The sequence below is a fragment of the Microbacterium immunditiarum genome (assembly GCF_013409785.1).
GTDB classification, from domain to species: Bacteria; Actinomycetota; Actinomycetes; order Actinomycetales; family Microbacteriaceae; genus Microbacterium; species Microbacterium immunditiarum.
The window spans coordinates 3,358,793-3,416,152 of the sequence record NZ_JACCBV010000001.1 but is presented as its reverse complement, the minus strand read 5'-3'; the positions used below and the strand labels follow the sequence as shown (position 1 = coordinate 3,416,152).

The following is a 57,360-nucleotide window of genomic DNA, read 5'->3' as shown; positions in this document are numbered from 1 at the left end:
GATCGATGCGTACTGCGAGTACGTCCGCGAGAACGACCTGCTCGCGACCCACACGCTCATCCCGCCCCAGGTCAACCGTGCCCTGCCGAGCGCCCGGCAGGGCGACGGCGAGGTCGCCGCGCGAATCGTGGACGAGCGCGACGACGGCATCGTGGTCCGCGGCGCGCGGATGCTCGCCACGATCGCGCCGATCGCCGACGAGCTGCTCGTCTTCCCGTCGACGGTCCTGCGAGGGACTCCCGAGGATGCGCCGTACTCGTACGCGTTCGCGATCCCCAACGACACGCCCGGGCTCACGTACTTCTGCCGCGCGCCGCTGTACCACGGCGGCTCGCACTTCGACGAGCCGCTGGCGTCGCGCTTCGAGGAGATGGACGCCGTCGTCGTCTTCGACGATGTCTTCGTGCCGAACGAGCGCATCTTCCTCCTCGGTCACCCCGAGCTGTGCAACGGCTTCTACGCGGAGACGGGCGCGGCCGCACTCATGACCCACCAGGTGGTCACGCGCACACTCGCGAAGACGGAGTTCTATCTCGGCCTGGCCTCCGAGATCTCCGATGCGATCGGCATCAGCGGCTTCCCCCACGTGCAGCAGGACATCGCCGAGCTCATCTCCTATGTCGAGATTGAGAAGGCGCTCCTGCGCGCTGCGGAGTCCGACGGAGAGCTCAACGACGAAGGCGTCTTCCTTCCCCGGTGGGAGGTGCTCAACGCAGCGCGAAACTGGTACCCCACGATGGTGGCCCCCCGGTTGGGCGAGATCATCCGCAAGCTCTCGGCCTCAGGGCTCATGGCGCTTCCCTCCGAGCGCGACTTCGACGGAAGCGGAGGTGCGGCGCTCAATCAGTACCTGCAGTCCGCGACGCTGCCCGCGAAGGAGCGCGCACGACTGTTCAAGCTCGCCCTCGATGCGTCCGCGTCCGGCTTCGCGGGGCGCCAAGCGCAGTACGAGCACTACTTCTTCGGCGATCCGGTCCGCATGGCCAGCGCTCTCGTCGCCGGCTACGACCGCGCACCGCTGCGGGATCGAGTAAGGGCCCTGCTGGGGCGCGAGACGCACTGATCGAGAGAGGCTGTTTGCGTCGTATTCGAAATCGTATATTATCGCCGCGTCGGGCAGGGCGCATTCCATGCTCCCCCCGAGCGAGACAGCGACGTCGAATCCGACACAGGAGTCACAGGCACCATGAGCACAGAACAGACCTCCCCCCGGGACGCGGGGTTCACCCCGACGGGAACGATCGCGAGCGCCACCGACCGGCGTCGCGTCGTGTTCGCGACCGTCGTCGGCACCACCGTCGAGTGGTACGACTTCTTCATCTACGCGTCGGCGGCCGGGCTCGTGTTCGGTCAGCTCTTCTTCGCCCCGGCGGGCGAGGGCTTCGCGCAGATCCTCTCGTTCATCACGGTGGGCATCAGCTTCCTCTTCCGCCCGCTCGGCGCGTTCCTGGCCGGCCACCTCGGTGACAAGTACGGCCGACGTCTCGTGCTGATGCTGACGCTCATCCTCATGGGCGTCGCGACGACCCTCGTGGGTCTGCTGCCGACCTACGCCGCGATCGGCGTCGCGGCGCCGATCCTGCTGATCTTCCTGCGCATCCTGCAGGGCATCTCGGCCGGAGGCGAGTGGGGCGGCGCGGTGCTCATGGCCGTCGAGCACGCACCCAAGAAGCGCCGCGGCATCTTCGGCGCGTCCCCGCAGATCGGCGTTCCGCTGGGCCTGCTGCTCGCATCGGGCATCATGGCGCTCATGGCGGTCATCGCCCCCGGCGATGCGTTCCTCGAGTGGGGCTGGCGCGTGCCGTTCCTGTTCAGCGTCGTGCTCATCCTCATCGGGTACTACGTGCGTCGCCGCGTCGAGGAGAGCCCCGTGTTCCTCGAGATCGCGGAGCGCAAGGAGAAGACGCGGATGCCCATCGTCCAGCTCTTCCGCAAGCACACGCTCCTCGTGATCATCGCCGCGCTCGTGTTCGCCGGCAACAACGCCATCGGCTACATGACCACGGGCGGCTTCGTGCAGCGTTACGCGACCGACCCCGGCGGGTCCCTCCAGATGGACCCCGCTCCCGTGCTGTGGGCGGTGACCGGCTCGGCCGTCACGTGGCTCATCTCGACCGCGGTCGCCGGCTGGCTCTCCGACAAGATCGGCCGCCGCACGACCTACATCATCGGGTGGATCCTGCAGCTCGTCGGCGTCATCACGCTCTTCCCGCTCGTCAACACGGGCAACGTGTGGCTGCTGTTCACGGGCCTCGCGATCCTCACGATCGGCCTCGGCTTCACGTACGGACCGCAGGCGGCCCTCTACGCGGAGCTGTTCCCCGCCTCGATCCGCTTCTCGGGCGTCTCGATCTCGTACGCGATCGGCGCGATCCTCGGCGGCGCGTTCGCTCCGACCATCGCGCAGGCGCTCGTCCAGGCCACCGGCTCGACGGAGTCCGTCACGTGGTACCTCGCGGGCATGACGGTGATCGGACTCATCGCGACGCTGCTGCTGCGCGACCGCAGCGGCATCCCCCTTGGGCCCGAGCACGAGGCGGAGCAGGCGGCCAGCCCCATCTACGGACTGTCCAGGGCCTGACCCGAACCCGGATGCCCCGACCCGTCTCCGACGCGGGTCGGGGCATCCGTCTTGTCGTCTTGCGGATGCCGCGGCCCCACGGCTCCGGGGCGTCAGGAGTTCACGCGCACGATCTCCTGCTGGTACGGCGCGATGACCTGTGTCGAGATGCGGCAGTCCAGCACGAGGAAGCGACGCTCGTCGGCCGGCTCCGCCGTCCACGACGCGAGCCGGTCGAGGTCGTCGATCGAGGTCACGGCCACGCCCTCGGCTCCCACAGCCGTCGCGAGGGCGGCGAAGTCCACCTGGGGGATGAGCATGGGCTCGCGCGCGAGTCCCTTGAGGCCGTAGAGGTTCACCTCGGCGCCGTAGGCGGCGTCGTTCCACACGACCGCCATGCCGCGGCCGCGAGCGACGCGCACGGCCGTCTCGAGGTCGGCGAGGGCCATCAGCCCGCCGCCGTCGCCCGTCGTGAGCACGACGGTCGACTCGGGCTTGGCCAGCACGGCGCCGGGGACCGACGGCCAGCCCAGCCCGATCGACTGGTACGCCGTGCCGATCATCATCATGCGGTCGGGCGAGGCCACGGGCCAGTACATGTTCGCCCAGCCGATGAAGTGCCCGCCGTCCGAGACGACGACGCGGTCCTCCGGCAGCAGCTCGCCGATGCGGGCGGCCACCGTGCGGGGGTCGAGCCGTCCGTCGGGCGCGATGCCGTCTCCGCGCTCGTACGTGCGCAGCGAGGGAACGACGACCGACTCGCGCCAGCCCGACGGCGTCGCGCCGAGGCGCGCCAGCTCGTCCACGAGGGCGCGGGCGACGGCGTCCGCATCGCCCCGGATGAACCGGCCGATGTGCGGGTGCGTCGCCGTCGGCGACGTGTCGACCTGCACGACGCGCGTGCCGGGGGCGAAGAGCTCGCCGAAGCGCATCGTGAACTGGTTGAGCGACGCGCCGAAGACGACCGCGACATCGGCGTCGCGCACGAGCTGCATCGCGTGGTCGGCGCCGAAGCCGCCGGTCACGCCGAGGTCGAACTCGCCGCGGGGGAAGATCCCGCGGCCGAGGGCCGTCGACGCCGTGATCGCGCCGGTCGCGTCGGCGAGCGCACCGAGGGCGTCCCCGCCGCCCGAGATCCACGCGCCGCGCCCGGCCAGCAGGAAGGGCCGCTCGGCGGCCGCGAGCTCGCGGGCGAGCGCGGTGATCGTCGCGTGAGCGAACGGGCCGGCCGGCTGCAGCGGCTGAGGCAGTCGCGGCTCGGGCGCCTCGGGCACGGGCCCCGCATCGAGTGTCGCGACGTCGTAGGGGATCGCGAGCACGGTGGGAACACGGTACGTGAGAGCGTGCTCGACGGCGATCGCGGTGGTGGCCGCGGCATCCGTCCGTCCGACCGTGTAGGTGCGCGCGCCGACGCCCGACGCGAGTGCGATCTGGTCGACGTCCCACGGGCGGGGCCCCGACGTCGGCTCGTCACCGACAACGAGCACGAGCGGCACGTGGGCCTGCACCGCCTCGGCGAGCGCGGTGAGCGTGTTCGTGAAGCCGGCGCCGTAGGTCGCGGTGGCGGCGGCGAGGCGCCCGGATGCGCGGTGGAACGCGTCGGCCGCGACGACGCCGCCCGCCTCGTGGCGAACAGCCGTGAAGGACACGTCGGTCGAGCGCTCGAGCGCGTCGAGGAAGTACGCGTTGCCGTTGCCCATGACCCCGAAGACCTCGGAGACGTGGCGGGCGAGCGTGTGAGCGACGTGGGCGGAGACAGTGGGCATGCGGAGACTCCTCGAGACAAGGACGGATGTGAGGCCGTATGTGTCTCGCGCACCCCGCAGGGCGGCTGCGTGCCCATTTTTCGAGCACCGGCGGGCGGCTGCGCCTCGCCGGACGGGTACGAGTATAGGACGGCGCCGGAGCGCGGTTCGCGCGTGCAGAACTCCACAGAAATCGAGGGTCCCCGGTGAGGGCGCCGCGCGAATCCGCGGGCGTGCGCGGGCGGGGCGCCCAGATGTCCGGAGTTCTGCACGCCGGGCATCCGCCGCCCCGCGCCCGGATCGGGCGCCCGCCGCCCGGATCGGGCGCCCGCCGCCCGGATCAGCCGCCCAGCGCCTCCCGGATCGCGGCGGCCGACCGCGACAGGCGCTGGGCGATCGACGCGGGGTCTGTGGGTCCCGCCACATGCACGACGGCGATCGCCGCAGGGCGGTGCGAGCGCAGCCGCAGCGGCACCGACACCGCCTGCACGGTCGGGATGACCTCGTCGTGGCTCGTCGCGTAGCCGCGTTCGGCCGCCTGCGCGATCTCGGCCCGCAGGCCGGGCGGCACCTCGACGGGCCACTCCGACTCGGGCAGCGTCGACAGGATCGCCTTGCTCGGCGCACCCACGAGGATCGAATGTCGCGCGCCGGGACGCTGCGCGACCGACGCGACCGCGTGCCGCGGCTCGACGCTCGCGAGCGTGATGCACTCGTCGCGGTCGAGCACCGCGAGGAAGCACGTCATGCCGAGCTCGTTCGCCACGGCCGTGAGCTCGGGGAGAGCCTCGGCCTGCAGATCGTGGGCCACGCCCGCCGCGAGCGCCGCCATGCGTGCGCCGAGCTGCACCCGCCCGGACGCGTCGCGCGCGACGACGCCGTGGTCCTCGAGCGTGCGCACGAGCCGATAGGCGATCGAGCGGTGCACGCCGAGCCGCGCGGCGAGGTCGTCGATCGAGAGCGGGCCGCGGGCGTCGGCGAGGATCTCGAGGATCCGGATGCCGCGGCTCAGCGTCTGCGACGCCGACACCTGTCCGTTCGATCCGCCCATGTGCCGCTCCCCGTTCGCGCCGGACCCGTCGAGATCGCCCGAATCACGACCGCCCCGCCAGCCAGCCCGTCGTTCGAGCGATCCCGACGGGGTGTGCCCGGCGCGCGTGCGCGCCGAGGGCGTTGCGCGGGGGCATCCGCTTCGTATACGATCTGTTCAATAGTAGAACTTCGCGTTCGAATATAGAACACGTTGCCGCCGTTCACAAGACCTCGACGCTGAGGAGAATCCGATGCAGTTCCACCACCACGGATACGTCTCGGGAGAGCCGCGCGTGCAGCCCGCAACCGGGACGGGCATCGACCGTCCGGCAGAGCTGCCCGATGAGACGGATGTGCTGATCGTCGGATCCGGCCCCGCCGGCATGCTGCTGGCGGCGCAGATGTCGCAGTTCCCGCAGATCACCACACGCGTCATCGAGCGGCGCGACGGGCGGCTCGTGCTGGGGCAGGCCGACGGCATCCAGCCGCGCAGCGTCGAGACGTTCCAGGCGTTCGGCTTCGCCGAGCGGATCATCGCCGAGGCGTACAACATCGCCTTCATGAACTTCTGGGGGCCCGACCCCGAGAATCCGCGTGACATCATCCGCACGACGCGCACCGAGGACTACGGGCTCAAGATCAGCGAGTTCCCCCACCTCATCGTGAACCAGGCGCGCGTGCTCGACTACTTCGCCGAGGCCGCCGCGTTCGGTCCCGGCCGGATCACCCCCGACTACGGCGTCGAGTTCGTCGGACTCACGGTGCACGGCGAGGGCGAGTACCCCGTCGAGGTGCGCGTGCGCCACGTCGCCGGCGCACGCGAGGGCGAGGAGCGCACGATCCGTGCGAAGTACGTCGTCGGATGTGACGGCGCCCGAAGCCGCGTCCGCGACGCGATCGGCCGCAAGCACGTCGGCCGCGTCTCGGCGCACGCGTGGGGCGTCATGGACGTCCTGGTCAACACCGACTTCCCCGACTGGCGCACCAAGTGCGCGATCAACTCGGCGGCGGGCAACATCCTCCTCATCCCGCGCGAGGGCGGATACCTCTGCCGTGTGTACGTCGACCTCGGCGAGGTTCCCGAAGACGACAACCACCGCGTGCGGCAGACCCCGATCGAAGAGATCATCCGCCGCGCGAACGAGATCCTGCACCCGTACACGATCGATGTGCGAAGCATCGCGTGGCACAGCGTGTACGAGGTCGGTCACCGCGTCACCGACCGCTTCGACGACGGCGACGACGGCCGCTCGCCGCGCGTGTTCCTCACCGGAGACGCGTGCCACACGCACTCCGCCAAGGCGGGGCAGGGCATGAACGTGTCGATGCAGGACGGCTTCAACATCGGCTGGAAGCTCGGGTACGTGCTCACCGGGCTCAGCCCCGAGTCGCTCCTCGAGACGTACTCAGCCGAGCGCCAGCCCGTCGCGCAGCAGCTCATCGACTTCGACCGCGAGTGGTCGTCGCTCATGGCCCGCAAGCCCGAGGAGATCACCGACCCCCAGGACCTCGCGAACTACTACCTCGGCACGGCAGAGTTCCCGTCCGGCTTCATGACGCAGTACGGCGCGTCCCAGATCGTGACGGATGCGGCGCATCAGGCGCTCGCCGAGGGCTTCCCGCTCGGCAAGCGCTTCAAGTCCGCCGAGGTCGTGCGCGTGTGCGACGGCAACGCCATCCACCTCGGGCACCACGCGAAGGCGGACGGACGCTGGCGCGTGTACGCGTTCGCCGACGCGGCGGCGCCGGGTGAGGCATCCGCCCTCGCCGACTGGGCCGAGTGGATCGCCTCGCCGGAGTCGCCCGTGCGCAAGCACACGCCGGCCGGCGCCGACGTCGACGCCGTGTTCGACGTGAAGGTCGTCTACCAGCAGAAGTTCGAGGATGTGGACCTCGGCCGCGTGCCGGAGGTGTTCCTGCCCAAGACCGGCCCGTTCGGGTTGACCGACTGGGAGAAGGTGTACGCCTCGGGTCCGAGCGCCTGGACCGACGTCGACATCTTCGCCGAGCGCGGCATCTCGCGCGACGGCGCCGTGGTCGTCGTGCGTCCCGATCAGTACGTGGCCGCTGTGCTGCCGCTGACCGCGACGTCGGAGCTCGCGGAGTTCTTCGCGGGCGTGTTCGTCCCGGCAGCCGCGTCGCGGGCGTCGACCGACGAGACGCGCTCCGAAGCGGTCCGCGCGTGAGCGCGGCGCTTGACTTGTACACGTCGGCGATGGACCCCCGCGAGGAGTACGCGACGTACAAGGCTTCGGCCGTGCGACCGCGGGCAGAATGGCCGAAGAGCATGCGACGAACGAGGGAGCCCCTGTGACCGACGAGCGCGAAACCGAGCTGCTGGCATCCGTCCCCGACGGACTGCTCATCGGAGGGGAGTGGCGACCCGCCGAGGACGGCAAGACACTTGCGGTGTCGGACCCGTCTACCGGTGAGGTCGTCAAGACGATCGCTTCGGCATCCGTCGCCGACGGCAAGGCCGCACTCGACGCAGCAGTCGAGGCGTTCCCCTCGTGGGCGGCGACCCCGGCGCGCGAGCGCGCCGAGCTGCTGCGCCGCGCGTACGACCTTCTGCAGGAGCGCAAGGAGGAGTTCGCCCTGCTCATGACGATCGAGATGGGCAAGCCTCTCGCCGAGGCGCGTGGCGAGGTCGTGTACGGCGGCGAGTTCGTGCGCTGGTTCAGCGAGGAGGCCGCGCGCATCCAGGGCCGCTACGGCGCGAACCCCGAGGGCACCGGGCGCATGATCGTGTCGCAGCACCCCGTGGGGCCGTGCTACCTCATCACGCCGTGGAACTTCCCCCTCGCGATGGCGACGCGCAAGATCGCGCCTGCGCTCGCGGCGGGGTGCACGGTGGTCATCAAGCCGGCCGCCCTCACGCCGCTCACGACGCTGTACTTCGCGAAGCTCCTCGAAGACGCAGGCCTCCCGGCGGGCGTGGTCAACGTGGTCACGACAAAGGCGTCCGGCCCGGTGTCGGAGGAGATCATCCGCGACCCGCGCCTGCGCAAGCTCTCGTTCACGGGCTCGACTCCCGTCGGCCAGCAGCTGCTCGAGCAGGCCGCCGGCGGCGTGCTGCGCACGTCGATGGAGCTCGGCGGCAACGCGCCGTTCGTCGTCTTCGACGACGCCGACCTCGACAAGGCCGTCGACGGCGCGCTGCTGGCGAAGTTCCGCAACATCGGCCAGGCGTGCACAGCCGCGAACCGCTTCATCGTGCACCGCTCGGTCGCCGACGAGTTCGCCCGCCGCGTCACCGAGCGCGTCAAGGCGATGAAGATCGGCCGCGGCACCGAGGATGGCGTCCAGATCGGCCCCCTCATCGACGACCGCGCCGTCGCCAAGGCGTCGGAGCTCGTGAAGGACGCGGTCGGCCGCGGCGCGGACCTGCGCACGGGCGGCAACCCGATCGACGGACCCGGCACCTTCTACGAGCCGACCGTCGTGACGGGCGTCAAGCCCGGCTCCGAGATCCTGCGCGAGGAGATCTTCGGGCCGGTGCTCGCGATCGTCCCGTTCGACGACGAGGACGAGGCGGTGCGCCTCGCGAACGACACCGAGTACGGACTCGTGTCGTACGTCTTCACCGAGAACCTCGCGCGCGGCCAGCGGATGATCGAGCGTCTCGAGACCGGGATGATGGGCCTGAACATGGGCGTCGTCTCGAACGCCGCCGCGCCCTTCGGCGGGTGGAAGATGTCGGGCCTCGGCCGCGAGGGCGGCGCCGAGGGCATCCACGAGTACCTGCAGACGAAGTACACGCTCACGCCGAACCCGTTCTGACGTTCCGGCGTTCGTGACGCGAACCGGCGGGGAGGGTGACTCGAGCACCCTCCCCGCCGGTCCTCTGGGGTCAGCGGCGGCGGCGCCGCGGCTTGACGACCTCGCGCCAATCCCAGCGCGAGTTGCGGTCGTGCTTCCAGTCGCGCTTGCCGCGCAGGTCGCCGGTGTCGTGCACGACCTGCCCGTCGATGATCGTCATGATCGGGCGGGTGTCGCGCATCGCAGCGTCGCTCACCGAGAAGTAGTCGCGGTCGAGCACGACGAGGTCGGCGAGCTTGCCGGCCTCGATCGATCCGAGCACGTCCTCACGGCCGCAGAACCACGCGGCGCCGCGCGTGTACGCGTGTAGCGCCTGATGACGCGTGATCTGCTGGCCGGGGTTGACCTGCTGCCCGAGCACGTTGAGACCGGTCGTGGCGTAGTGCATCGCGTAGAACGGGTTGTGCGGCGCGATGTGCGTGCCGTCCTCGTGGAGGCCCATCGGGATGCCGCTCGCGACGATGTCCTTGAACAGCGGTCCGACCGGGAGCCCGTCGGCGCGGGGCACTCCGCCCAGCCAGCGGAAGCCCGAGACCGACACTCCGCAGCCGAGCGCCTTGAGCCGCTGCAGCTGATCGGGTGTCGCGAGGTCGGCGTGCTGGAGTCCCCACCGGAGGTCTTTGATGCCGAACTCGGCGTCCATCGCCTCCCAGGCGGAGACGACCTGCTCGATGCCCGCCGTCGTCGCCTGCGCGTTCTCGTTGTGCCAGCCCGCCTTCGCGACGAGCCGCTGCGCCTCGAGCCACACGGCGTACCCGTCGGGGTTCGAGGGGGTGGCGAACGGCGCGCCCCACTCGCCGATCCCGCGCGTGCGCACCATGTCGTCGCCGAAGTCGGGGAACTGGTTCTTCAGCCGCTCCCGCAGCTCCGGCAGCTGCTTGTCGAGCCCGCCGAGCGCCGGGATGAACCCCTGGTGATGCAGGAAGTTGATCAGCAGCCGCACGAACGCCGCCCCCTGCCGATGCAGCTCGAGGTAGGCGTCGTACATGCGGAAGTGGTTCAGCTTGCGCAGCCCGTCGTTCGGCCGCGTCTCGAGCGCCGAGGGGTCGAGGGTCCCGTTCGGCGTGACGAACAGCACCTGGTCGTAGTTGAGGGTCACGCCGACAGACGCCGAGAACGCCATCGCGTCGAGGGCGCTGCGCTGCAGGTCTTCGAACGTCTGGCGGATGCGCAGGTGGTACAGCGCGTAGTCCGCGTTCGGCTGGGTGAGCACGCCGTCGGGGCCCACGACGACGGCCGGGTCGGAGACCGACTCGAAGAACTCCTTGCCCAGCGTGTTCGTGCGGCCCGGCCCGCCGAAGCTCTCGTACAGGAACACAGGCCGGTCGGGGATGGCCGCGTCGAGCTCCGCGAGCGTGGGGGTGCGCCGCTCGGCGAACTGCCGCGGCGTGCCCGCGCCCATTGCGGTGATGAACTGGCCTTCGGGAACGTCTTCGCGGCGGGCCTTGAGCACCGCGAGCACGCCGGCGACGTCCTTCGCGAGCTCCCACTCGGCCACGTGGTATCCGGGCCGGTTCGCGAGGCTCACGAAGTGGGTGTGGCTCTCGATGAGGCCGGGCACGACCGTGCGGCGCTTGAGGTCGATGCGCTTGCCCGCACCGCCCGCCATCGCCGCCTTGCCGACCGCGACGATGCGGCCGTCGCGCACGCGCACGGCGTCGACAACGGAGTTGCGGTCGTCCATCGTGTGGATGCGGCCGTTGTGCAGCAGCAGGTCTCCCTCGTCGTCGCGGTTGCCCGCGATGCGGTAGGTCGGCGGGGCGAACGCCGTCGCGGCGCTCGCGGGAACGGCGGTGCCGACGCCCATGGCGGCCGCCGCGGCGGCGGCACCGCTGCCCAGCAGCAGATTGCGACGGGAGACGCCAGGAGCGCCCGGCCCGTCCTTCTCGTTGTGTTCGTCGCCTGCGCGCGGAATGGACTTGCCCATCGGCACTCCTCTGGTGTGTCTTCGTCGACGTCGCGGCTTCGCCGAGACCAGCCGGGATGAGCCAGACAGTATCAGGGAGTGTGCAGTCACACTAGATGTGCGTGCAGTAGAGATCGACAGACCCGAGCATCCCGGGTCAGCCGAGCACGACGAGGAACCCGAGGATCGCGCTCCCGATCGCGATGATGCCGAGCACGAGCGGCGGGACGAACTGCTCGCGGCGACGGATGTGCGTGACGATCGCTCCCGTCATGAGCGCCGCGAGCGCGACGGCGGCGATGATCGCGAGGACGGGCACGATCCCGGTCGCGAGCGGGACGATGAGGCCGATCGCGCCGAGGAGCTCGGCTGCGCCGATCGCCTTGACGGATGCATCGCTGAAGTCCTCGGTCCAGGCCATCCCCAGCGTGGGAAGGGCCTCCCGCGGACGGAGAAGCTTGATGCCGCCCGCCACGAGGAAGGCGACGGCGAGCACGACGTTGACGATCCACAGCGCAACGACCATCGGTGTCCTCCGCGACCGATCGTATCGGCGCGCACGGCCGGTGGGACGGTGGCCGGCGCGGATGCCGCGGCCGGCCGTCTCCCGCAGCGGCGGGTCGCGCGCTGTCGGCGGGCGCCGCCATGATTGGGGAGTGGATGCTCCGATCGCCCGCCGCCCGCGCACCATGTCCGTCCAGCGCGTCCGCGAGCAGCGGCTGAGGTCGCATCGGCTGAGCTCGCCTGCCCCAACGGTCGCCGCGGCGGCCGAGCACATGCTCGCGACGCAGGCGCAGGAGTTCTGGGGCGGGCGCTGGGCGATCGCGCAGCGCACGCGCGGTGCGCCCTCGGTGAGCGACGTCGATGCCGCGTTCGACCGCGGTGAGATCGTGCGCTCGTGGACGATGCGCGGCACGATCCACATCATCCCCGCGCGCGAGCTGGCGTGGGTGATGAGCATCACGGGGGAGCGGCAACGGCGTCAGGCCGCCGCGGTGCACCGCAACGAGGGGCTCGACGAGGAGGAGGTCGCGAAGGCCGAGCGGGCCGTGCGCGCAGCGCTGGGCGGCGGCAACCGGCTCACTCGCAAGCAGATGTTCGAGGTGTTCGAGGCCGCGGGCGTCTCGACCAAGGGACAGCGCGGGTACCACACGCTCGTCGCGCTCTCCATTCGCTCGATCCTGTGCCAGGGGCCGGTCGCGGTCCGCCCCGGAGGACCGACGCGCGAACAGCACTGGGTGCTGCTCGAGGAGTGGGCGCCCGATCAGGTGTGGCCCGCCGACCCGCTCGCCGAGTTCTTCTCCCGCTACATCGCATCGCACGGGCCGGCCGGTGCCCGCGACTTCGCGTGGTGGACCGGCCTGCCGCTGGGTGTGTCCCGCGATGCCGCCGAGCGCGCTTCCGACCGGCTCATCGTCGTCGCCGACGAGCCCGAGCCGCAGTTCGTCGCGGTCGGTCCTGCGCCGCGGCGCGTGCCGTCGGCGCCGTCGGTCGTCGCCCTGCCGCCGTTCGAGGAGTACTACCTCTCGTACGTCGACCGCACCGTGCCGTGCGCGCCGGAGTTCCTGAAGGCGATCGGTCCCGCGATGAACGGCATCGTGCGCCCGATCCTCGTCGCCAACGGCGAGGTCGTGGGGGTGTGGACGCACTCGATCGCCCTGTCGCGGCATGCCGACGATCCGATTCCGGAACTGTTCGTGCCGGATGCCGCGCCCGACGCCGAGATCGCGGCGGCGCTCGAGCGCTACAAGGTGTTCATCACGAGCTGACGCCGGGGCGCGGCATCCGTCTCAGCCTTCGGCGTGCCGGTCGAGGAACGCGTACACCTCGTTGTCGTCGACGCCGGGGAAGGCACCGCGAGGCAGCGGCGAGAACATCTGCATGTGCACGCGTGCGCTCGGCCACGCCTTGCCCTCCCATCGTGCGCGGACGTCGCCGGGCGGGCGGCGGCAGCACGACTCGTCGGGGCACGTCGACACGGCTCGCTTGGGCGTCTCGCGTCCGCGGAACCACTTGGCGTCGTCGAAGGGCACTCCGACCGTGATCGAGAACTCGCCGTCGGCGGTCGTTCCGGTCTGCGTCGAGCACCAGTACGTGCCGCTCGGCGTGTCTGTGTACTGGTAGTACTCCGTCGTGCGGTTCTGCTCGGCGAACGCGGCTCGCGCGGCGAACTTGCGGCAGGCGATCTGCCCGTCGACCGACCCCGTCACATCGCTCGGCAGCGGCAGGCCGTCGTTCTCGAAGACCCGGGTGATCGCGCCCGATCCGTCGACCCGCAGGAAGTGCAGCCGGATCCCGAGGTGCTGCGTGAGCAGGTTCGTCATGCGCATGCCGGCAGCCTCGTGCGTGACGCCGAACGCGTCGCGGAAGTCCTCGACGGCGAGGTTGCGATCCTTCTTGGCCTGCTGCAGGAACGCGACCGCGTTCGTCTCGGGCATGAGGCAGCACGCGGCGTAGTAGTTGATCTCGAGGCGCTGCTGCAGGAAGTCGGCGTAATCCGTCGGGGGAGTGTGCCCGAGCAGGCGGTGCGCCATCGCCTGGAGCGCCATCGAGCGCAGGCCGTGTCCGCCGGGGATCGAGGCGGGCGGCAGGTAGATGCGGCCGTTCTCGAGGTCGGTCACCGAACGGGCCGAGTGGGGCAGGTCGTTCACGTAGAGGAGCTCGAACCCGAGCTGCTCGGCCATGACGCTCACCGTGCGATGGGTGAGCGCGCCGGACACATGCCCGGCCGCCTTGAGCTGCTTCTCGGCGAGCTTCTCGATGTCGGGCAGGTAGTTGTCTCGCTCGCGCATCCGCAGCCGCAGCTCGTTGTTGGCGCGGCGCGCCTCTTCGGGTGTCGCGATCGCCTCGCGCTCGCGACGCTGCAGCTCACGATGGAGCCCCAGGATCGACTCGATCGTCTCGTCGCTGAGGCTCTTCGTGATGCGCACGGGAGCGATGCCGAGCTGACGGAACACCGGGCTCGCCTGCGCGCGCTGCAGCTCGAGCTCGAGCGCCGCGCGGCGGTTGGGCGGCTCGGGCGAGAGCAGGTCGGCGACCTGCGCCCCGGTGACATCGGCGATCGCCTGCAGCAGCGAGAGCTTCGGCTCGCGCTTGCCGTTCTCGATGAGGCTCAGCTGGCTGCCGGCGACGCCCACTCGGGCGCCGAGCTCGTCGAGCGTCAGGTCGTTGGCGACGCGGTGATGGCGGATGCGGTGACCAAGAGTGGCGAGCTCGAGGGAGGACGCGGGCATTCCTTTATCGTAGCGAAAGATCCTCGATTCTTATGACGTCCCGGCGTCGAAAGGATGGGCACAAAGCACGGATAGTGGAGAGGACATAGTTAGAGAGGTGGCCAAATGGCTCTTGCCGACATCTTCCCGCGCACCCGGCAGACGGGTCCTGTCGACACGATCGCACCGGCCTTCGGCGGCCGGCCGAATCTGGAGAGCGATGGCCTTCGAGAGCTTGCGGCGTGGGTCGACGAGATCGCCGCGCTCACCAAGCCCGACCGCGTGCACTGGGTCGACGGCTCGCGGGCCGAGAACGACGCCCTCCTGCGCGAGATGGTCGCGGAGGGCAAGCTCATCAAGCTCAACCCCGAGTGGCGCCCGGGCTCCTACCTCGCCCGCTCCCACCCGAGCGACGTCGCCCGCACGGAGTCCCGCACGTTCATCTGCTCGGAAGACCCCGCCGACGCCGGTCCCACGAACAACTGGGCCGAGCCTGCTGCGATGCGCGCGACGATGCGCGGGGTCTTCGAGGGCTCGATGCGAGGGCGCACGATGTACGTCGTCCCGTTCTCGATGGGACCCGTCGGCGGACCCCTCTCCCACATCGGCGTCCAGCTCACCGACAGCGCGTACTCGGTCGCCTCGATCGGCATCATGACGCGTGTCGGCGCAGCGGTGCTCGAGCAGATCGCCACCGGAAAGCCCTGGGTCAAGACGGTCCACTCCGTGGGCGCACCGCTCGCACCCGGGGAGCAGGATGTGGCGTGGCCCTGCAACGAGGAGAAGTACATCGTCCACTTCCCCGAGTCACTCGAGGTGTGGTCGTACGGGTCGGGGTACGGCGGCAACGCGATCCTCGCCAAGAAGAGCTTCGCCCTGCGCATCGCGTCGGTCATCGGACGCGAGGAGGGCTGGTTGGCCGAGCACATGCTGCTCATCCGCGTGATCGACCCCGCCGGGCGCGCCTACCACATCGCCGCCGCGTTCCCCTCGGCATGCGGCAAGACGAACCTCGCGATGCTGCGGCCGACCATCCCTGGCTGGCGCGTCGAGACCCTCGGTGACGACATCGCCTGGCTGCGTCCCGGTGAGGACGGTCGCCTGTGGGCGATCAACCCCGAGGCCGGGTTCTTCGGCGTCGCCCCGGGCACCGGAGAGTCGACGAACGTCACCGCGGTCGAGACCCTGTGGGGCAACACGATCTTCACGAACGTCGCGCTGCGCCCCGACGGGGACGTGTGGTGGGAAGGGCTCACGGACGAGCCCCCGGCGGAGCTCGTCGACTGGGAGGGAAAGCCCTGGACGCCGGCATCCGGTCGCCCCGCCGCCCATCCGAACTCGCGCTTCACGGTGAGTGCCGCGCAGTGCCCGCAGATCGCGCCGGACTGGGACAAGCCCGAAGGCGTGCCGCTGGACGCGATCCTCTTCGGCGGACGCCGCGCCACCAACGTGCCCCTCGTCATCGAGGCGACCGACTGGGCGCACGGCGTGTTCCTCGGCTCGACGATCTCGTCCGAGCGCACCGCGGCCGCTGAGGGAACGGTCGGCGAGCTGCGCCGCGACCCGTTCGCGATGATCCCGTTCTGCGGCTACAACATGGCCGACTACTTCGGGCACTGGCTCAAGATGGGGCAGGCGCTTCGCTTCGACCGCGCCCCGCGCATCTTCCAGGTGAACTGGTTCCGCAAGGGCTCGGACGGCCGCTTCCTGTGGCCGGGCTTCGGCGACAACGCGCGCGTCATCGACTGGATCGTCCGTCGCATCGAGGGCGAGGTGCCGGCTGCCGAGAGCCCCATCGGACGCCTTCCGCGACCCGGCGACCTCGACCTCGAGGGCACCGACGTCACGCCCGAGGACCTCGACGAGCTCTTCGCGATCGACCGCGACTCGTGGCTGCGCGAGGCCGACCTCACCGAGGAGTTCTACGCGACGTTCGACGGACGCGTGCCGGCGGCATTGCAGGCCGAGCTCTCCGCGCTGCGGTACCGCCTCCAGCGCTCCTGACACAGCGATGAACGGATGCCCCGCCCCGCGTCACGCGGGGCGGGGCATCCGTCGTTTCCGCGCCTTCTGGCGACTCGCCAAGAGGCGCTGCGGGTGCGCGGGAGACGCGAACCCGTCAGACGAGGAGCTGGTGGCGCGCGAGGTCGCGGTAGAGCGGAGTCGTCTCGACGAGCTCGGAGTGCGTGCCCTGTCCGACGACGCGCCCGTGGTCCATCACGACGATGTGGTCGCTGTCGACCACGGTCGAGAGGCGGTGCGCGATCACGATGAGCGTGCGCCCCGCCGCGACGGCGTCGATCGCGTCGCGCATGCGCTGCTCGTTGAGTCCGTCGAGCGACGACGTCGATTCGTCGAGCAGGAGGATCGGGGCAGCGGCCAGCAACGCGCGTGCGATCGCCAGCCGCTGGCGCTCGCCGCCGGACAGCATGACGCCGCTCTCGCCGACGGGGGCTTCGAGTCCGAGCGGGTTGCGCTCGAGCACCTCGGTGAGGTTGACGGCGTGCAGCACGCGCTCGCAGTCGGCATCGGATGCCTCGGGCGACGCGAGCCGCAGGTTGTCGCCCAGCGTGCCGGCGAGCGTCGGGGCGTCCTGCTCGACGTAGCCGAGCCGCGCGCGGAGCGCGTCGCGGTCGAGCGCGCGCACGTCGACGCCGTCGATGAGGATCGCGCCGGACGTCGGGTCGTAGAACCGCTCGATGAGCGCGAGCGTCGTGCTCTTGCCCGCGCCGGACGGACCCACGAGCGCGACGCGCGAGCCTTGCGGGACGCGGAACGACACCCCCCGCAGCACCTCGCCGTCGGCGGCGGGGGTCGCGGCATCCGGTGCGGCCGTGTCGGGCAGCTCGATGAGCGCGGTGTCGACGTGCGCGCTCTCGAGCATCGCGAGCGCCTCGGTCTCGGCCTTGCGGCGCGCGGCGACGACGGCCTCGGGGTAGGCGAAGTGCACGTCGCGGAACTCGATCGCGGCGGGCGGGGCGGGGGTAGCTCGCGAGATGAGGCCGTCTACCGGCGCGTCGGTCCTCGTTCCGAGAGATCCACTCTCCTCGGCCACGCGCACCGCGATCTCGGCGTCCCGCGCGGTCTCGGTCGGCAGATCGAGGATCTCCTGGATGCGGCCGAGCGCGCCGAGCGCCTGGTTCACAGAGGTGATCGCGCCGATGAACGACCCGAGCGGACCGATGAGCATGAACAGGAACATCACGAACGTGACGAGGCTCGCGATCTCGATCGCGCCGGATGCGACGCGGAAGCCGCCTACGCCGAGCACGACGAGCAGCGACAGCTGCAAGGCGATGCCGGCGACCGGCACGACGAGCGCCGAGACCTTCGCGATGCGCACGCCGACGTCATACGCCTGCTCGGCGAGGCCCGAGATCGCGACGCGCTCGCGCTCGCTCGCACCCGAGGCGCGCACGGTGCGGATCGACCCGACGGCTCGCTCGACGCCGGACGCGAGCTCGCCCACCTTCTCCTGCTGCTGACGCGTGGCCTTGCGGATGCGACCGCTCAGGATTCCGACGACGGTGATCGAGGCGCCGATCACGACGACGATGAGCAGCAGCAGGACCGGGTCGATGAAGGCCATCGCCACGATCGCGCCGACGAAGACGAGCGCGTTGCCGACGGCATCCGCGAGGCCCTGTGTGAGCACCGCGTAGAGGAGTGTCGTGTCGGTGCCGACGCGCGAGACGAGGTCTCCCGTGCGGCGCGCGTCGAACTCCGAGATCGGCAGGTGCAGGATGCGGGAGATGAGCTTGCGACGGCTCGAGAACACGACCGCGGTGCCGGTGCGCTGGAGCAGGTAGTGCTGATAGCCCGAGATGACGGATGCCGCGATCACGAGCCCCACGAGCACCCACACGAGCTGCCCCAGGGGGTCGCCCGCCTGCACGAGGGTGATCACCTGGCCGACGACGAGCGGCTGGGCGAGCATCGCGATCGCGCCGATCACACTGAGCACGGCGACGACGGCGAGGACGCCCTTGTGCTCGAGCAGGAACGGGATGAGCTGCTTGAGGCTCGCGCGTGGTCCGTCGTCTTCGGAGCGGCGGCCGCGGAGGCGGCGGCCGGCGGGAGCGGTGGTCGACATGACGATACCTCGGTGGGAGTGGGGAGGGATGGTCGGCGCGAAGACGCCTACCTTCGACCGTACTTCTTGTGGACGGCCTGTCGGGTCACGCCGAGGGCGGCGGCGATCGCCTGCCACGAGTAGCCGAGGTTGCGGGCGCGCCGCACCTGCGTCTCTTCGGCCCGCGCGAGCTCTCGCCGCACGTCGGCGAGGCGGTGCAGTTCGGCGATGGGCTCGCGCTCGCCCGCGGCGCCGATGAGGGTGCTGATCTGGTCGCCGCTCACGGTGTGTCCTTCCGGATGCCTCGGATGAGGCATCCGTGTCAACCGTAGTTGACGGCTTGAGGAGTGTCAACCTGCGTTGACGCTCGCCCGTGGCGAACAGGCCGTGCGAAGGGTGAAGGCCCGGCCTCCGAGGAGACCGGGCCTTCGTGCTGGAACACGTCTCAGTGGGCCATCGCGGCGAGCGCTTCGGGATCGATCGTCGCGATCGAGCGGGTGTCCTGGAACGCCCGCACGCCTTCGATGCCCTGCTCGCGACCGAAGCCGGATTGCTTCATGCCGCCGAACGGGGCGCGCAGATCGAGGCGCGTGGCGCCGTGGTCGTTGACCCACACGTAGCCGCACACGAGCTGCGAGCCGACGCGCTGCGCCGCCTCGGGATCGGCGGTCCAGACCGACCCGCACAGTCCGCCCCACGTGTCGTTCGCGAGGCGGACGGCCTCTTCTTCGGTGTCGAACGGGATGACGGGGATCACCGGGCCGAACTGCTCCTGCGTGACCACGCGCAGGGAGAGATCGGGGTCGATCACGATCGCGGGGCGCAGGAAGTTGCCGCCGGCGAGGTCGCCGCCCGGGAGCTCGCCGTACTCGCGCACCTCGGCGCCGGCGTCCTTGGCCTCGCGGATGATGTCCTCGACGAACGCCTTCTGGGCACCCTGGTGCAGCGGGCCCAACGTCGTGCCCTCGTCGAGGCCGTAGCCGATGACCGCCTTGTTCAGGCGCGTCTCGAGGCCGGCGACGAGCTCGCCGAGCCGTGACCGGTGCACGAACACGCGCTTGGCGTTCATGCAGATCTGACCCGTGGTGTCGAAGATCGCCGCGTAGAGCCGGTCGAGGTGCGCGTCGTCGAGGATCGCGTCGCCGAGGAACACCGCGGGGTCGTTGCCGCCCAGCTCGAGGGTGACGCGGGTCAGCGTCTTCGACGCCATCTCCATGATGCGCTTGCCGCCGTTGACGCTTCCGGTGAAGCAGACCTTCGCGACGTCCGGGTTCTGGATGAGCCCGGCCATGTTCTCGTCCTTGCCGCTGATGACGTTGAGCACGCCGGCCGGAAGCTTCTCGGCCACGCGCTGCACGACACGGGCGGTCGCGAGCGGCGTCGTCGGTGGGACCTTGACGATCGCGGTGTTGCCCGCGAGCAGCGCGTGCGGGAGCGAGGCGCCCAGGATCGCGATCGGCCAGTTGAACGGCACGATCACCGTCACGACGCCGAGCGGCTGGTACGAGACCTCCGTCGCCACCGGGATGGCGCCCGGCACGACCGGAAGCGTCTTCGAGGTCTCCACTTCGTCCTTGAGCGAGAGGGCGAGGTTCCAGCGGATCTCGAACACGAGCGCGTCGACCCAGGCCTCGAAGCGGATCTTGCCGTTCTCCTGCGAGAGGATCGCCGCGTCCTCATCCCGGTCGTCCGCGATGCCCGCGATCGCGTCGGCCATCGCCTTCGCGCGGCCCTCGGCGCCGACCGCCGCCCATGCGGGGTAGGCGGCCTTGGCCGCCGCGACGGCATCCGCCACGTCCTGCGGCGTCGCCGACGCCGCCTCGCCCACGATCACTCCCGGCTTGCCCGGGTCTGCGACCTTGAGCACTTCGTCGGTGAACCGCTCCTCCCCGCCGATGTACAGTCCTGTCCGCACCTTCGCGGACGTCTCCACCACGTCTGACATCTCGACGACCACCTCTCCGTGTGTCAAAGATCGATGCACGCGAATCAATGCCGCGGGCGCTTTCCAGCGTGCTCCTTCGCGACGCGGGTGGCAAGATCGGCTACAAAATTCTCACGAATCTCGTATGCAATACCGAGTGCGCGTTACCCTCGAAGCAGAAAAGAGGACGCGGGGGCGACGGCGCCGCCGTTTCGAGATGCCCGAAGGCGTCGAGGCTGGCGTCAGGGCGGACGCAGCGAGAGGGGTACGGCGGATGACCGATCTGGCGGTGGAGTCGAGGGAGAGCCCGGCGCGCGCTGACCTCACGCAGCAGCTTCGCGACGCGATCCTCGGCGGCGAGTTCGCACCCAACCAGCGCCTCATCGAAGCCGACATCAGCGAGCGCTACGACGCATCGCGAGCGTCCGTGCGGCTCGCGCTGCTCAACCTGACGAGTGAGGGGCTGGTCGAGCGCCTGCCCAATCGCGGTGCGCGCGTGCGTGCGATCAGCGTCAAGGAAGCCATCGAGATCGTCGAGGTCCGTGTCGGCCTCGAGGTGCTGTGCGCGCGCAAGGCCGCGGAGAACCTCACCGACGAAGGCGCCGAGACGCTGCGCTCGATCCGGGCGGGGATCACGGATGCCGTCGCCAGCGGCAACCTCGTCGAGTACGCGCGCCTCAACCAGGAGATGGACGGCCTCATCCGGGACTACAGCGAACACGAGACGGCCACCCAGCTGCTCGAGCGGCTGCGCGCGCAGTCGGCGCGGCACCAGTTCCGTCTCGCGTTCCTGCCCGGACGCGCGACGCAGTCGGCGCCCGAGCACATCGCGATCATCGACGCGATCCTCGCGCGCGATGCGGATGCCGCGGAGCGCGTCACGCGCGTGCACCTCGAGGGCATCGTCGAGGTGCTGCGCGGCCTCGACTGAGCCGCACCGGACACCGGGCGCTCTTCTTCACGACGCGCGCGCGATCGGGAGATGCTTCGCGAGGCGAAGCGTGCCCTGGGAACGCGAGAGCGGGGCGGCCCCGAAGGACCGCCCCGCCCGAGTCGAGGCTCGACTCAGCGCATCACTCGAAGCTCTGCGCCGTTTCGTAACCGCGGCCGTTGTACTTCTGCACCAGCACGTCGGCGACGGCGGGCAGGCCGTCGGCTGTCGTGTTGATGGTCGAGCCCTCGAGCATGAACGGCGCGTTGAAGCCGTCGATGCTCAGCAGCGCCTCGAGGAACGCCTCTCGCGTCGGCTCCTCCATCTTCATGAAGGCCTGCTCGAGCACCGAGGCCGCGATCCAGCTCCACACGCAGTGCGGGAAGGCGGGGACGCCGTCCTGGTTCGTGTACTCGCCGAGCGCCTCCATGAACGCCTGGCCCTCTTCGCTCTCCTGGAACGCCGGGCTCGCCGCGGCACCCGAGAAGGCGACCGTGTAGATGCCCGGGAACGCGGCACCGCCGCCGGGCTCGAGGATCGCGGTCGGGCTGGAGGTGTTGGAGGGCAGGAACCAGCTGGGCAGCCAGCCGATCTGCTGCGCCTTCTGCAGCGACGAGATCACGAGCGGCGTGATCGACATCGCGTTGAAGAACACGTCTGCGCCGCTCGCGGCCAGTTCGGTGATCTGCGCGTCGACGCTCGTGTCGGTCGCTTCGTAGGTCAGCTCCTCGACGACCTCGATGTTGTCGGCTCCCTCGATGGCCGACTTGAAGCCCTCGACGTAGCCCTGGCCATAGTCGTCGTTCTGGTAGAGGATCGCGACCTTGTGCTCGTCGGCCGAGGAGGCGAGCAGGTTGCCGAACGCCTCACCCTCCTGCTGGTAGATCGGCACGAAGCCGAGCTGGAAGGGGCTCTCCGCGCGGTCACTGAAGATCGGGTCACCCGACATCACGAGCACCTGCGGGAACTCCTCGTCGATCGCCGCCTCGCGCCACGCGCGGTTGGTCGGCGTGCCGAGGCCGATGCCGGCGGCGAACACGTCGTCGGCCACCATCTGCTGGAAGTTCGCGAGCGCCTTCTGCGGGTCGTACGTGTCGTCGTACGAGGTGATCTCGATCGTGCGGGTCTTGCCGTCGCCGAACTCGATGCCGCCATCGGCGTTCTTGACGCCGAAGTAGGCGAGCGCGCCGTCGACGGTGCAGTTGCCGGGGCCGGCGGTCGGGCCCGTGAGGGGGCTCGAGATGCCGAACGTCAGCGACGTGTCGGTGATGCCGGGGCTGGCGGCCGCCTCGCCGCCGCCGTCGCCGTCACCGCCACCGCCGTCGCCGCCGCGTGCGCAGCCGGTGAGGGCCAGCGCGACGACCGACGCCATCGCGACGATGCCGACGACGCCCTTCTGAGTCTTGCGCATGTTCATGCCTGACCTTGCCTCTCTGTCTTCTCGGGTCCCTCCGGCGCCGCTTCCACAGGGGGAGCGGAGTCCGGAGTGGTCTTGGGGATCGCACCGGTGAAGGTGCCCTCGCGGTGCCGCCGGAAACGGCGGAAGACGCGGGGCAGGCTCACCAGGCCACCGGGCAGCACGAACAGCACCGCGAGCAGGATGATGCCCTGGATGATCGCGGTGAGGTTCGGGTCGATGGCGTTCGTCAGCTGCGGGACGAGCACGTAGTAGAACCCGCCGAGCAGCGATCCGACGATGCTCGCCGCGCCGCCGATGACCATGGCGGCGAGGAGGCTGATCGAGTGCCCGAAGTGGAGAGTCTCGGGCGAGGTGTACTGCACGGCGACCATGTAGAGGAAGCCCGCGACGCCGCCGAAGATCGACGCGATCGTGAAGGCGAGCACCTTGTAGCGGTACGGCGAGATGCCCATCGACGTCGCGACGGCCTCGTTCTCCTTGACGATCGCCATCGCGCGGCCGAACTTGCCGCGCACGAGGTTGCGTGCGAGGACGAACGCGATGACCGCGATGACCAGGACGATGTAGAACTGCCACTGGTCGTTGTCGAGGCCCGTCCAGTCGGGTGCGCTGGAGAACCGGGCGGATGTCCCCTGCGAGCCGCCCGTGAAGTCGACGAGGCGCTTCGCGAGGGGCACGCCGACGATGGGCAGCGCGATCGTGACCATCGCGATGGCGAGCCCGCCGAGTCGCGCGGCGGCCAGCGCCACGAGGAGGCCGGCGAGACCCGCGACGGCGAACGCGGCGATGAAGACGAGGACGATGTTCCAGTCGTTGTTGACACCCCACGCGGTGACGTACGCGCCGAGCCCGACGAAGAAGATCTGGCCAAGCGACACCTGGCCGGTGTACCCCATGATGATGTTCAGGCCGAGCACGGCGACGGCGTAGACGCCGACGCGCGTGAGCGTCTGGTTCCAGAACACCGGCAGCATGAGCGGCGCGAGCAGCAGGAGCACCGCCACGACGAGCAGGATGCCGAGGCGAACCCAGCGGTTGCGCAGGAGGTCGGACACAGCGGCCATCAGACTCGCACCACGACTTTCCGTCCGAACAGACCCTGCGGTCGCAGGATCAGGATCACGAAGATGAGGATGAAAGGCACCGCGATCTTCAGGTCGTAGCCGATGAACGGCACGTATACCGCGGCGAGGTTCTCGAGGACGCCGATGGCCCACGCGGCGACGACGGCGCCGATGGGGCTGTTGAGACCGCCGATGATGACCGCCGCCAGTGCGTACACGAGCGCGGTGTCCATCATCCCGGGGGTCAGAGTCAGCTGCGGCGCCACGAGCGAGCCGGCGATCGCGCCGAGCGCGGCCGCCAAGCCCCACCCGACCATGAGAAGACGGCCGACCGGGAGGCCCGACAGCGCCGAGGACCGCGGGTTGATCGAGACGGCGCGCAGTGCAAGGCCGAGCTTCGTGCCGAGGAACAGCGCCTGCAGCAGGAGCATGATCACGACGATCGAGAGGAAGGTGCCGAGCGAGCGGAGGCTGACGGTTGCGCCGAGGATGTTGATGCCCCCGAGCGGGAACAGCGACGGGAACTGGCGGTTGTTGTAGCCCCAGATGAACGCGCAGATCCCCGTCACGAGCGTCAGCAGGCCGATCGTGACGACGACCGCGGTGTCGGGGTCTCCGCCTTCGAACCGCCGGATGAGGAGGCGCTCGATGATGCCGCCGATCACGAACGAGATCCCCACCGCGATGAGGATCGCGACGATGAGCGGCACGTTCCACTGCACGAACACGTACGCGATGTACGCGGACAGCACAGCCAGGCCGCCCTGTGCGAAGTTGATGAGTCCGGTCGACTGGTTGACGAGCACGATCGCGAGCGCGAGAGCCGCGTAGATCGAGCCGGTCGACAGGCCGTCGACGACGAGCTGGATGAAGGTCCCCAACGTCAGCCTCCCAGGTAGGCACGACGGATCTCGTCCATGCCCTTGAGCTCGGCGGTGGTCCCCGTCAGCGCGTTGCGACCGGTCTCGAGGACGGTCGCCGAGTCGACGAGGGTGAAGGCGAGGTTCGCGTTCTGCTCGACGATGAGCATCGCGATGCCCGATTCGAGGCGAAGACGCCGGATGGCCTCGTACACCGCCTTCGCGGTGCTGGGGGCGAGGCCGAGCGAGGCCTCGTCGAGCAGCAGCAGCCGGGGTTTGGCCATGAACGCGCGGGCGATCGCGAGCATCTGCTGCTCGCCGCCCGACAGCGCGGCGCCGGCGGAGCGGATGCGGTTCTTCAGCTGCGGGAAGATCTCGAGGCAGTAGTCCATGTCGGCCGCGACCTGCTTGCGGTCCTTGCGCAGGTACGCGCCCACGCGCAGGTTCTCGCGCACGGTGAGGCCGCCGAGCGTTCCACGGCCCTCGGGGACGTGTGCGATGCCGAGCGCGGCGACGCGCTCGGGCGAGAATCCGCGGATGCTGCGGCCCTCGAACGTGATCGTGCCGCCCGTGCGCACCATGCCGCTGATCGCGCGCAGCGTCGTCGTCTTGCCGGCGCCGTTGGCTCCGAGGATCCCGACCGCGCCGCCGTCGGGCACGGTGAGCGAGATGCCCTCGAGCACCTGGACCCGGCCGTACGACGCGGTGACCCCCTTCAGCTCAAGCAGCGTCATCGGCCGCGTCCTTCCCGATGTAGGCCTCGATCACGCGGGGATCGGACTGCGCCTCGGCGGCCGTGCCCTCCATGAGCTTGCGGCCGTGGTCGAGCACGACGACGCGGTCGGTGAGGGCGGCGATGAGGCCCATGTGGTGCTCGACGATCACGATCGTGACGTCGTCCTCGGCGCGCAGGCGCTTGACAGTCTCGATGAGCTGCTCGACCTCGGAGTGGGGCAGACCCGCGGCCGGCTCGTCGAGCAGGAGGAGCTTCGGGCGCATGAGCAGCGCACGGCACAGCTCGATGCCCTTGTGCAGGCCGTGCGACAGCTCGTCGGCGTGCAGGTTCGCGGCCCACAGGAGCCCGTGGCGCTCGAGCAGCTCCAGGGCCTCGGCGCGCAGCTCCTTCTCGGTGCGGGTCATGCGGGGCAGCCGCAGAGACCACTCGACGGGACCGCCTGGCAGTCGCTTGTGCGCGCCAAGCATGACGTTCTCGAGCACGGTCTCGCGGAGCTGGAGCGCGGGGTGCTGGAACGTGCGAGCCAGGCCATGGCGGGCGAGGGTCGCCGGACGCGACCCGAGCACCTCGGTGTCGTCGATCCTGATCGAACCGGAGCTCGGCCGGTAATGCCCGCTGATGCAGTTGAAAAGCGAGGTCTTGCCGGCCCCGTTGGGCCCGACGAGCCCGAACACCAGCCCGGGCTCGACCTCGAAGCCGACGTCTTCCAGCACTTTGACTCCGCCGAAGTGCAGATTGACGTCGCGCAGGGTCAGACGTGCGGCCATCGCCTGCCTTCCTACTCGTCGCTCCGTTGTGCCGATGCGAGGAATCGAGACCAGGGTCTCATGGCACGTCGATGTGCTCCCCGCGACAATCGAAAAGTATGTTCTTCGCCCAGGATTGTCAACGATTTTGGATCGACTTCGGGCGACTGTCACCCAATCGTGACAGAGAACGATCGTTGCGCGGGTGGCGACGGATGCGGGCATCCGATTCTGTTCAACGGAAGTTGTTGGTGGGATCGGGGCGATGCGTGCCTAACCTGCTGGCGACATCGAAAGGAAGGTCGACGATGACTACCGAGTCACTCGCTCAGGCGATCGCCCGCGTCGGCAGCCCCGTGGAGCTGCTGCGGAACCAGGACTGGCCCGCGTTCACGTTCCCGGTCGCGCCCGAGTTCACGAACTGGCGCGACGAGCAGCGCGCGTGGAACACGACGGTCGCGCTCATGGACCAGTCGCACCACATGACCCAGCTGTTCCTGCACGGCGCGGACCTCATCGCGATGCTCTCGAGCATCTCGCCGAACACGTTCGCGACGTTCCGTCCGGGCGTCGCCAAGCAGCTCATCTCTGTCAACAAGGACGGGTACCTCATCGGGGACGGGATCCTGTTCTACAACTCCGAGGGCCCAGAGGGGCTCGTCCTCATCGGGCACCACCTGCTCATCGACTGGGTGCGGTTCAACGCCGAGAAAGCCGAGGCCGCCGGCAAGGACGTGCACCACCGCCTCGAGGCGAACTCGCACATGCGGCAGGGCCCGCCCACGTTCTACCGGTACGAGCTGCAGGGCCCGCACGCGAACGACGTGATGGAGAAGGTGTTCGGGGGCCCCGCGCCCGACATCAAGTTCTTCCATATCGGCGACGTCGAGATCGCCGGCCGCCCGGTCAGGGCGCTCCGCCACGGCATGGCGGGCCAGCCCGGATTCGAGTTCTACGGTCCGTGGGAGGACAACGAGGCCGTCCTCGCGGCGATCATGGAGGCCGATGCCGAGCACGGCATCCGTCGCGTGGGCGCGAAGGCGTACTCCGCGACCCCGCTCGAGTCCGGCTGGGTGCCGACGCCGTTCCCCGCGATCTTCGACGACGATTTCGCGGAGTACCGCGAGTGGCTGCCCGCCGCTCGGGCCGGTTCGATCGGCGGATCGCTGTACTCGACCGACATCCACGACTTCTACATGACCCCGTACGACCTGGGCCTGGGCAAGTCTGTGCGCTTCGACCACGACTTCCACGGTCGCGAGGCGCTCGAGAAGCACGCCGGGAACCAGCGCCGCCGCAAGGTCACGCTGCTGTGGAACTCGGAGGACGTGGCATCCGTCGTCCGCTCCCAGCTCGAGCCGGGCACGCCCGCGAAGTTCCTCGACTTCCCCAAGGCCCGCTACGGCCTGTACCAGATGGACGAAGTCCTGAAGGACGGAGAGCGCGTCGGCATCTCGACGGATGCCGGATACATCGCGTACGACCAGTTGTACATGTCGCTCGCGACGATCGACGTCGTCGTCCCCGATGGCGCCGAGGTCGAGGTGGTCTGGGGTGAGGACCCGATCTCGAAGAAGGCGGCCGTCGACACGAACCACCGGCAGGTCCGGATCCGCGCGACCGTCGCGCCGGCGCCCTACCACGAGTTCGCACGTACGGTGTACCGCGCGAAGGAGTACGCGACGGCCTGAGGCCATCGCCCGGCCCGGGGCGTGGGAGCACGCCCCGGGCCGCTCTCGCTTGATGGGAACAGTGCGCACACGCATCGATCTGTCGGCCTACCTTGAGTCGGCATGGATGACGATCACCCCCAGGTCGTCGACATGACTCGATGAGGAGCATCCATGCGAAAGATGAGGTATGCGGCCGCTGCCGTCGCGACGGCGGCCCTTGTCGCCTCGACGGCGACGACCGCGAGCGCTGCGACGGAGCCCGAGGAGAACGTGTTCCTGAAGCCCCACGTGCTGGACGCGTGGTACGAGTACGCCGCATCCGACACGTTCGCGGAGCTGCAGCAGCAGGGCAAGATGGCGACTCCGAACGTGTACCTGGCCGACGTGGCTCGGGGCACCGACACCACGGGGGCCGACCCCGCGGACTACTGGTACGTGCGCAACGGAGTGCCTGACGACGGCGTCACGCTCGCGCCGGAGGCGATCCTGTACGCGAACCTCGAGAGGCTCAAGGCCGCGGGCAAGATCGATAACTTCAACTTCACGCTCGTGATGAACCTGCCTCACTCGGAGAACGTGAGCACCGCCGAGGCGTACGAGTGGATGGACGGCATCCTCGCCGAGGCCGGGTCGTCCGACCCCGCCGACGTCCAGCCCGCCACGGGCTGGTGGGACGTCACCACCTACCAGGGCGGCACGTTCGTCGAGACCGCGAACGGCGGTGTGACGTCGTCGTCCGACACCGGCATGCGCGAGATCACGGTCACGCTCGACGGTCAGCCGTTCGGCGTGACGCACTACTGGGGCTGGTACTCGGCGACGCCGAACAGCCCGAAGCAGAAGATCAGCATCTACGTGCCCGAGAACGTGCGCGATGACAGCCCCACGTTCTTCCGCACGAACAACGGCGGCTGGGCGTCGAACAACTTCGCGGCCACGATCGTGAACGGCGGCTCGTACAACACGGGCAACCTCGCCTTCAACACCGTGATGGGCGGCGGCAACAACAACCCCGCGGTGCTCGGCGAGATCCTCGACCGCGGCATGATCCTCGTCTCGTACGGCGCGCGGAGCATGAACGACGCTCCGGTGAACGGCGAGTACCAGGGTCACTCGCCCGCGACGATGACCGACACCAAGGCCGCGATCCGCTTCCTCAAGTACAACCAGGTCTACGGCGGCCTGCCGGGCGACCCGGAGCGCGTCATCATCCACGGCATGAGCGGCGGCGGCGGTCTCACGACCGCGGTCGCATCGAGCGGCAACAGCTCGGACTACTTCGACTCGCTCGCCGAGATCGGCGCGCTCGGCCTCAGCGTGAACGGCGGCGGCTACGCGGATGACCCGGCGGTGGGCGACGACGTGTTCGCGACGTTCTCGAGCGCCCCGATCATCGACTCGTTCCGAGCCGACCACCTGGCCGAGTGGATGTACAACGAGACGCGCCAGAAGATCCGCGACGGCGTCTACGCGAACGAGACGGGCATCACGAGCGGCCGCAACAACCCGACCGCGCTCGCCGAGTGGCAGTTCCTGAGCGCCGCGGTCCTCGCGCAGAAGGGCGACGACTACACGTACGAGCTCGGGCTCACGCCGGCGTCGGTCAAGCGCACGCTGCTCGACATGATGGAGACCTCGCTCGAGCTCACGCTCAACGAGAACAAGTCCTACCGCCCCGCGCTCGTCGACGTCTCGACGGTCACCACGGCGGTCGAGGCGGAGGCCGCGCTCGACGTGTTCCTGCGCCAGCAGGACTCGAACCGCGCCGCGAACTGGGCGGGCCTTCCGCTCGACTGGTACACGGTAACGGGCACGCAGGGCGCATTCGAGGTGACGATCTCGGACTCCGACTGGGACGGGCTCACCGAGTACCTGTACTGGGTGTCGCAGTGGACGAAGGGCACACCGATCTCGACCGCGCAGGGACTGCCGGCCGGTCTCGGCAAGGGCGGCCCGTTCGCGGGCGGTGAGGGGTTCCTCTTCGGCACGAGCGACGCCTCGTACACGCACCTCAACCAGGTGTCGTGGGCGATGGACCCGACGAACTGGCACCTCTTCGGCGTCGAGGCCAGCACGAACCCCGTCACCGCTCAGCGCCAGGCCGAGAACCGCGCCATCGCAGTGACGCTGTTCGACGTGCTGCCCGGACCGAGCTACGAGGTGGTCCGCCGGCACATCGACATCGCGGAGCGCGACGGCGACCTCACGGGCAAGGCCCTCAGCGAGGTGCTCAAGCACGTCGACAAGGCCGAGCAGCTCGACGGCAAGGCGTCGTCGAGCGCTGTGAAGACGCAGCTGGACAACGCGATCCGCAAGTCGGGTCTGCCCAGCGACGCCAACGTCGTCAAGGCGATCCAGGCGCTCGCAGACGCGAGCTGATCCGCAGCCGGATGCGGCGGGGACCGGCTTCGACCGGCCCCCGCCCCTCTCGCACAGCGGTCGCCCCGGGTTCCGTTCATCGGAACCCGGGGTACGATCGCGCCGGGAGGTCGCGATGGCGCGCGGATCGGCGGGCGAGTCGGTGCTGCACAAGCACCTGCGCGTGCTCGACGCGTTCGACGCGCTGCATCCGTTCCGCACGCTGACAGAGATCGCGGATGCGGCGGGCCTCGCGATCTCGACCGCGCACCGCCTCGTGCGCGAGCTCGAACGCGAGGGACTGCTCGAACGAGCGCCCGATCGGACGTACCGCCTCGGGGTGCGCCTGTGGGAGTACGCGTCGCGCACGCCGGGCGCGCTCGGGCTGCGCGAGCTCGCCCGCCCGTGGCTCGGCGCGGTGCACTCCCGCGTGCGCCAGCACGCGCAGCTCGGGGTTCTGAGCGGGCGGGATGTGCTGTTCATCGAGCGGATGTCGACGCGCGACGCCGTCGTCAACGCGACGCTCATCGGCGGGAGAATCCCGCTGCCCGTCTCGAGCAGCGGCCTCGTGCTGCTCGCGCACGCGGATCCCGCGCTCGTCGACGAGGTGGTCTCCGCGGGATGGCCCCGCCACACGGCGCACACGATCCGAGACGGCCGTGAGCTGCGCGAGAGACTGCGCCACGTGCGCGCCGACGGCTTCGCCGTCGCGTCGGGGCACATCTACGAGGAGTCGCGGGGGATCGCGGTGCCGGTCATGGGGCCCCACGGTGTCGTGTACGCGGCGATGGGCGTCGTGGTCGCGAACGACGACGCACCGATCCAGCCGATCGTGGAGCTGCTGGCCACGGCGGCGGCGGGAATCACGCGCGATCTCGAGCGGGCATACCTTCCCGACGGGGGTCCGACGGAGGGGCGCATCCGTCCTCTCGTCAGCACGTCGCTGCGCTCGCTCGAGTACGTGCTCGAGCACGGCGTCGACGGATCCGGCGCCCCGCGGGGCGGCTAGGGTGAGCTTCGGCATGACGACGATCGCGATCCTGGGCCTCGGCGAGGCCGGACGACTGTACGCGACGGGGCTGCGCGACGCGGGTGCGGTGATCCGCGGGTACGACCCATCGCTCGACCTCGCCGGCGCGGGGGTCGCTCAGGTGGCATCCGTCGCCGAGGCCGTCGACGGCGCCGACGTCGTGCTGAGCCTCGTCGGCGCTCCGGCCGCCGAGGAGGTCGCGCGCGACGCGCTCGTGACGGCCGGCGCCCAGACCGTGTTCGCCGACCTCAACACGGCGGCACCCGACGTGAAGCGTCGCATCGCGGCGATCGCCGGCAAGCGGCGCGTGCCGATGGCGGATGTCGCGGTGCTCGCGCCCGTGCCGCGAGCAGGCCACCGAACCCGCCTCCTCGCGAGCGGCGACGGTGCACGGCGCTTCGCGGAGCGCGTGACGCCCCTGGGGGTCCCGGTCGAGGTGGTGGCGGGAGAGGCGGGGGAGGCGGCGCGACTGAAGCTGCTGCGGACGGTCTTCATGAAGGGGCTCGCGACGCTCATCCTCGAGAGCGTCGGCGCCGCGCGCGCGGCCGGAGCCGAGGACTGGATGCGCGACCAGCTCGCGCACGAGCTCGGCCCAGGCGGACGCGACCTCGTCGAGCGGCTCATCGACGGCACCTACCGCCACGCCGTGCGGCGCGAGATCGAGGTGCGCGACGCCCTCGAAGAGCTCGCGGCGCTCGCCGTGCCCGACGACATGACCCGCGCGACGCTCGCATGGTTCGAGCGCATCGTCGCCGAGGGCGGCAGCGCCGACTCCTGAGAGGCGCTCAATGCGTCCTCGGCCGAGATGACGCTTGTCGGCCACACCCGGCGCGAGTGCCGGCGCGGTGCATCGCGTTGCGGGACCGGCGGAGACAGTCTGCGAAAAGATGGCGCTCGCCGTCGCGCTCGTCCGGATCCCGACGCTCGCGGCCGGTCGTCGGAGCCGGCGTCGGGGAACCCGGCATCACTATGCCAGGACAGCGTCGAGGAACTGCTTCGTTCGCGAGTTCCGCGGGTTGCGAAGGAGCTCACGAGCGTCACCGCGTTCGACGACCTGCCCGTCGGCCATGAAGACGACGTGGTCGCCGACTTCGCGGGCGAAGCCGATCTCGTGGGTCACGACCATCATCGTCATGCCGGAGTCGGCGAGCCCGCGCATCACGTCCAGGACCTCTCCGACGAGTTCGGGATCGAGCGCGGAGGTCGGCTCGTCGAACAGCATGAGCTTCGGCTGCATGGCGAGTGCACGCGCGATGGCGACGCGCTGCTGCTGGCCGCCGGACAGCTGGACGGGGTAGTGATCGCAGTGCTCCATGAGGCCGACACGCTCGAGCAGCTCGACCGCGCGACGCCGCGCGACGTCCTTCGGCTCGCCGGCCACGCGCATCGGCGCCTCGATGATGTTCTCGATCGCGGTCTTGTTCTGGAACAGGTTGAACCGCTGGAACACCATTCCGATCGGCCTGCGCTGACGCGCCACCTCGGCCGGACGCAGGTCGTACAGCTTCCCGTCCCGCTCCCGATACCCCATCAGAACACCGTCGACGTAGACCCGGCCCGCATCGGGGGCCTCCAGCCGATTCACGCATCGGAGCAGGGTGGACTTCCCTGAACCCGACGGCCCGATGATGCACGTGACCTCGCCCGCATTCACCTGCAGATCGATGCCGCGCAGGACATGGTTCTTCCCGTACAGCTTGTGCAGACCCGTGATGTCCACCATCGGCCGGGCTGCCCCCGCGACCGGTGCGTTCGCGCTCATCGTTCGTGACCCCTCGCCGCGCGCTTCTCGAGGAACCGCTGCCCGACCATCAGCACCGAGACGATCACGAGATACCAGAACGTGCCCACGAACAGCGCCTCCATCACCCGGTACGTCGTCGCGCCGATGCCTGTCACGACCGTCATCAGATCCTGCCCGGCGATGACGGTGACCAGCGAGCTGGACTTGAACAGGGTGATGAGCTGGTTGCCCGTCGGGGGCAGGATGATCCGCATCGCCTGAGGGAGCACGATGCGGCGCATCGTCTGCCCGCCGCCCATGCCGAGGGCCGAGGCGGCCTCGCGCTGGCCCGCATCGACTCCGATGATCCCGCCGCGGACCACCTCCGCCATATAGGCCGCCTCGTGCAGACCCAGTGCGATGCACGATGCGGCGAACGTCGTCAGCACAGCGTTCGTGTTCACCGAGACGAACATCACGTCCGTGAACGGGATGCCGATGCCCAGGCGGGGGAACAGCAGCGCGAAGTTGCCCCACACCAGGATCTGGACCAGGAGCGGAACGCCGCGGAAGAACCACACATAGGAGGCGCTCAGCGCCTGCAGCACGCGATTCGACGACAGCCTCGCGACCGCGAGAAGGATGCCGAGCACGATGCCGCCGACCATGCTGACCACCGTGAGCTCGATGGTGACGAGAAGGCCGTGCAGCACGTCGGCCGCGGTCAGGTTCTCCCAGAAGACGCTCCAATCGAGCCTCTCGTTGCGGGCGAGGGCGACGATGAACGCGATCACCAGGAGGATCAGGATCGTCGCGACGATCAGCTGCCCCCAGTGCCGGATCGGCACGGACTTCAGCGGCACGAAGGCCGGCTCGCCGGGACCGGCACCCAGCCGGTTCGCTTCGTCGCGAGTCGCGAGGTCTGTCATCGGCGCCTACTCCAGCACACCCGAAGTGCGTCCGTTGACCACGAGCAGATCCACGTCGAGGATGTCGGCGTCGGCGCCGTGCTCGGTCATGATCCGCTGGTAGTCGCCGCTCTCGGCGAGTTGCAGCAATGCCGCGTTGATCGACTCGGCCAGGCCGTCCTGCAGATTCGAGGCGCCGACGGCGAGGTATCCGGCCGGGCTCGTCCAGTCGATGATGTCGAAGGCGTTTCCGTCCTCGATGAGTCCCGCCTGGTAGTTCATCGGCGTGTACGTCAGCATCACCGAGTCCAGAACCCCCGCCTGCGCCTGCGTGTAGGCATCGTTCTGCGTCGCGTACAGCTTCAGCGTGAGCTCGGGCTCGCCTTCGTCCTGGCACTTCTTCTGCTGCTCCACCAGCGTGGCTTCCTGCACCGTGCCCTTGGTCGTCCCGGCGACGGTGCCGCACAGGTCGTCGAGGTCCTCGATTCCCTTCGGGTTGCCCTTCTGGACGATGATCCCCATGCTGGCCCGTGCGTACGACGCCATGTCGATGACCTGTTCGCGGTCCGCGTTGTCGAACATCGAGGTCCAGACCGCCTGGATCCGCTCGGACTGGAGCGCGGGAATGAGTCCGGGGAACGGCATCTCGACGTACTCGAAGTCGACGCCCATCACGGTGCCGACCGCATCGGCCAGATCGGGGATCAGGCCGACGTACTCGCCGTCGACCTTGTCCATGTACGGCGGGTCGCCGATGGTGACGCCGAGCTGGATGGTGCCGGCCGACCGTATGTCGGCGGGGAGCAGATCGTGGATCTCCTGGTTGAACTCGACGCCGGCGGAGTCGCCTCCCGCAGGTGCCGAAGGAGCGGCCGAGGGTGATCCACCGCCGGTGCTCGCGCAGCCCGCCAGGGAGAGGGCGGCGGTCGCACCGACAGCCAGCGTGAAAAGCAGGGTTCGTGCCGTACGTGTCGACATTGTCTCCATCGGAATCTCCATCGATGCCTCTGTTCGCTCCGGCGGGCGGCCGGCTCGATCGGGCAGCCGATCGCCGTTGCACCCCTCGTGTCCGATGGCCGGAGAACGGGCCGTCCGTCGGGTGAGGGTTACCGGGCGTTTATCAGGTTGCCTGATAATTCGTCACAATATGCCGCACCGCCGAGTCGTGTCAAGACACGCTTTCCCGGAGAGTCCGTCGAGTGTTGACGGTCCATTCATATTCAGGCACACTGAAACTCGACCGACGTGGAGTGCGCAGCGACGCTCACCGACCGGCGACGGGACGACGAGCCCTCGCCCCCGCGAGACAGGACGACGAATGTCAATCTCCGACGCAGACATCCAGCAGCTCTTGGACGAGCGCGCCATCGAGAAGTGCGTGATGCGCTACGCCCGGGGCATCGACCGGCACGACTCAGCGCTGATCGAGAGCGCGTTCCACGAGGACGGCATCGACCACCACGGCGGTGCGGCTCGCCGGCCCTCGGAGCTCTCCGCGTGGGGCAACGACCTGCATGCGACGCACACCCGAGGACACCAGCACTTCATCTGCAACACGACCGTCGAGATCGACGGAGACGTGGCCCACTCGGAGTCGTACGTGCTGTTCGTCCTCTGGCGACGGACGGAGCCGATCGTCGACATCAGCGGAGGGCGCTACGTCGATCGGCTCGAGCGCCGCGGCGGCCGCTGGGGCATCGTCGAACGCGTGGTGACGGTCGACTGGACAGCGGAGGCGAAGGAGGGCGCCGACGCCAAGGGGACGCTGGCGACCTACGCGCGAGGCGAATGGGACGCGCGAGACGTCTCGTATCGACGCCCGCTCGCCTGGGGGCCGCAGGACGTGGCCGACTTCTCGTTCGGCACTCGACTCTCGCGCCCGCGGTGAGCACTTCCGCGGGCGGGGCCGAGACACTGTTCTCGGCGTTCACGATTCGCGGGCTGACCATCCCCAATCGCATCGTGATGTCGCCGATGTGCATGTACACGAGCGGAGGCGACGGGCGTCCGACGGACTGGCACGTGGTGCACCTCGGGAGCCGTGCCGCAGGCGGCACGGGTCTCGTGTTCACCGAGGCGACGGCGGTGTCCGCCGATGGACGCATCACGCCGGGGGATCTCGGCATCTGGTCGGACGAGCACGTCGACGGGCACCGGCGGCTGACCGCCGCGGTCGCCGCCCACGGCGCCGTCCCCGGCATCCAGATCGCGCACGCGGGTCGAAAGGGCGGGAGGACGCGGCCGTGGGAAGGCAATCGACCTCTGCCGCGCGAGGCGTGGGGGCAGGTGCTCGCGCCGTCGGCGGAGCCGTTCAAGCCCGACTGGCACCTGCCCACGGCCATGACGACATCGGATATCGAAGGGATCGTCTCCGACTTCAGCGTGGCCGCGCGGCGTGCTCACGAGGCCGGATATCGCGTGCTCGAGGGGCACTTCGCACATGGGTACCTCATGCACCAGTTCCTCTCTCCTCTGGCCAATCGCCGGACGGATCGGTACGGCGGGTCACTCGAGAATCGCGCCCGGCTTCCCCTCGCCGTCGCGAGAGCGATGAGGCAGGCGTGGCCCGACGACCTGCCCCTGTTCATCAGGCTTTCGATGATCGACTGGCTGCCGGGGGGCATCAGCCTCGATGAGACCGTCCAGGTCGCTTCCTGGATGCGAGACGAGGGCGTCGATCTCATCGACGGCACGAGCTCCGGCATCCTCCCGGGCGAGGCCATCCCGGAGGAGCCCCTGTACCACCTCGGCATGGCCGGAGAGGTTCGCCGTCGCGCGCGGATCGCCACGAGCGCCGTCGGGCGGGTCAGAACGACGTCCGAGGCGTGCGAGGCCCTTCGATCCGGAAACGCGGACCTCGTCTTCATCGGTCGGGCGATTCTCCAGGACGCCTACTGGGCACGCCGAGCCGAGCGAGAGCTCGGAGCCGAGAATCTGGTCGGCGTGCCCGTGCAGTACCGACGGGCCACGCAGCACCTCCTCTGAGAGATCGACTCCCGCGAGGGAGGCTCGCCCCGGGCCGCCGGACTCAGCGGGTGAAGGCGCTCCGGCCCGTCAGCGCCCGGCCGACGATGAGGGTGTTCATCTCGCGCGTGCCCTCGAACGTGTACATCGCCTCGGCATCCGCGAAGAAGCGCACCGCGTCGCCCGTGAGCAGGATGCCGTTGCCGCCCATCGTCTCGCGCGCGAGCGCGACGGTCTCGCGCAGCCGGTCGGCCGCGATGAGCTTGACGAGGCTCGGAGAGACATCGTCGGCGATCGGATGCTCCGCCGTGCGCACCGCGAGGGCGAGCGTCTGCGCGATGTTCGCGACCATCTGCACGAGCTTCTGCTGGATGAGCTGGAACCCCGCGATCGGGCGCCCGAACTGCTCGCGCCGCTGCGCGTAGTCGATCGCCGCCGCATACGCGCCGAGCTGCATGCCCGCCGCGCTCCACGCGATGTCGGCGCGCAGCTTGCGGAATGCCCGGTTGATGTCGGCGAAGCCCTCGATGCGCGGCAGGCGACGCTCTTCGGGCACGACGACGTCCTGGAGCGCGATGTCGGCGTTGTGCACCATGCGCGCGGCGGCCTTGTGCGCGATCACACTCCGCGTCACGCCGGGGGAGTCGGACGGCACCACGAACGCGAGCACGCGCTCGCCGCCCTCCTCGCGCGCGATGATGCACAGGTTGTCGGAGATGGTCGCGTTGCCGATCCAGCGCTTCGCCCCGTTGAGGATCCAGCGGTCGCCGTCGCGGCGCGCCGTGGTCGCCATGCCTCCGGCGACGTCGGATCCGTGGTCGGGCTCGTTCAGGGCGAAGCATCCGGTGAAGGTGAAATCGAGGATGCCCGGGTCCCACGCCGCGATCTGCTCGGGACTGCCGCCCGCGTGCACGAGCGTGCGGAACATGCCCACCTGGCCGCCGTACGTGATCGACATCGCGAGGTCGAGCCGGCACAGCTCGAGCGTCACGAACCCGCGGTACAGCGGCCTGAGCGATCCGTCGGCCTGCAGCACGGACGGGTCGTCGAGCAGATGCAGGCCCGCGAGGGGCTTGCGGAAGTCCGCGAGCGACTCGCCGCGCTCCCACCGCTCGACGAGCACCGGCCGCACGTTCTCGTCGAGGTATGCGCGCAGCTGCGAGAGCTTCGCCCGCTCCGCATCCGTCAGATCGTTCGCGAAGCCGAGGACGTCGCCCGGGTAGTCGAGTCCGGTCATGCCGTGCTCCCTCCGTCGAGTCCGAGCAGCTTCACAGCATTGTCCTTGAGCACGAGGCGCTCCACATCCTCGGGCAGCTCGAGCGCCGCGAAGTCGCGCAGCCAGCGGTCCGGCGTGATCGCGGGGAAGTCCGACCCGAACAGCATCTTGTGCTTCAGGTACGTCCGCGTCGCGCGCACGAGGGCGGGGCTGAAGTACTTCGGCGACCACCCCGACAGGTCGATCCACACGTTCGCCTTGTGGGTCGCGATCGAGATCGCCTCGTCCTGCCACGGCACGCTCGGGTGGGCGAGGATGATGCGAAGACCCGGATGCCGCGCAGCCACGTCGTCCAGCAGCATCGGGTTCGACAGCCCGAGTCGCAGGCCGAGCCCGCCCGGCACGCCGGCGCCGACGCCGGTCTGCCCCGTGTGCACGACGATCGGCAGGTCGAGCTCCTCGATCGCCGAGAACAGCGGGATGAACTCCGGCGCCGACGGGTCGAAGCCCTGCACCGTGGGGTGGAACTTGAAGCCCTTCACGCCGAGCTCGCCCGCCTGGCGTCGCAGCTCGTCGATCGCGGCCTCGCCCTGGAGCGGGTCGACCGAGCCGAACGCGATGAGCGTGTCGGCGTTGCGCGCGGCGCCTGCCGCGATGTCGTCGATGCTGTTCGGGCGGTGGCCGGAGTTCGTCGTCGCGTCGACCGTGAACACGACCGCCATGAGCTCGCGCTCGCGGTAGTACTCGGCGGTCTGGTCGATCGTGCGCGGCGGCTCGCCGCTGCCGAAGTACCGGTCCATCGCGTCGCGCTGCTCCTGCGACGCGCCGAAGTGGCCGCTGTCGTCGACCTGGATGTGGACGTGCGTGTCGATCGCACGGATGCCGTCGAGGGTCATGCGGTGCCTCCCGATGCGTTCGCGGCGAGGATCTCGTCGCGCAGCCTGCCGATGTCGACCTTCCCGGTCGGCGAGCGGTCCATCGACGAGCGGAACACGATGCGCCGCGGCTTCTTGTAGCCGGCGAGCTGACCGTCCACGTGCGCGATCAGCTCGTCCGGCGTGACGTCCGCCGCGCGTTCGACGACAGCGGTCACGACCTCGCCGAAGCGCGGGTCGGGGGTGCCGAGCACGACGGCGTCGGCGACGGCCGGATGCGACAGCAGGGCCTCCTCGACCTCGAGCGGGTACACCTTCTCGCCGCCCGTGTTGATCACACCGCTGCCGCGGCCGAGGAACTCGATGTGCCGGTCGTCCTCCACGCGCACCCAGTCGCCGGGGATGACGTGGCGCACACCGTCGATGACGGGGAACGTGGCATCCGTCTTCTCCTGGTCGCCGTAGTAGCCGAGGGGGAGCGCGCCGCGCTGGGCGAGTACTCCGAGCGCGCCGGGGCGGTCCTGGATCTCGTTGCGCTGCTCGTCGAGGACGACCGCGGTGGGGAACAGCTTCGGACGCCCGGGCAGGTCGTGCTCGCCGGTCGTGGTCGTGACGGCGAACCCGCCGCCCTCGGTCGAGGCGAGCAGGTCGTGGATCGACAGGGCTCCGAGCCGGTGGAGTCCGCGCTTGGTCTCGGGGCTGAAGCGCATGCCCGAGCTCATGATCGACGTCACCGTCGGGAGTCCGAGGCGCAAGCGCTCGGCCGCATCGACGAGGGGGACTGCGATGGCGTCGCCGGCGACGATGATGCGCGTCGCGCGCGCGTCGTTCGCGAACCGCAGCGCCGCGTCGGCGTCGAGGCGCGCCGACGAGGTCACGAGCACCGTGCCGCCGAGCGTCAGGGTGTTCATCGACGTGGTCAGCGCCGTGCCGTGCATGAACGGCGCGAGCGGCAGGTTGACCATGTGCGGCGTCGCGGGATCGCTCGCGATCTGGGCCGCGTCGCTCGTCGTCTGAGGCCACTCGAGCCCGCTGAGCGAGTAGGTCGCGAACATCTGGACCTCGAACATGTCCTGTTCGTCCCACCGCACGGCCTTCGGCCGCCCGGTGGTGCCGCCGGTGTAGATCCACAGCTCGGTGCCGTCGATCGCCGCGGGCGGCAGCGGCGCGTCGCCTGCGACCGCGTCCTTCCACGCGATGCCGGGAGCCTCGGCTGTGGCGTCGTCTCGGACCGAGATGAGGAGCACGTCGTGGCCGGCGCGTTCCTCGGCATCGACGACGACCGCCGTGAGCGACGTCGGGTACACGAGTGCGGCGGCACCGGAGTCGTCGAGCAGCGCAGCGACCTCTCCCGCCCGCAGACGGAAGTTCAGCGGCACGGGCGTGAACCCGGCGGCGAGGCACGCGAACTGCGTGAGGAGGAACTCGGGGCGGTTGTAGAGCAGCATCGCCACGCGGTCGCCGGCTCGCACGCCGTGCGCCGAGAGCGTCGCGGCGAGCGAGCCCGCCTCGCGGGCGAATCGCTCGTAGGTCCACTCCTCGCCGTCGATCGCGAGGATCGCGGTCCGGTCGGGCAGGGCGCGCGCGATCGCCTGCCAGATGTCGGCGTAGTGCGCGCGCATGTCAGCCCTTCCGAGGTCCGGAGCGCTGCGCGTCGGCGGCGAGCTCGGCGCGCCAGGCCTCGTCGATCTGCGCGGGCGACCAGCCGCCGTCCTGGTTCATCGTACGCAGCACGTCGGGGTGCGCGTAGAGCGTCAGGCGGTCGCCGCCGATGCCGAGGGCCTGGCCGGTGACGCCGGCCGAGGCATCCGAGGCCAGCCACACGATGAGCGACGCGACGTCCTCCGGCGTGCCGAGTGCGTGGTCGCGGCGGTACTCGGTCGGGATGCCCTTGCCCGCGACGTAGTCCTCGTACACCTCGGTGTACGCGGGGATCGTCGCGGTCATGGGGGACAGGGCCGTCGGGATGACGGTGTTCGCGGTGATGCCCGCGCGCGCGAGCTCGAGCGACCACGTGCGCGCCATCGCGACGAGGCCCGCCTTCGCGGTGGCGTAGTTCGTCTGGCCGAAGCTGCCGAACTGTCCGGCGGGGGATCCGATGAGGATGATGCGCCCGGGGATCTCGTTCTCGCGCATGTAGGTCGCGGCGGCGCGGCCGGTCGTGAACGAGCCTCGCAGGTGCGTCTCGATGACGATGTCGAAGTCGTCGTCGCCCATCTTCCAGAGAACGCGGTCGCGCAGCACGCCGGCGTTCGCGACGAGGATGTCGAGGCGGCCGAACGTCTCGACCGCAGCGGACACGAGCGCGTCGGCCGTCTCGGTCGGGCCCACGGGGGCGACGACGGCAGTGGCGCGGCCGCCCGCCGCCTCGATGTCGGCGACGGTCTGCGACGCGGTCTGGGCATCGACGTCGTTGACGACGACGGCGGCTCCCGCGTCGGCGAGGGCGAGCGCGTAGGCGCGGCCGAGGCTGCGGCCGGCGCCGGTGACGATGGCGACTTTGCCGTCGAGGCGGATGCCGTCGGGAGCGCTCATCGGTAATACCTCAGCACGAGCTCGGCCACGCACGCAGGCTTCTCGACGCCTTCGATCTCGAACGTGACGGGGACCTCGATCTGCCAGCCGCCGCCGACGTCGGTGACGCTCGCGACGCGACCGTGGACGCGGACGTTGGACCCGGACGGCACGGGCGCGGGGAAGCGCACCTTGTTGATGCCGTAGTTGATGCCCATGCTCGCGCCCGTGATCTGGAAGATCTGGCGCATGTGGCGCACGACGAGGCTCAGCGTGAGCAGTCCGTGCGCGATGCGCGTGCCGAAGGGCGTGGACGCGGCGAACTCCTCATCGATGTGGATCGGATTGTCGTCACCGGACAGCTGGGCGTAGAGGTTCACCTCCTCCTGCGTGATCGGCCGCCAGCCGGAGGGACCGAATGTCCGCCCTTCCAGCTCGGGCAGCTCATCGACGGTCGCGGACACGACGTTCTGGGCCATCACACCTCACTCGCTGCTTTGCGTCGCGCGGCATGGCGCGCCGCGCTCGGGGAGCGTCTCCGCTCGAATGTCAGGCTACCTGAAATACGCGGTGGATGCCAACGCACCTTCCGCAGGATGGAACCGGCCGCCCGAGTCGGTGATCCGGGCGGCCGGAGCCTGTCGAGGACGACCCGTCAGAACCGGATGCCGCCACGGATGTTGCGTCCCTCGACCATGTCGAGGTAGCCCTGGTTGATCTCGTCGAGCGTGTACATCTTCGTGATGAGCTCGTCGAGCTTGAGCTGTCCCGCCTGGTACATCTGCAGCTGCCGGGGGACGTCGGCGCGCGGGTTCGCGTGGCCGTAGATCGTCCCTTGGATGCGCTTCTGGTAGCGCGTGAGCTCGAGCGGGCTGATCGGGATGCTCGTCTCGCGGTCGGGCGCGATGCCCGTGATGACCGCGACGCCCCCCTTGCGGATGGCGGACACGGCCTGCGCGACGTGCTCGCCCTCGACGACGCCCACCGCGACGATGGCGCGGTCGGCGCCCTGCCAGTTCGTGATGGACCGCGCGAAGTCGGCCGCCTCGTCCATGGTCGCGAACGCGTGGGTCGCTCCGAGGCGGAGCGCCGACTCGCGCTTGAACTCGACCGGGTCGACCGCGATGACCGCGACCGCGCCCGCGTGGTGCGCGCCCTGCACGGCGTTGATTCCGATGCCGCCGATCCCCATCACGATGACGACGTCGCCGGGCTGGGTCTCGGCGGCGTAGACGGCGCTGCCCCAGCCGGTGCCGACACCGCATCCGAGCAGCCAAAACTTGTCGAGGTCGGCGTCGCTCGGCAGCTTGATCGCCGAGTCGACCGACACGAGCGTGTACTCCGAGAACGAGCCGACCTGGCACATCTGCCCGACCTCGGTGCCGTCGGGGAGGGCGAAGCGGTAGCTCTCCTCGTCGTCGAAGCGGTGCCCGGCGAGCAGGTACCGGCCGCGGTCGCACAGGTTCGTCATGCCGGTCGTGCACCACCGGCACTTGCCGCAGCTCGGGATCCACGTGAAGACGACGGCGTCGCCGACCTCCCACCCGGGGGTGTTCGGGCCGACCGACTCGACGATGCCGGTTCCCTCGTGCCCGCACACCATCGGCAGGTGGCCCGCGACGCTGTCGCCGGTCATCATGTGGTAGTCCGAGTGGCACATTCCCGCGGCGACCATCCGCACTCGGATCTCGTTCTGGCGCGGGTCGCCGACCTCGACTTCGGCGATCTCGAACTCTCCCGGGGCTTCGCGGACGATCGCGGCGCGGGACGTGATGGGCATTGCTCCTCCTTCGGACCAAGCGACTGAGCGACAGCGCTCAGTATCAGGCTACCTGTAACTCAATGCGGTGATGTCGAGGCGGATGCCCCGCTCCTCGCTCAGCGGAAGATCGACGTGCTCTCGCGGTAGTTCTCGACCGCTTCGGGGCCGAACTCGCGGCCGAGCCCGGACGCCTTGACGCCGCCGAACGGCGAGCCGAGGTCGGGGCGGTAGCCATTGATGCCGATCGAGCCGGTCTGCACGCGGCGGGCGACCGTCTGTGCGGCATCCGCGTCTGCGCTGAAGACCGCGCCGCCGAGGCCGTAGGTCGTCGCATTCGCGATGCGCACGGCGTCGTCGACATCCGTGTACCGGTGCACGCTGATCGCGGGTCCGAAGATCTCGTTCTGCGCGATGTCGCTGTCGACGGCGGCGTCGACGATCACGCGCGGCGCGAAGAAGTAACCCTCCGAGGGAGTCGGCGTGTCGCCCGCGAGGATCGTGGCGCCCTCGGCCTGCGCGCGGTCGAGCATGCCCGTGACTCGCGCGTGCGCGGTCGCGGAGACGAGCGGCCCGACCTCGGTCGTGTCGTCCTTCGGGTCTCCGACCCGCAGGTCGCGCGCGAGGGCGACGAGTGCGTCGACGACCTCGTCGTAGCGGTGCGCGGGGGCGAGAATGCGGCTCAGCGCGACGCAGTTCTGGCCCGTGTTGCCGAAGGACGCGTAGCGCAGGCTCGCCATGACATCGTCGAGGTCGGCATCGTCGAGGAGGATGCCCGCGGACTTGCCGCCGAGCTCGAGCGTGGCGGGGATCAGGCGCTGCCCCGCGACCGACGCGATGTGACGGCCCGCGGCGGTCGAGCCGGTGAAGGCGACCTTGTCGACCCCGGGGTGCGCGACGAGCGCCTGACCGGTCTCGCGGCCGCCCGTGACGATGTTGATGACGCCGGGAGGAAGGCCGATCGCGCGGCTCGCCTCGGCGAGGGTGAAGATGTCGAGCGGGGACTCGGCGGCCGGCTTGATGACGACCGTGCAGCCGGCCGCGAGGGCGGGGCCGAGCTTGAGCGTCGTCGAGGACTGCGGGTGGTTCCACGGCACGATGAGGGCAGCGACGCCGAGCGGGCGGCGCAGGTGGAGCGAGCTGCCCTCGCGGTCGACGTTCTTGCGCTCCTGCTCCACCGAGAGCCCGCGCGCGATCTTCGCGTAGTAGCGCAGGTGCTGCACGGGGCGGATGGCGTTCATGCCGCGCGCGACGGTGATCGGCTGGCCGATCTCGTCGGTGACGAGGGGAGCCGTGGTCGCGCCGCGCGCCTCGATCTCGTCGGCGAGGCGATCGATCCAGTCGGCGCGGTCGGCAGGGCTCAGTTCGGACCAGGAGCCGCTGTCGAACGCCTCGCGCGCCGCGGTGACGGCGCGGTCGACGTCCTCGGGCGAGCTGTCGGGCGCGTGGCCGACGATGGACCGGTCGAAGGGGTTCTCGACGGTGAGAACCTGGGTCGAGGAGGTATGGACGTACTCCCCGCCGGCGAAGATGCGTTCCTGGAGATCGGTTGCTTCAAGCACAGCGGAAGGCTAACACCGGAGGACGCCCGTCTGCACGCATTGCGACGAAATGACCGCTATGCGTACACTCGCTGGATGAGAGCGCGTACGCATGCGGTCCGATCGTGACGGGCGTTAGCCTGATCGGGCCTGGGGGAGGGGTCGGTATGGAACACACGAACTTCACGTATGTCGTCAAGCAGGTCGAGCTCGCGCTCCGCCCGTACATCGACGCGGCCTGCGCGGCGGCCGGCATGACCACCGCCCAGTACACCGCGCTCACGGTGCTCGAACGCCGCCCCGGCATCACGAGCTCCGAGCTCGCCCGTCGCTCGTTCGTGCGCGCGCAGACGATGGCGCAGACCATGGATCCGATGCTCGAAGCCGGGCTCGTGCGCCGCGAGCGCGACCCCGAGCACGCGCGTCGCCTGCTGCTCTACCTCACCGACAAGGGTGCCGCCGCGATCGCGAAGGCTCGGCCGGGGGTCGACGAGCTCGAGCACCTCATCCTCAAGGAATTCACCGATGAGGAGGGAGCGGCGTTCGCGGAGTATCTCCGCCGCGTCCGTCACTCCCTCCGCGAGGGTCACCCCGCCACAACCCGTTGAGTCAGTTCTTCCGGTAGTTCTCCCGTGCGAACGACGAGTACGGCGCCGGTGCGACCGTCGCGCGCACCTCGACCTGGCGGTGCGCCTCGACGGCGGGCTTGCTCGTGTTCGGCTCCTCGCCCCACACCACGACGACCTCGGTCCCGGGCCCGGCGTGCGCGGCGTCGACGCTCGCGAGCGACACGAACACCTGCTCTCCGGTGATGTAGCCGACATCGTGCGAGATGCCGGCGTCGACGCCGTCCGCGAGTACGCGGTCGACCTGGTACGTGCCATACCGGGATTTCGGGAAGTCGAGGTACTTGGCGGGCAGCCCGGGCTCGTACATCGAGCGCTGGACCGCGGCGACGTCCTCGGGGTTCCACACGAGCGTGACCTTCGTACGCCGAGGCCCCCGCGCGTGGCGCTCGAGCGCCTCGCGCCCGATGAAGTCGTGATCGAAGGCGACGCTGCGTCCGTACCCGAGGTCGTACGGAGTGAGGTAGTAGTCCTCGATGTCGTCCGACACGAAGCTGCCCGCGAGCGAGCCGGCGCGGTTCGCGGGGAGCCACGCGAGGTAATCCGCCGTTCCCTTGCCCGAGAAGATCGCCGGCAGAGGGGACGGCACCCACGCCGACTCGAGGTTCGCCGACGAGTAGGCCTTCGCTCCGACGAGCACGAGGTCGAGCCCCTCTCCCGCGCGGATGAGCGCGTCGCGCACCCGCTCACCGTCGGCCCACGGCCCGAACAGCTCGAATCCTGGCTGCCCGGCCATGCCGTGCCGCAGCGACCGCACCGTGAGGCCATCGATCTCGAACGTCGTCATGTGGAAGAACTTCGTCGTCGGCACGGGGGCGCCGGTGGCCTTCTCCATGAGCGCGAGGGCATTCGGTCCCTGGAGCTCGTAGCGGTAGAGCTTCGGCGGGATGCCCGGTTCGCGCATGAGCGAGTTCGCGTCGCGCTCGAACGTCACGTCGTAGTCGCCGGTCTCGCCGATGTACTGCACCCAGTCGAGCACCATGAACCAGCCGACGAGGTCGAACACATCCTCCTCCAGGTGGAACAGGATCGCGTCGCCGATGAGGTAGCCCTCGTGGTTGACCGCGACGAACTGCTTCGCACAGTCGACGCCGAAGTCGGCGAAGCTGTTGACCCCGGTGTCGGAGAGCAGCCTGAGCGCGTCGGGTCCCGAGATGAACAGATCCGTCATGTGGTGGGACTGGTCGAGCAGGGCGACGGTGTCGCGCCAGGCGCGCTGCTCGGTGCGCCAGTTCGAGAACTCGGGCGTCACCGGGAAGATCGTCGGGCGTGCCTGCGAGTTGCGCAGGAGTTCGACGGCGCTTCCCGCGCGTGCGATCGCGTCGGCGACGGACTCGGTCATGACTTGCTCCTTCGTTCGGGTCGAAGCCATGCTAGTAACCACTGGTTGTTCCCGGGTCTTCAAGAGATAATCACTGCTTATGCGATGGGAATCGTTTCTAAGCGACGGATGCCCGGGCCGACCGTGGACCTGAACCTCCTGCGCGTCTTCGTGGCGGTGTACGAGTCGCGCAGCCTCACGATCGCCGCCCGTCGGCTCTACGTCACCCAGCCCGCCGTGAGTCAGGCTCTCGCGAGACTGCGGCGCGAGCTCGACGACCCGCTCTTCGAGCGCGACGGCCGCCTCATGCGCCCGACACCCCTCGCCGAGAGCGTGTTCCCCGGCTTCCGCGACGCGATCGAGGGCATCGACCGCACGATCGACGCCGTGCACGGATTCGATCCGTCCTCGTCGCGGCGGCTGTTCCGCATCGCGCTGTCCGAGCTCGGAGAGATCGGCTGGCTGCCGGCGATCCTCTCGGCGATCCGCTCCCGCGCCCCGCACATGCGCCTCGAAGTCGTGCCCATCCAGGTCGACGCGCTCTCGGACTGGCTGTCGCGAGGCACGGTCGATCTCGCCATCACGACCGCGAGCGTTCCCGGCCGATTCGTCCGCAGTCAGCTCAAGTCGCAGCCCTACGCCGTCGTGATGTCGGCGAGCCACCCGCTCGCGGAAGGCACCCTCGACCTCGACGCGTACGTGTCCGCAGCGCACGCGACCGTGAGCGGCGACTCGGGAGCCCCGATGCTCGCCGCCGCCGAGCGCCGGGCGGGCATCGTGGTCGAACCCGAAGTGGCGCTGCGCCACATCACGGCGCTGCCGCCGGTTCTGGCGGCGAGCCGCGACCTCATCGCGACCGCACCCGACACGATCGCCCAGGGCTGGGCGTCCACGTGGCCGCTCGTCGTCCGCCCCCTGCCGTTCGAGATGCCGCCTGTCGGGGTGTTCCTCTATCGGCGGTCGACGACACAGCACACGGCCGCGCTCGACTGGCTCTACGACACCGTCGCGCGCGCGGTCGCCGGCTCGTCCGGCCAGTTCTTCGTCATCCACGGCGACGCGTTCGCCGAGGCGCCCCGCTCCTGACTCGCTCCCCGCGGCGAGGAACGGGACGGTGCACGCCGGCCCACCGGCATCCGTTTCGAATGCCGGCAGGCCGGCGCGCAGCCCGGTTCAGCGGATCAGGGATCCATGCGCGGAGTGAGTTGCTCCGCCGGGACGCAGCGGTACCGCTGCGCGTCGTTCACGTCGCCGCTGCCCTTGTACTTCGCGACCGTGGGGTAGTCGCAGATCGGGCGCGTCGCGACGACCGACCCACCCTCGGCGCGCGTGGCGAGCAGCTGCTTCGGGGCGTGGCCCTTCTCGACCCACTCGATGAGCGCCTCGAGCTGGCCGGTCGGCTGCGCCCCCGGGCCGCCGCCGCAGTGGTCGACGCCGGGAGCGAGGAACACGCGGACGGCCTGCTTCGTCCTGCCCGGGCCGAGAATGTCCTGCACGCGCTCGTACCAGTCGAGCGTGCCCTGCGCGTAGACGCCGAAGTCGCTCCAGCCGTGCCACACGAGGAGCTTCCCGCCGCTGTCGTGGAACGCCCGGATGTCGGGGTCCGAGGCGCCGTGGACGTCATCGTAGAGCTCGACCATCTGGTCGATGTGCTGCTCGAAGCTCTCGTACGTCTCGGTGCGCCAGTCCCACGCGGGGTTCATCTCGAGCCAGTACGCGATCACGAGGGTGACGAAGGGGAACGGCTGCCCGACGAGCTCGCCGTTCACGAGCGCGGTGTTGCTCAGGCCGGCATACGGCGCACCTTCCACGAGTCCGTACCACTGGAACTCGCCGCTGGTGCGACGTGGCCCTTGCCGGATCTTCTCAAGCACCGCGGCATCCGCGTCGGTGAAGGTCTCGCCGCACGGCGTCACCTGTCCGACGAGCGACGTGAAGTCGAAGTCGCACGCGAGGGGATCGCCGATCACTCCGTCCGCGACGCCGTCACCCACCAGGTCGCACTCGTCGATCACCCGCCTCGAGCGCAGCGGTGAACTTGCATTGCGAGAGGACGTTGCCTTCCTCCTTCATGACGATCTGGCTCCACAGCTGCGCGATCGCGAGCTCCGCGTAATTGAACACCGGCGCGCCGGCCGAGATGCCGTCGTAGTCGTCGGGGTACTTCTGGGCCTCCATCATCCCCTGGCGTCCTCCGGTCGAGCATCCGCTGAAGTAGGCGTAGTCCTGCGACCGGCCGTAGTACGCCGCGACGAGCTCCTTGCCGTTCACCGTCATCTCGTGGATACCGCGGTGGCCGAAGTTCTCCTGACCCACCCAGTTGCGCGTGAGGTCGGGGTTGGCGCCGATCGTCTGGGCCTGGCCGGTGGGGTTGCCGGCATCCGTCGCACCCGCCGCGAACCCCTGACCGAGCGGCGCGACGACCGATCCCGGCGTCCCGCCTGTGAATCCGCCGCCGCCGACTCCCAGGAATCGACCGTTCCAGCCGGTTGTGGGAAGGGCGATCCAGATCGTCACCTCATCGCCGGCCGGCGGATGCGTGGTGTACAGCTGCACCCGGCACGACGCGGGTGTCGTTGCGGTCGCCGCGTGCTGGACGGCGGACTCGATCACGGTGTTCGGACCGAGGTCCACGTTCATGAGGCTTTCGCAGCTCCGCACGGGATCACCCGGGGTCGCCGGCCCCTTGGCCGCCGATCCTTGGTCGCCCGCGGCGGATCCGCCGGCGACGAACGTGAGGCTCGCCACCGCGAGGGCCATCGTCGCCGCACAACTCAACAGTCTTCTTTTCACACCCATCTCACCGATCTCCTTCGATTGGTTCGGATGGCGCGCGCCGCACGGCCCATGGTACTAACGGTCGGTTTTGACACCATGATGTGGCGATAACCACTGGTTATGCTGCATAAAGCACTCCTAAGTGCGCCCGACATGACGAGGGGGGCGGATGCCGCAGCATCCGCCCCCTCGTCGTATCGGGTCGGGCGATCAGACCTCGACGTTCGCCGCGGACGTGCGCCAGCCGCCGTGGTACTCGGTGCGAGCGGTGACCGCGTACGGCACGGGGCTCACGACCGCGCGGACGGCGAGCTGCTCGTGCGGCTGGACGGTGGACTTCTTCGAGTTCGGCTGCTCGCCCCACAGCACGCGCACCTCGGCGCCGATCGGCACGTTGGCGTCGACGGTCGCGAGCGACAGTCCGCGCTTCTCGTTCGCGGTGACCCCCGTGAACAGCGAGAGGCCGACGACCGTGCCGTCCTCATCGACGACGGAGTCGAAGTTCGACGAGCCGTAGTTCGCGTTCGGGAGGTCGAAGAACTGGTAGCCGGGGCCTTCGCGGTCGATGACGCTCGTGAGGATCTTGGCGAGGTCCTCGTCGTTCCATGCCAGCGTGACCTTCTTGCGCTGCGTCTCGGGCTCGATCTTCTCGAGGGCGTCGCGACCGATGAAGTCGTGGTCGAACTTCACGAACGAGCCGTAGCCGAGCTCCCACGGGTTGAGGTAGTAGTCCTCGATGTCGTCCGAGACGAACGAGCCGGCGATGGCGTTGATGGCCTCGTAGCTGTTCGTCGGGAGCCACTCGCGGTACGCGCGCTCGGCCTCGCTCGAGTAGATGGCGGGAAGCGGCGAGGGGATCCAACCCGACTCGAGAGTGTTCGACGAGTAGGCGCGCGAACCGCAGGGCTCGATGCCGAACTCGCGGCCTGCCTCGAGGATCGCGTCGCGGATCTTGCCGTGCTGCTCGTAGGGACCCCACAGCTCGAGGCCCGGTGCGCCGGCCATGCCGTGACGCAGCGTGCGGACGCGCTCGCCGGCGATCGTCATCTCTCCCATGTGGAAGAACCTGACCTTCTCGAGGGTGCCGCCGTTGAGCTTCTCGATGATCTGCCACGCGTTCGGGCCCTGGATCTGGAATCGGTAGTACTCGCGGTGCACGGCCTGGCCGTAGGGGCGCGAGGGGGAGCGGTCGTCGTAGCGGAACTCGACGTCGTAGCCGCCCGTCTCGGCGTGGAACTGCAGCCAGTTCGCGCCCGGCGCGCGGCCGACGTAGACGTAGTCGTTCTCATCCTCGTGGAAGAGGATGCCGTCGCCGACCACGCCGCCGTTGGAGGCCGTGGGCACGAACTGCTTGGCCGTGTTGACCGGGAAGTTGGCGAAGCTGTTGATGCCGGTGTCGCTGAGCAGCTTGAGAGCGTCCGGACCCGACACGAAGAAGTTCACCATGTGGTGGGTCTGGTCGTAGAGCACGGCGGTCTCGCGCCACGCGATCTGCTCGCGTCGCCAGTTCGTGAACTCCGCGGGGACCACGGGGTAGATGTAGGCGCCGAGCTGTGAGTTGCGGAGCATCTCGACGGTGTTTCCGTGCTCGTCGAGCAGCTCCTGGAGGTTGCGAGCCATGGGGGTTCCTTCGACTTCCTTGTTCGATGGTCGATGCCGCGATATTACGGATGACATTTACCTATGTCCAGAGGTATTCCGGTATCCAAAATTGTAGACAGAATCTTGACCAGTGCGCCAGGGGTGTGGTTCGCTGTCATCTGGCGGGCCGGGCTCGGCGCCGAGCCCCCGTACGCGCGCCGGATGCCCGCGACGGCCGCGGGCGACGCACAGAGGAGTCGCATTGGCAGAGAATCCGAACACGCTCTTGGTCGTCAGCGCCCACGCCGGAGACTTCGTATGGCGCGCCGGAGGCGCGATCGCGGCCGCGACGATGCGCGGCGAGCGTGCGGTCGTGGTGTGCCTGTCATTCGGCGAGCGCGGCGAATCCGCCAGCCAGTGGCTCGCCGGCAAGCCGCTCGACGAGATCAAGGCGATCCGCCGCGAGGAGGCGGAGGCCGCGGCATCCGCTCTCGGCGCCGAGATCGAGTTCCTCGACCTGGGTGACTACCCGCTCGTCGAGTCCGAGCAGGCCGTCGCGAAGCTTGTGGACGTCTGCCGTCGCGTGCAGCCGACCGTCGTGCTGACGCACCCACTCGCCGACCCTTACAACGGAGACCACCCGGCCGCTGCGCGCATGGCGCTTCAGGCGCGCGTGCTCGCGCAGGCGATCGGCGTCGCGAACAGCGACGGCTCCTTCCCGACGAAGGACGACATCATCGGCGCCCCGCCCGTCTTCTTCTTCGAGCCCCACCAACCCGAGCAGAGCGACTTCAAGCCGAACGTGCTGCTCGACATCACGGATGCCTTCCCGCTCAAGCGCAAGGCGATGGAGTGCCTTCCCGCGCAGAAGCACATGTGGGAGTACTACACGCAGCTCGCGATCCGCCGCGGCGTGCAGGTCAAGCGCAACGCGGGGCCCAACCTCGGCCTGCCGCACGACACGATGGGCGAGGCCTACGTGCGGTACTTCCCGCAAGTGACGGGCGTCCTGCAATGAGCGTTCCCGGGCCGGTCGTCGTCACCGACATCGCGCGAGCCGACCGCGATGTCGTCGACGCGCTCGCCGCGTTCGGCTCGGCGACGGTGCACGAGGCGATGGGCCGAGTCGGCTACGCGGGTCCGCGCATCCGTCCCATTCAGCAGGGCGCGGCCATCGCGGGCTCGGCGATCACTGTGTCGACCGCTCCCGGCGACAACCTCATGGTGCACGCCGCGATCGAGCAGGCGCAGGACGGCGACGTCATCGTCGTCGTGCCCACGACCGACTCGGCGTTCGGGTTCATCGGCGAGCTGATGGCGACCCAGATGCAGGTCCGGGGCGTACGCGCGTACGTGACGTCCGGCGGGGTGCGCGATACGGGCGAGCTGCGCGCGATGGGCTTCCCGGTGTGGACGGCGCATGTGAGCTCGCAGGGAACGGTGAAGGACACCGCCGGCTCGGTCAACGTGCCGGTCGTCCTCGACGGCGTCGTGGTCAACCCGGGCGATGTCGTCGTCGCGGACGACGACGGTGTGACGATCGTTCCCCGGCGCCGCGCGGACGAGGCGCTCGAGGCATCGCGCGCCCGTGCCGAGCGCGAGGCCCGCAACCGCAAGCGGTACGAGGCGGGCGAGATCTCGATGGACATCAACGATCTGCGTCCGGTACTCGAAAGCCTCGGCGTGGCATTCGTGACGCAGGAGGAGTACGAGCGTGGTCGCTGACCCGGTCCGCGACGGCGTCCGCTGCATGCTCATGCGCGGCGGGACGTCGAAGGGCGCGTACTTCGTCGCCGACGATCTGCCCGAAGATCCGGATGCCCGCGACGAGCTGCTCCTGCGGATCATGGGCAGCCCCGACCCGCGTCAGATCGACGGGCTGGGTGGCGCGCATCCGCTCACGTCGAAGGTGGCGGTCGTGTCGCGTTCGACCGAGCCCGGCATCGATGTGGACTACCTCTTCCTGCAGATCGGTGTCGACGAGCCGACCGTGAGCACGAGGCAGACGTGCGGCAACCTGCTCGCGGGCATCGGACCGTTCGCGGTCGAGCGCGGCCTCGTCCCCGCGGTCGACGAGGCGACCACGGTGCGCATCCGTCTCGTCAACACCGGAGATATCGCGACCGCCGTGTTCGCGACGCCCGGCGGCCGGCCCGACTACGACGGCGACGAGGCGATCGACGGTGTTCCGGGCACCGCCGCGCGCATCGAGCTCGAGCTCGGCGCCGCAGACAAGCCCCTCCTGCCGACCGGCAACCCGACGGACGAGCTCGACGGCCACGCGGCGACGCTCGTCGACAACGGCATGCCGGTCGTGCTGCTGCGGGCCGAGGACTTCGGAGTCGCCGGCGACGAGTCGCCCGCCGAGCTCGAGTCCCGTCCCGATCTCGCGACCGCCGTCGAGCGCGTGCGCCTGGCCGCCGGCCCCCTGTTCGGGTTCGGCGACGTCGCCGACCAGACCGTTCCGAAGATGATCCTCGTGTCGCCGCCCCGCAACGGCGGTGTCGTGTCGACGCGGGCGTTCATCCCGAAGCGCGTGCACACCGCGCTGGGCGTGCTGATGGCGGCATCCGTCGCCGCCGGCGTCCGCATCCCGGGAGCCGTCGGCTCCGACTTCGCCCGCGTGCGCGCCCAGGGTCCGAGCGACATCGAGCACCCGACGGGCGTGCTCGCCTCGGCCGTACACGTCGCGCAGGACGCCGACGGCGTGTGGCACGGCACGTCGACCTCGGTGCGCACCGCCCGAAAGCTCTTCGACGGGGTCGCGTTCGCGCGACCTCGTCTCTAAAGCCCCGCGTCAGAGAGGACACGATCATGGCCAGTCATGAGAACTTCGATCTCGCCCACCTGGGCGGCATCGAGCTGTTCACCCCGAAGTTCGAGGAGAGCCTGCACTTCTTCCGCGACATCCTCGCGATGCGCGAGGTCGCGCGCATCGGCGACTCCTCGTACCTGCGGTGCTGGGACGAGTACCAGCTCTACACGCTCAAGCTCACCGCGTCCGACACGAACGGCGTCGGCCGCACGCTGTTCCGCGCGACGAGCCCCGAGGCGCTCGAGCGCCGGGTCGCCGCGATCGAGAAGGCCGGCCTCGGCCACGGCTGGCGCGACCCCGAGGTCGGCGTCGGCCGCTCCTACGAGTTCGAGGACCCGGACGGGCACCTCATGGGCCTGTACTACGACACCGAGCACTACGTGCCGGACGAGCTGGACACCCCGGCGCTCAAGAACCAGGCGTCGGCGTTCCCCGGTCGCGGAGTGAACGCGCGCCGCATGGACCACATCAACTACCTCGCGAGCGACGTCAACGCCGCCGGCGAGTTCTGGCGCGACGTCATGATGTCGCGCGAGTCTGAGCGTGTGCGCCTCGACGACGGCGGGTACGGCGCGTGGTGGTTCCGCTTCCAGCAGAAGTCGTACGACGTCGTCTACTCGGACGACTGGACAGGAGAGCGCGGGCGCTTCCACCACTTCGCGATCGCGCCCGACACGCGCGAGGACATCCTCAAGGCGGCCGACATCTTCCTCGAGAACAAGATCCACATCGAGTTCGGCCCGTACAAGCACGCGATCAACCAGACGTTCTTCATCTACGTGTGGGAGCCGGGCGGAAACCGCATCGAGCTTGCCAACGCCGGCGCCCGGCTCATCCTCGACCCGGACTGGCCGGTCGTCGAGTGGAGCCAGGCCGAGCGCGCGAAGGGTCAGGCGTGGGGCGCCAAGACGGTGCCGACGTTCCACACGCACGGCACGCCGTTCGTCGAGAACCAGGAGGAGATCGACGCCGCCGCGATGCGCGGTGAAGCGTACAAGAAGCCCGAGAAGGACGAGCGCTCCGAGTAGGCGCGGTTTTCGCGCCCGCAGGGTGGCGGGCGTAGGAGATGAGCGGGGCGTAGGACGGATGCCTCGATTCCCGTCCTACGCCCGCACCATGTCCTGCCGCCGGTGCGAGGGGGCCGACGAGAGAGGGGGCGGATGCCGCGGCATCCGCCCCCTCTCTCGTGAATGCGATCAGCCCCAGACGTCGCGGGCGATGTCGACGACCGTACGCACCTTGGCCCACTGCTGGTCCTCGGTGAGGATGTTTCCCTCCTCGGTCGAGGCGAAGCCGCACTGCGGGCTCAGCGCGAGCTGCTCGAGCGGAGCGAAGGCCGTCGCCTCATCGATGCGCCGCTTGACGTCGTCCGGGTCCTCGAGGTCGCCCGTCTTCGACGTGATGAGCCCGAGCACGACGGTCTTGTCGCCCTTCGGGAGGAAGCGCAGCGGCTCGAAGCCGCCCGCGCGGTCGGTGTCGTACTCGAGGAAGTAGCCGTCGTAGTTCGTGACACCCAGCAGCTGCTCGGCGACCGGCTCGTAGCCGCCCGACGAGATCCACGTCGAGCGGAAGTTACCGCGGCACACGTGCGTCGTCACGACGAGGTCGTCGGGCTTGCCGTCGAGGATGCGGTTCAGCAGCGCCGCGTAGCGTTCGGCGATGCCGTTCGTGTCGATCCCCCGCTCGGACGCCTTCTCGAGCTCGACGTCGGAGCACAGGTACGCCCACGCGGTGTCGTCGAACTGCAGGTAGCGGGCGCCGGCGTCGTAGAAGGCGTGCACGGCGTCGCGGTACGCCTGCACGAGGTCGTCGACGATCGCCTCGCGGCCGTCGTAGACGGCGGGGTCGATGTGGCCGGGCTCGAGGCGGAAGTCGAGCACGGTCGGTGACGGGATCGTGAACTTCGGCCGAGCGCCGGTCGCCTTCACGTCCTCCTGCAGGGCGCGGAAGTGCTCGAGGAACGGATGCGTGTCGCTGAAGCCGATCCTGCTGGAGATCTCGATGCCGCGCGGGCGCGTCTGCACGCCCTGGAACTGAATGCCGTGATCGAGCTCGACGATGTCGACGCCGTCGAGCAGACCGAAGAAGTCGAAGTGCCACCACGAGCGGCGGAACTCGCCGTCGGTCGCGAGCTCGAGGCCGGCGTCGGCCTCCTTCTGCACGAGGTCGACGATCGCGGCGTCTTCGACGGCGCGGAGGCCGTCGTCGTCGAGCTCGCCGGCGTGGTGACGGGCGCGCGCCTCGGCGACGGCGGGGGGACGGAGGAAGCTGCCGACGACATCGGCGCGGTACGGGGGTCGAACACTCACCCGGTCAGCCTAGCCATCACGGATGCCGGGGCCGAGGCATCCGTCACCCTTCGTCATGCAGGGCGGTTGCGGGATCGTTCCCACCGCGCGGAATCGGCGTCCGTGACCGGGGTTAGGGTAGTCCGGTGCCTGCTCCCGTGATCCAAGCGAAGAACCTCGTCAAGGCGTACAAGATCAAGGGCAAGCCCGACTTCCTCGCCGTCGACGGGCTGTCCTTCGAAGTCGCTCCGGGCGAGTCGTTCGGCCTGCTCGGACCCAACGGCGCGGGCAAGTCCACGACCATGAAGATGATCGGCGCGGTCTCGACGCGCACAAGCGGCGACCTGTCGATCCTGGGGCTCGACCCCGACCGGTACGGGCCCGAGATCCGCTCGCGGCTCGGTGTCGTTCCGCAGCAGGACAACCTCGACGGCGAGCTCAACGCGCGCGAGAACCTCTACATCTACGGTCGCTACTTCGGGCTCCCGGGCAAGGTGTGCCACCAGAAGGCAGACGAGCTGCTCGCGTTCGCGCAGCTCGAGGAGAAGGCCAAGAGCAAGGTCGACCAGCTCTCGGGCGGAATGAAGCGGCGCCTCACGATCGCGCGCGGCCTCATCAACGACCCGCGCATCCTGCTCCTCGATGAGCCGACGACCGGCCTCGACCCGCAGGCGCGGCACGTGCTGTGGGACCGCCTGTTCCGCCTCAAGGAGCGCGGCACGACCCTCGTGCTGACGACCCACTACATGGACGAGGCCGAACAGCTGTGCGACCGGCTCATCGTGGTCGACAAGGGCCGGATCATGGCCGAGGGCACGCCCGCGTCGCTCATCCGCGAGCACTCGAGCCGCGAGGTGCTCGAGGTGCGGTTCGGCTCCAACCGCAACCAGCAGGTCGCGCCCACGCTCGAGGGCATCGGCGATCGGATCGAGGTGCTGCCCGATCGGATTCTCGTGTACACCGAGAACGGCGAGCAGGCGCTCGAGCGGGTCACCGCCGCCGGCCTCGAGCCGATCACGTCGCTCGTGCGACGCTCGTCGCTCGAGGACGTGTTCCTCCGGCTCACGGGAAGGTCGCTGATCGAATGAGCACTGCGACCGACGCCTCTCTCGACGCGCTGCGCGCGGAGGCGATGGAGTGGGGGCGCAAGCCCCGCGCGAACGGCACGTTCTACGTCGCCGAGCACATCGTGCGCGCGATGCGCGCGTACGGCTGGACGATCGTGGTCGGCGCGCTCGGCCAGCCGATCCTGTACCTGCTCGGGCTCGCGCTGGGTCTCGCGGCGCTCATCACGGTGCCGATCACGGATGCCTCGGGCATGTCCGTCTCGTACGTGACGTTCGTCGCGCCCGCGCTCCTCATG

At 69.6% G+C, this 57,360-nt stretch carries 49 protein-coding genes (2 of these 49 only partly in view); 21 read left to right on the top strand and 28 right to left on the bottom strand.

The features are described 5' to 3' along the window. Both hpaB and BJ991_RS15910 read left to right on the top strand, forming a co-directional pair. Positions 1-1,063, top strand: the 3' portion of a protein-coding gene (gene hpaB, locus BJ991_RS15915; RefSeq protein ID WP_179491594.1) for a 4-hydroxyphenylacetate 3-monooxygenase, oxygenase component. It extends 398 nt beyond the left edge of the window; 1,063 of the gene's 1,461 nt are visible here — the last part of the coding sequence; its start codon lies beyond the left edge, outside the window; it ends in the stop codon at positions 1,061-1,063. A gap of 123 nt (positions 1,064-1,186) precedes the next feature. Further along, positions 1,187-2,581, top strand: coding sequence for an MFS transporter (locus tag BJ991_RS15910; protein ID WP_179491592.1), 1,395 nt, complete (start codon positions 1,187-1,189; stop codon positions 2,579-2,581). 92 nt (positions 2,582-2,673) lie between these two features. Here the strand turns inward: BJ991_RS15910 and BJ991_RS15905 are convergent, their stop codons facing one another. Together BJ991_RS15905 and BJ991_RS15900 are read right to left on the bottom strand one after the other, a co-directional pair. Beyond that, positions 2,674-4,326, bottom strand: a complete 1,653-nt coding sequence (locus tag BJ991_RS15905; protein WP_179491590.1) for a thiamine pyrophosphate-binding protein — start codon at positions 4,324-4,326, stop codon at positions 2,674-2,676. Between the two features lie 319 nt (positions 4,327-4,645). After that, positions 4,646-5,356, bottom strand: coding sequence for an IclR family transcriptional regulator (locus tag BJ991_RS15900; RefSeq protein ID WP_179491588.1), 711 nt, complete (start codon positions 5,354-5,356; stop codon positions 4,646-4,648). 232 nt (positions 5,357-5,588) lie between these two features. Between BJ991_RS15900 and BJ991_RS15895 the strand changes: the two genes are divergently transcribed. Both BJ991_RS15895 and BJ991_RS15890 read left to right on the top strand, forming a co-directional pair. Beyond that, positions 5,589-7,523, top strand: a complete 1,935-nt coding sequence (locus BJ991_RS15895) for an FAD-dependent monooxygenase (protein ID WP_179491586.1) — start codon at positions 5,589-5,591, stop codon at positions 7,521-7,523. A gap of 88 nt (positions 7,524-7,611) precedes the next feature. Further along, a complete protein-coding gene (locus BJ991_RS15890) occupies positions 7,612-9,117 on the top strand; it encodes an NAD-dependent succinate-semialdehyde dehydrogenase (RefSeq protein ID WP_179491584.1) in 1,506 nt (501 codons plus the stop codon). Between the two features lie 70 nt (positions 9,118-9,187). Here BJ991_RS15890 and BJ991_RS15885 read toward each other — a convergent pair whose 3' ends face one another. Then, positions 9,188-11,083, bottom strand: coding sequence for an amidohydrolase (locus BJ991_RS15885; RefSeq protein ID WP_179491582.1), 1,896 nt, complete (start codon positions 11,081-11,083; stop codon positions 9,188-9,190). Positions 11,084-11,219: 136 nt separating this feature from the next. Beyond that, on the bottom strand, positions 11,220-11,588 hold the full coding sequence (locus BJ991_RS15880; protein WP_179491580.1) for a DoxX family protein: 369 nt from the start codon (positions 11,586-11,588) through the stop codon (positions 11,220-11,222). Positions 11,589-11,718: 130 nt separating this feature from the next. Between BJ991_RS15880 and BJ991_RS15875 the strand changes: the two genes are divergently transcribed. After that, the gene (locus BJ991_RS15875; RefSeq protein ID WP_343048801.1) at positions 11,719-12,831 is read left to right on the top strand and encodes a winged helix DNA-binding domain-containing protein; all 1,113 of its coding nucleotides are present in this window, start codon (positions 11,719-11,721) and stop codon (positions 12,829-12,831) included. Positions 12,832-12,852: 21 nt separating this feature from the next. Here BJ991_RS15875 and BJ991_RS15870 read toward each other — a convergent pair whose 3' ends face one another. After that, positions 12,853-14,295 carry an XRE family transcriptional regulator gene (locus BJ991_RS15870; protein WP_179491578.1) on the bottom strand — a complete coding sequence of 481 codons (1,443 nt, stop codon included), beginning with the start codon at positions 14,293-14,295 and terminating at the stop codon, positions 12,853-12,855. A 105-nt stretch (positions 14,296-14,400) separates the two neighbouring features. On the opposite strand from BJ991_RS15870, the gene BJ991_RS15865 reads away from it, so the two are divergent. Then, positions 14,401-16,278 carry a phosphoenolpyruvate carboxykinase (GTP) gene (locus BJ991_RS15865; RefSeq protein ID WP_179491576.1) on the top strand — a complete coding sequence of 626 codons (1,878 nt, stop codon included), beginning with the start codon at positions 14,401-14,403 and terminating at the stop codon, positions 16,276-16,278. 115 nt (positions 16,279-16,393) lie between these two features. Here the strand turns inward: BJ991_RS15865 and BJ991_RS15860 are convergent, their stop codons facing one another. The 3 genes from BJ991_RS15860 to BJ991_RS15850 all read right to left on the bottom strand — a co-directional run bounded on the left by BJ991_RS15860 (position 16,394) and on the right by BJ991_RS15850 (position 20,291). After that, positions 16,394-18,367 (bottom strand): ABC transporter ATP-binding protein, encoded by a 1,974-nt coding sequence (locus tag BJ991_RS15860; RefSeq protein ID WP_179491574.1) that lies wholly within the window; start codon positions 18,365-18,367, stop codon positions 16,394-16,396. Between the two features lie 47 nt (positions 18,368-18,414). Beyond that, the gene (locus BJ991_RS15855; RefSeq protein ID WP_343048800.1) at positions 18,415-18,630 is read right to left on the bottom strand and encodes an AsnC family protein; all 216 of its coding nucleotides are present in this window, start codon (positions 18,628-18,630) and stop codon (positions 18,415-18,417) included. Between the two features lie 161 nt (positions 18,631-18,791). Beyond that, complete coding sequence (locus tag BJ991_RS15850; protein WP_179491572.1) at positions 18,792-20,291, bottom strand: aldehyde dehydrogenase family protein; 1,500 nt, start codon at positions 20,289-20,291, stop codon at positions 18,792-18,794. A 253-nt stretch (positions 20,292-20,544) separates the two neighbouring features. On the opposite strand from BJ991_RS15850, the gene BJ991_RS15845 reads away from it, so the two are divergent. Then, positions 20,545-21,201: a GntR family transcriptional regulator gene (locus BJ991_RS15845; protein ID WP_179491570.1), complete on the top strand. Its 657-nt coding sequence runs from the start codon at positions 20,545-20,547 to the stop codon at positions 21,199-21,201. 142 nt (positions 21,202-21,343) lie between these two features. Here BJ991_RS15845 and BJ991_RS15840 read toward each other — a convergent pair whose 3' ends face one another. From BJ991_RS15840 to BJ991_RS15820, 5 genes are read right to left on the bottom strand one after another with little or no spacing between them, the layout of a single operon-like run. Further along, positions 21,344-22,612: an ABC transporter substrate-binding protein gene (locus tag BJ991_RS15840; RefSeq protein WP_179491568.1), complete on the bottom strand. Its 1,269-nt coding sequence runs from the start codon at positions 22,610-22,612 to the stop codon at positions 21,344-21,346. A 2-nt stretch (positions 22,613-22,614) separates the two neighbouring features. Continuing rightward, positions 22,615-23,685, bottom strand: coding sequence for a branched-chain amino acid ABC transporter permease (locus BJ991_RS15835; RefSeq protein ID WP_179491566.1), 1,071 nt, complete (start codon positions 23,683-23,685; stop codon positions 22,615-22,617). Then, positions 23,685-24,566, bottom strand: coding sequence for a branched-chain amino acid ABC transporter permease (locus BJ991_RS15830; RefSeq protein ID WP_179491564.1), 882 nt, complete (start codon positions 24,564-24,566; stop codon positions 23,685-23,687). The genes BJ991_RS15835 and BJ991_RS15830 overlap by 1 nt, the downstream gene beginning before the upstream one ends. 2 nt (positions 24,567-24,568) lie before the next feature. Further along, positions 24,569-25,279 carry an ABC transporter ATP-binding protein gene (locus BJ991_RS15825; protein WP_179491562.1) on the bottom strand — a complete coding sequence of 237 codons (711 nt, stop codon included), beginning with the start codon at positions 25,277-25,279 and terminating at the stop codon, positions 24,569-24,571. Continuing rightward, complete coding sequence (locus BJ991_RS15820; protein ID WP_179491560.1) at positions 25,266-26,048, bottom strand: ABC transporter ATP-binding protein; 783 nt, start codon at positions 26,046-26,048, stop codon at positions 25,266-25,268. Before BJ991_RS15820 ends, BJ991_RS15825 begins: the two co-directional genes overlap by 14 nt. A 287-nt stretch (positions 26,049-26,335) precedes the next feature. On the opposite strand from BJ991_RS15820, the gene BJ991_RS15815 reads away from it, so the two are divergent. The 4 genes from BJ991_RS15815 to BJ991_RS15800 all read left to right on the top strand — a co-directional run bounded on the left by BJ991_RS15815 (position 26,336) and on the right by BJ991_RS15800 (position 31,866). Next, positions 26,336-27,718: an aminomethyl transferase family protein gene (locus tag BJ991_RS15815; protein WP_179491558.1), complete on the top strand. Its 1,383-nt coding sequence runs from the start codon at positions 26,336-26,338 to the stop codon at positions 27,716-27,718. A gap of 153 nt (positions 27,719-27,871) precedes the next feature. Next, the gene (locus tag BJ991_RS15810; RefSeq protein ID WP_179491556.1) at positions 27,872-30,079 is read left to right on the top strand and encodes a hypothetical protein; all 2,208 of its coding nucleotides are present in this window, start codon (positions 27,872-27,874) and stop codon (positions 30,077-30,079) included. Positions 30,080-30,194: 115 nt separating this feature from the next. Next, on the top strand, positions 30,195-31,067 hold the full coding sequence (locus BJ991_RS15805; RefSeq protein WP_179491554.1) for an IclR family transcriptional regulator: 873 nt from the start codon (positions 30,195-30,197) through the stop codon (positions 31,065-31,067). Between the two features lie 13 nt (positions 31,068-31,080). Further along, on the top strand, positions 31,081-31,866 hold the full coding sequence (locus BJ991_RS15800) for a DUF1932 domain-containing protein (RefSeq protein ID WP_179491552.1): 786 nt from the start codon (positions 31,081-31,083) through the stop codon (positions 31,864-31,866). Between the two features lie 189 nt (positions 31,867-32,055). Here the strand turns inward: BJ991_RS15800 and BJ991_RS15795 are convergent, their stop codons facing one another. Genes BJ991_RS15795 through BJ991_RS15785 form a run of 3 tightly spaced genes read right to left on the bottom strand, consistent with a single transcriptional unit; the run spans position 32,056 to position 34,697 of the window. Beyond that, on the bottom strand, positions 32,056-32,850 hold the full coding sequence (locus BJ991_RS15795) for an amino acid ABC transporter ATP-binding protein (RefSeq protein WP_281363932.1): 795 nt from the start codon (positions 32,848-32,850) through the stop codon (positions 32,056-32,058). After that, complete coding sequence (locus tag BJ991_RS15790) at positions 32,847-33,740, bottom strand: amino acid ABC transporter permease (RefSeq protein WP_179491550.1); 894 nt, start codon at positions 33,738-33,740, stop codon at positions 32,847-32,849. Before BJ991_RS15790 ends, BJ991_RS15795 begins: the two co-directional genes overlap by 4 nt. Positions 33,741-33,746: 6 nt before the next feature. Beyond that, the gene (locus BJ991_RS15785; protein ID WP_179491548.1) at positions 33,747-34,697 is read right to left on the bottom strand and encodes a transporter substrate-binding domain-containing protein; all 951 of its coding nucleotides are present in this window, start codon (positions 34,695-34,697) and stop codon (positions 33,747-33,749) included. Between the two features lie 340 nt (positions 34,698-35,037). Here BJ991_RS15785 and BJ991_RS15780 point away from each other — a divergent pair, with 340 nt between their 5' ends. Together BJ991_RS15780 and BJ991_RS15775 are read left to right on the top strand one after the other, a co-directional pair. Next, the gene (locus tag BJ991_RS15780) at positions 35,038-35,607 is read left to right on the top strand and encodes a nuclear transport factor 2 family protein (protein ID WP_179491546.1); all 570 of its coding nucleotides are present in this window, start codon (positions 35,038-35,040) and stop codon (positions 35,605-35,607) included. After that, a complete protein-coding gene (locus BJ991_RS15775) occupies positions 35,604-36,704 on the top strand; it encodes an oxidoreductase (protein WP_218852960.1) in 1,101 nt (366 codons plus the stop codon). Before BJ991_RS15780 ends, BJ991_RS15775 begins: the two co-directional genes overlap by 4 nt. 43 nt (positions 36,705-36,747) lie before the next feature. Here the strand turns inward: BJ991_RS15775 and BJ991_RS15770 are convergent, their stop codons facing one another. From BJ991_RS15770 to BJ991_RS15740, 7 genes are all read right to left on the bottom strand, one after another. Next, positions 36,748-37,920 (bottom strand): acyl-CoA dehydrogenase family protein, encoded by a 1,173-nt coding sequence (locus BJ991_RS15770; RefSeq protein WP_179491542.1) that lies wholly within the window; start codon positions 37,918-37,920, stop codon positions 36,748-36,750. Continuing rightward, positions 37,917-38,795 carry an amidohydrolase family protein gene (locus tag BJ991_RS15765; protein WP_179491540.1) on the bottom strand — a complete coding sequence of 293 codons (879 nt, stop codon included), beginning with the start codon at positions 38,793-38,795 and terminating at the stop codon, positions 37,917-37,919. The genes BJ991_RS15770 and BJ991_RS15765 overlap by 4 nt, the downstream gene beginning before the upstream one ends. Next, complete coding sequence (locus BJ991_RS15760) at positions 38,792-40,396, bottom strand: AMP-binding protein (RefSeq protein WP_179491538.1); 1,605 nt, start codon at positions 40,394-40,396, stop codon at positions 38,792-38,794. Before BJ991_RS15760 ends, BJ991_RS15765 begins: the two co-directional genes overlap by 4 nt. A gap of 1 nt (position 40,397) precedes the next feature. Beyond that, a complete protein-coding gene (locus tag BJ991_RS15755) occupies positions 40,398-41,309 on the bottom strand; it encodes an SDR family NAD(P)-dependent oxidoreductase (RefSeq protein ID WP_218852959.1) in 912 nt (303 codons plus the stop codon). Next, entirely contained in the window at positions 41,306-41,767 is a 462-nt protein-coding gene (locus BJ991_RS15750; protein WP_179491536.1) for a MaoC family dehydratase, read from the bottom strand. Before BJ991_RS15750 ends, BJ991_RS15755 begins: the two co-directional genes overlap by 4 nt. 176 nt (positions 41,768-41,943) lie before the next feature. Continuing rightward, positions 41,944-43,068, bottom strand: a complete 1,125-nt coding sequence (locus tag BJ991_RS15745) for an NDMA-dependent alcohol dehydrogenase (RefSeq protein ID WP_218852958.1) — start codon at positions 43,066-43,068, stop codon at positions 41,944-41,946. A 98-nt stretch (positions 43,069-43,166) separates the two neighbouring features. Then, entirely contained in the window at positions 43,167-44,609 is a 1,443-nt protein-coding gene (locus tag BJ991_RS15740; protein ID WP_218852957.1) for an aldehyde dehydrogenase family protein, read from the bottom strand. Positions 44,610-44,755: 146 nt separating this feature from the next. Between BJ991_RS15740 and BJ991_RS15735 the strand changes: the two genes are divergently transcribed. Continuing rightward, entirely contained in the window at positions 44,756-45,196 is a 441-nt protein-coding gene (locus BJ991_RS15735) for a MarR family winged helix-turn-helix transcriptional regulator (RefSeq protein ID WP_179491532.1), read from the top strand. Position 45,197: 1 nt separating this feature from the next. On the opposite strand, the gene BJ991_RS15730 is transcribed toward BJ991_RS15735, so the two are convergent. Further along, a complete protein-coding gene (locus BJ991_RS15730; protein ID WP_218852956.1) occupies positions 45,198-46,556 on the bottom strand; it encodes an aminomethyl transferase family protein in 1,359 nt (452 codons plus the stop codon). Positions 46,557-46,664: 108 nt separating this feature from the next. Here BJ991_RS15730 and BJ991_RS15725 point away from each other — a divergent pair, with 108 nt between their 5' ends. Next, positions 46,665-47,621: a LysR family transcriptional regulator gene (locus BJ991_RS15725; protein ID WP_179491528.1), complete on the top strand. Its 957-nt coding sequence runs from the start codon at positions 46,665-46,667 to the stop codon at positions 47,619-47,621. Positions 47,622-47,716: 95 nt separating this feature from the next. Here the strand turns inward: BJ991_RS15725 and BJ991_RS18700 are convergent, their stop codons facing one another. From BJ991_RS18700 to ligM, 3 genes are all read right to left on the bottom strand, one after another. After that, positions 47,717-48,550 carry a tannase/feruloyl esterase family alpha/beta hydrolase gene (locus BJ991_RS18700; protein ID WP_179491526.1) on the bottom strand — a complete coding sequence of 278 codons (834 nt, stop codon included), beginning with the start codon at positions 48,548-48,550 and terminating at the stop codon, positions 47,717-47,719. Further along, on the bottom strand, positions 48,522-49,295 hold the full coding sequence (locus BJ991_RS18695) for a tannase/feruloyl esterase family alpha/beta hydrolase (protein ID WP_179491524.1): 774 nt from the start codon (positions 49,293-49,295) through the stop codon (positions 48,522-48,524). Before BJ991_RS18695 ends, BJ991_RS18700 begins: the two co-directional genes overlap by 29 nt. Before the next feature lie 228 nt (positions 49,296-49,523). Beyond that, a complete protein-coding gene (gene ligM / locus BJ991_RS15710; protein WP_179491522.1) occupies positions 49,524-50,933 on the bottom strand; it encodes a vanillate/3-O-methylgallate O-demethylase in 1,410 nt (469 codons plus the stop codon). Positions 50,934-51,156: 223 nt separating this feature from the next. Between ligM and BJ991_RS15705 the strand changes: the two genes are divergently transcribed. Genes BJ991_RS15705 through BJ991_RS15690 form a run of 4 tightly spaced genes read left to right on the top strand, consistent with a single transcriptional unit; the run spans position 51,157 to position 54,737 of the window. Further along, complete coding sequence (locus BJ991_RS15705; protein ID WP_179491520.1) at positions 51,157-51,912, top strand: PIG-L deacetylase family protein; 756 nt, start codon at positions 51,157-51,159, stop codon at positions 51,910-51,912. Then, positions 51,909-52,619 (top strand): 4-carboxy-4-hydroxy-2-oxoadipate aldolase/oxaloacetate decarboxylase, encoded by a 711-nt coding sequence (locus tag BJ991_RS15700; RefSeq protein ID WP_179491518.1) that lies wholly within the window; start codon positions 51,909-51,911, stop codon positions 52,617-52,619. The genes BJ991_RS15705 and BJ991_RS15700 overlap by 4 nt, the downstream gene beginning before the upstream one ends. Beyond that, entirely contained in the window at positions 52,609-53,682 is a 1,074-nt protein-coding gene (locus BJ991_RS15695) for a 4-oxalomesaconate tautomerase (RefSeq protein WP_343048798.1), read from the top strand. The genes BJ991_RS15700 and BJ991_RS15695 overlap by 11 nt, the downstream gene beginning before the upstream one ends. 26 nt (positions 53,683-53,708) lie before the next feature. Further along, complete coding sequence (locus tag BJ991_RS15690) at positions 53,709-54,737, top strand: VOC family protein (protein WP_179491516.1); 1,029 nt, start codon at positions 53,709-53,711, stop codon at positions 54,735-54,737. Between the two features lie 168 nt (positions 54,738-54,905). Here the strand turns inward: BJ991_RS15690 and BJ991_RS15685 are convergent, their stop codons facing one another. Next, a complete protein-coding gene (locus BJ991_RS15685; protein ID WP_179491514.1) occupies positions 54,906-56,018 on the bottom strand; it encodes a 5-methyltetrahydropteroyltriglutamate--homocysteine S-methyltransferase in 1,113 nt (370 codons plus the stop codon). A gap of 125 nt (positions 56,019-56,143) precedes the next feature. Between BJ991_RS15685 and BJ991_RS15680 the strand changes: the two genes are divergently transcribed. Next, the gene (locus BJ991_RS15680; protein ID WP_179491512.1) at positions 56,144-57,085 is read left to right on the top strand and encodes an ATP-binding cassette domain-containing protein; all 942 of its coding nucleotides are present in this window, start codon (positions 56,144-56,146) and stop codon (positions 57,083-57,085) included. Next, a protein-coding gene (locus tag BJ991_RS15675; protein ID WP_179491510.1) for an ABC transporter permease crosses the window boundary here: on the top strand, positions 57,082-57,360 show its 5' end (the start). 594 nt of this gene lie beyond the right edge of the window; 279 of the gene's 873 nt are visible here — the first part of the coding sequence; it begins with the start codon at positions 57,082-57,084; the stop codon falls past the right edge of the window. The genes BJ991_RS15680 and BJ991_RS15675 overlap by 4 nt, the downstream gene beginning before the upstream one ends.

Coding starts and splice junctions, on each gene's coding strand:
- BJ991_RS15910 (WP_179491592.1), top strand. CDS start 1,187: ATGAGCACAGAACAGACCTCCCCCCGGGACGCGGGGTTCACCCCGACG.
- BJ991_RS15905 (WP_179491590.1), bottom strand. CDS start 4,326: ATGCCCACTGTCTCCGCCCACGTCGCTCACACGCTCGCCCGCCACGTC.
- BJ991_RS15900 (WP_179491588.1), bottom strand. CDS start 5,356: ATGGGCGGATCGAACGGACAGGTGTCGGCGTCGCAGACGCTGAGCCGC.
- BJ991_RS15895 (WP_179491586.1), top strand. CDS start 5,589: ATGCAGTTCCACCACCACGGATACGTCTCGGGAGAGCCGCGCGTGCAG.
- BJ991_RS15890 (WP_179491584.1), top strand. CDS start 7,612: ATGGCCGAAGAGCATGCGACGAACGAGGGAGCCCCTGTGACCGACGAG.
- BJ991_RS15885 (WP_179491582.1), bottom strand. CDS start 11,083: ATGGGCAAGTCCATTCCGCGCGCAGGCGACGAACACAACGAGAAGGAC.
- BJ991_RS15880 (WP_179491580.1), bottom strand. CDS start 11,588: ATGGTCGTTGCGCTGTGGATCGTCAACGTCGTGCTCGCCGTCGCCTTC.
- BJ991_RS15870 (WP_179491578.1), bottom strand. CDS start 14,295: ATGCCCGCGTCCTCCCTCGAGCTCGCCACTCTTGGTCACCGCATCCGC.
- BJ991_RS15865 (WP_179491576.1), top strand. CDS start 14,401: ATGGCTCTTGCCGACATCTTCCCGCGCACCCGGCAGACGGGTCCTGTC.
- BJ991_RS15860 (WP_179491574.1), bottom strand. CDS start 18,367: ATGTCGACCACCGCTCCCGCCGGCCGCCGCCTCCGCGGCCGCCGCTCC.
- BJ991_RS15850 (WP_179491572.1), bottom strand. CDS start 20,291: ATGTCAGACGTGGTGGAGACGTCCGCGAAGGTGCGGACAGGACTGTAC.
- BJ991_RS15845 (WP_179491570.1), top strand. CDS start 20,545: ATGACCGATCTGGCGGTGGAGTCGAGGGAGAGCCCGGCGCGCGCTGAC.
- BJ991_RS15840 (WP_179491568.1), bottom strand. CDS start 22,612: ATGCGCAAGACTCAGAAGGGCGTCGTCGGCATCGTCGCGATGGCGTCG.
- BJ991_RS15835 (WP_179491566.1), bottom strand. CDS start 23,685: ATGGCCGCTGTGTCCGACCTCCTGCGCAACCGCTGGGTTCGCCTCGGC.
- BJ991_RS15825 (WP_179491562.1), bottom strand. CDS start 25,279: ATGACGCTGCTTGAGCTGAAGGGGGTCACCGCGTCGTACGGCCGGGTC.
- BJ991_RS15820 (WP_179491560.1), bottom strand. CDS start 26,048: ATGGCCGCACGTCTGACCCTGCGCGACGTCAATCTGCACTTCGGCGGA.
- BJ991_RS15815 (WP_179491558.1), top strand. CDS start 26,336: ATGACTACCGAGTCACTCGCTCAGGCGATCGCCCGCGTCGGCAGCCCC.
- BJ991_RS15810 (WP_179491556.1), top strand. CDS start 27,872: ATGCGAAAGATGAGGTATGCGGCCGCTGCCGTCGCGACGGCGGCCCTT.
- BJ991_RS15805 (WP_179491554.1), top strand. CDS start 30,195: ATGGCGCGCGGATCGGCGGGCGAGTCGGTGCTGCACAAGCACCTGCGC.
- BJ991_RS15800 (WP_179491552.1), top strand. CDS start 31,081: ATGACGACGATCGCGATCCTGGGCCTCGGCGAGGCCGGACGACTGTAC.
- BJ991_RS15795 (WP_281363932.1), bottom strand. CDS start 32,850: ATGAGCGCGAACGCACCGGTCGCGGGGGCAGCCCGGCCGATGGTGGAC.
- BJ991_RS15790 (WP_179491550.1), bottom strand. CDS start 33,740: ATGACAGACCTCGCGACTCGCGACGAAGCGAACCGGCTGGGTGCCGGT.
- BJ991_RS15785 (WP_179491548.1), bottom strand. CDS start 34,697: ATGTCGACACGTACGGCACGAACCCTGCTTTTCACGCTGGCTGTCGGT.
- BJ991_RS15780 (WP_179491546.1), top strand. CDS start 35,038: ATGTCAATCTCCGACGCAGACATCCAGCAGCTCTTGGACGAGCGCGCC.
- BJ991_RS15770 (WP_179491542.1), bottom strand. CDS start 37,920: ATGACCGGACTCGACTACCCGGGCGACGTCCTCGGCTTCGCGAACGAT.
- BJ991_RS15765 (WP_179491540.1), bottom strand. CDS start 38,795: ATGACCCTCGACGGCATCCGTGCGATCGACACGCACGTCCACATCCAG.
- BJ991_RS15760 (WP_179491538.1), bottom strand. CDS start 40,396: ATGCGCGCGCACTACGCCGACATCTGGCAGGCGATCGCGCGCGCCCTG.
- BJ991_RS15755 (WP_218852959.1), bottom strand. CDS start 41,309: ATGAGCGCTCCCGACGGCATCCGCCTCGACGGCAAAGTCGCCATCGTC.
- BJ991_RS15750 (WP_179491536.1), bottom strand. CDS start 41,767: ATGGCCCAGAACGTCGTGTCCGCGACCGTCGATGAGCTGCCCGAGCTG.
- BJ991_RS15745 (WP_218852958.1), bottom strand. CDS start 43,068: ATGCCCATCACGTCCCGCGCCGCGATCGTCCGCGAAGCCCCGGGAGAG.
- BJ991_RS15735 (WP_179491532.1), top strand. CDS start 44,756: ATGGAACACACGAACTTCACGTATGTCGTCAAGCAGGTCGAGCTCGCG.
- BJ991_RS15730 (WP_218852956.1), bottom strand. CDS start 46,556: ATGACCGAGTCCGTCGCCGACGCGATCGCACGCGCGGGAAGCGCCGTC.
- BJ991_RS15725 (WP_179491528.1), top strand. CDS start 46,665: ATGCCCGGGCCGACCGTGGACCTGAACCTCCTGCGCGTCTTCGTGGCG.
- BJ991_RS18695 (WP_179491524.1), bottom strand. CDS start 49,295: ATGGCCCTCGCGGTGGCGAGCCTCACGTTCGTCGCCGGCGGATCCGCC.
- ligM (WP_179491522.1), bottom strand. CDS start 50,933: ATGGCTCGCAACCTCCAGGAGCTGCTCGACGAGCACGGAAACACCGTC.
- BJ991_RS15700 (WP_179491518.1), top strand. CDS start 51,909: ATGAGCGTTCCCGGGCCGGTCGTCGTCACCGACATCGCGCGAGCCGAC.
- BJ991_RS15690 (WP_179491516.1), top strand. CDS start 53,709: ATGGCCAGTCATGAGAACTTCGATCTCGCCCACCTGGGCGGCATCGAG.